This window comes from Candidatus Flexifilum breve, from assembly GCF_016713355.1.
In genome coordinates this window covers 922,743-979,915 of sequence record NZ_JADJPI010000037.1, presented here as the reverse complement: position 1 = coordinate 979,915, position 57,173 = coordinate 922,743, and the positions used below count along the sequence as shown (strand labels likewise).

Here is a 57,173-nt window from a genome sequence, read left to right as displayed (position 1 = left end):
GAGAGAATAATGACATTCGAAAATGAATCGCTCACAACGCTCTTCGATCACTGGAATGATCTACTGAAGACAACGCCCTCGGAACAAGAGCGCGAACAGCTGAAGCTAATTCCATTGTACACGCTCAACGATAAGGATTACCCACAGAAACGAAATGAGCCAGACTATTTCAATCACTGGATTGAGCGTTTACCTGCTTATTACCAGCGTAAAGCTCAATTGGTGATGGCAATTTACGATCGGTTAGGGGCGGAGATACCCTTGACACGGGTTGTCTCAGAGGTGCTTCACGATAGACCGCAACTCAGCTACTTTCTGTTCGTCCGACATCTGCAACGATTTGTACTCAAAGATCCAATGAGATTATCAAGCAGCGCAAGCGCTGGATCAAGTCAGTGGCAACCAGAATGGGTCAACAAACTGATACAGAATGGCGTATCGTTGGAGGAAATCCGTGCATTGACCCAAGAGGTTGCGCTGAAAGTAGTGGGCGACATTCTTGCCGTAACTGACGGCTATGGTGCATATGGGGATTTGCCAGATAATGCGCCACGCCCTCGCATTGTTGCGACTGCCATCGCGTCCGGTCAATCACCTCGTTACCTAGATGGGTTACACGAACATCTCGAGCTATGATCTGTTTTTTGAGAACATCGATGGGTGCTGGTCGTTTGAACACGAACGCATGCCGCATGGATCGACGATGCCCCGCATCAAGATCGTGACTGGCTCAATTGAGGATTCGATTCTGCGTCCACCAGGAACCGAGTAAACAGCAAAAGGCCTAGACAGGTAAGATAATCACGCGATTAGCCAACCCACCCGTAATCAGCCGGGGTCACGCCAGCTCATCGAGGGAGACGGTCAGCAGATCGATGCCCCCCGCTGACTGGTCTACCCCCGATAAACTGGGGATAGACCAGTGGGGTCACTCACCGGAGATCAGAGACGCTACAGGGACGGACACCACCAACCGCACGCCAAAGGCGTCGGCACTAGTGCTCGGAGAGTCGTAGCCACAATACGCCGGCCGAGCGTAGCGTTGATCATCGGTGAACGCACCGCCCCGCACCACCTTCACCGCGTATATATTATAATACTCTACTAAAAGAGCCCCAAGGTAATCGTTGAGACACCACTCCCAGATCGTCCCCGCCATATCCCTCACGCCAAATGGAGACTCTCCTTGCGGGTAATTCCCGACCGCAGTCGTTCGACACAGAAAATACGGTCCCACGCCCTGTTCCTGCTCATTGAGGTTGGCATGTCCCACCCGGTAGCCATCTCCCCACGGATATTCGCGCCCGTCACTGCCCCGCGCCGCGTATTCCCATTCCCATTCCAACGGGAGGCGAATCTCAACATCTTTCCCGATCAAGCCCGCCGCCCGATACTTGGCGTCCAACCAGCGACTGAACGCCACCGCTTGATACCACGACACGCTATCACGCGGGTGATTGCGATATGGGTTGTACTGTTCCGCCATCGGCTGCCGTTGATACGCATCCGGCATACCCGCCCACCAACGAGGATCGTCGTACTCACCAGAGTCGATGAAAGCTTGAAACTGCACGAACGTCACCGGATATTTGGCGATCTTGAAGTTGTACGTGATTTCGCGTTCCTGCGTGTCTTGTCCATACAGGAACTTACCTGCTGGCACATCACACCACGCCAGATCGGGCAGCCCATCAGGACGCAAACCAACGCCGGGGCGGCGATCATGCTCGTGGTTCAGCCGTCCCCATTCCGCTACAGCGTAAGGTGATCGTCGCGCTCCCGGTGCGGGTTCGTATAGCGGCTTCAACGCCGAATTCGCGCACGCTGCGCCGCTCTCGGTTGCCACACGATAGGCGAGATCCGGTTGCACCGGTGTGAGCCATTCCGCGACTTGCGTTGCTTCGCCGCGCACCCCCGCCAGCAGCAGAGCCGGTTCTTCCCACCCGGTTGCCGTCCACCACTCGTCGGACGGGAAATACTTGCTCGCCGGTACGCCGCGCCGCAGGTCTTCGTCCATTTCATACGCCACAAAATACTCTTGCAGCAGTTGGTGATTGAACCGTACCGTGTCAGTCTGTTCGAGGATCCTGGCGCTCACCGCAAAATACAACAGCAGCGTGGCGTCCGCTTCAGGTACTGCTTGCCGGAAGGCTGCTAGCACAAAATCAGCGTTCACGCTCGTGCCAGTCTGATCGCTCTGCATCCGGTAGGCCAGCGCCGCCAGCGCCCGATTCTGCGTTGCTTCGTTGATCCATGCCCGGTCTGGGCGCACCGCCGTCTTGCCGCGTTCTTCCAAGAGCAGCGCGACGAAGCGCCCGAATAGATCGCCCTTGCTGCGCGGCGGTTCACCGCTCAGCGCGAAGATTTCGATCACGATTTGCAGCAAGAATGGGTTGGTCACTACGCCGAGCATATCGGGTAATGTGTGTTGTTCACGCAGCGACTGGCGCAGTTTGTCCAACAGTATAAGCTCAGGTATCCAGTTGGGCCCCGGTTTATCTTCCCCAGTGAAGAACTCGCGGTAGGTGGCATCCTTTGCTACCTGCTGATACCACGTCCACGCCCGCCGCGCATCATAGCCCGCCAGCGCCCAGAACAGCGTATCCCGATCCTCATCTTCCAGATAGTTGCTCATGAACAACCGGATGCGTTCCAGATCCAGCGGTTGCAAATCGACGCGCTGTAAGGGCAGCTTGCGCTCGACGTAATCCAGTTTGCGGCAAGACACGATCACCGCCACATCGCGATGACTGCGCAGCCACGCCTCTAATTTGGTGTGGTGGGCAGGTGGCATTTCGTTCAAGCCGTCGAGCAGCAATACCACGCGCTTCGGCAGATACTCACGCAGATGCAGCCCGCCGAAGCCCACTTCGAGAAATTGCGTGAAGTCCTCACCGGTGTACGCACCTAAGCGCACGAACAGCGGCAGCGGCCGGTGATACGGCTCAGCGGTTTCTTCGGCGGCAGCACTCGCATATTCGTATGCCAACCGCTCCAGCGTAGTCGTTTTGCCCGCACCCGGATCACCGATCAACGCGACGCGGCGATGATTCCGCAGCCCTTCCAGCAGTTCGTCGAGGTTCTCCGTCTTGACCGTCACGCCTTTTTCAGCATCCAAGCTGTGGTTGATATGTTGGTGAAACGCGTGGCGCATTTCAATCGTCCGTGCGGTCGCCGGTTTCAGCTTAACCTTCTGCTCCTCAAGACGCGCCGTCGCCGCCATATCGGTATACAGATCGCGCCAGTGATCGTACTTCTGTCCGATGGTTTGGAGGTAAGCGATCTCATGGTCACGCTGGGATTGCGGGTCAATTTCTTCGGCGTTGGGATTGTTCAAACGGCGTACCAGCAGCGCCAAGCCCGCGTCCCAATCGGCAAAGTTGATATAGGTGTGGTTGATGATCACAATCGGGCGGTGTCCGCCGGGGAATACCAGCGGGATGATCGGTTTCTTTTGCATCAGCGCATAGCCGATTTCCAACCGCACAAAACTATCCGCGCGTTTGAGATCGGACGTCACCACGACGATCACATGTGTCGCCTCATTGATCGCATTTTCAATTTCGCCCGTAAAATCAGCAGTGGGATCAATGCGCTGATCGCGCCACGCCCTGATGCCGCGTGCGCGGATATCGGTATACAAGCGCAAACTTTCATCAGCGCTATCTTTGCGGGCATAGGAAATGAAGACGTTTACCATATTCCCTCTAAGTCGTCGCATGTCCTGTGGGTTAATCGTCGAGTGAATGCCGCTGCAAATACTCGGGCACATTAACGCCGTACTGCGCGAGGTTCGCCTTGGCCCAGCGCTGTCCGTCAAGATAAGCTTTCCAGCGAGACATCGTAGTACGCCGCCATCTGCTCCAGCGTGGCTTTGTTTACATCAATCCCGTAGCGAGTGAACGCCCAGTTGAGATCGCCGACGAGGCAGTAGCGCCCATCATAGAGTTTGCCATCGGTCATCAACGTACGCCGCAAATCGTTCATGACCACCAACTGCCCCACATCGATTTTCGCATTCGTCAGTTTACACCGATATACCTGTGGGGGTTACTTCGCGTATGTGAGGGAAAAGCTAAGGTTCATACCACCCGCCGATAGTCGTGATGCGAACCTCCAAATATGGGAAACGCGGTGACTTGTCCACTCATCGCTGGGTCAGAACTCAAACTCGTTGATGGAATAGGTATCTGCCCAGAAATGCCTTGATGAGGTCGAGCCGTATTGAAATAGGCAGCATACTCCTTTATCAACGTCAGTTAGGAATAAGCGGATCGTAGATCCGTCCACGTCGGAATTGACACTCCGCACCCTCTAGTCCCCTCTCCCCGCTTGCGTGGGAGAGAGATGAGGGTGTGGGGGAACCAGCATTAGCCTTTCTGAAGCATAAAAGACCTTCAATCAGTACCGGGCAAGCCTTAGAGGCATAGAGCCTGGCGGTTCGCGCTTCTTCTTCAACTAGCTTCAAAGCGAGCTGGAACTGAGCGCTACGGGGGCGCATTCGGGACAATCGAGTGTATGAGCTGGAATTCGCCATTTACGTTAATCATTCACGTGAAATCGATTAGCAATCGTTGACGTCCACATAAAGCGACCTGAATATGACGCGGTTTAGGATTTAATGAAAGAGAAGAATAATCGTCCGTGATCGATCTACACAGGAGACCCTAGATGCGCAAACACGTACTCGCTCTGTTCGTCGCTGCACTGTTCCTGGTCACGGCCGCCGTTTCTGCCCAGGATGGCCTGCCTCCGCTGGGCGCGGACCAGGACGTCACTATCACCTTCTACAGCTACAATCTGGCTTCGGCGGGCATTGGCGCTGCCGGTACTGAACAGCTCATTTCCGAATTTGAGGAACTTCACCCGAACATTCACGTCGAAGGCGTCGGCGTTCCTGCGACCGAAGTTGTCTCGCGCACGCAGGCGGACCTCGCGGCGGGTAATCCTCCGGATGTCGCGCAGTTGATCTTCAACGATCTCGATTTTGTCATCAATAACTTCGGCGCTACCCCGCTGGAACAGATTGTGCCCGTGGACGAATGGGCGGCGCACGTCGAAGGCTTCCACCCGCGGGGTTTGCCCCTCGGCCAACAAAACGGCCTGACCTACGGCATGGCGTTCACCTTCAGCACGCCCGTGCTGTACATCAACACGACCATCCTCGAAGAAGCCGGGATTGATCCCACCACCGTTCCGACCACGTGGGACGAAGTTGAAGAACTGGCACTGCAGGTTGTCGCCAACACCGACAAGCAGGGCGTGTCGATCTACCAGCAGAGCTGGATCGCGCAGGCGCTGGTGATGAGCAATGGTGGCCGTATGCTCAGCGAAGACCGCACGACGCTCATGTTCGGCGAAGAAGCGGGTCAGGGCGCGATGGCGCGTTTGCAGGCGATGGTCAACAGCGGCGCGCACGTGCCCGCCGGCGTCGAAGCCTTCCAGGCGTTTGCGGGTGGCCAAGTGGCGATGATGCTGAACACCACCGCCGCGCTGCGTTTCGTCCAGGATTCGTTTGCCCAGACCGGCCAGGTTCTGAATATGGGTATGATGCCCTCCTACGGTGATCTGCCGACCGTGCCGGTGAACAGCGGCAGCGCTCTGTTCATCCTGTCCCAAGATCCGCTCAAGCAGCGCGCGGCCTGGGACTTCATCAAGTTTGTGACCAGCGAACGTGGCTATACCATCATCACCAGCCAGATCGGCTACCTGCCGCTACGCCCGGCCATCGTCAACGACCCGGAATATCTGGGCACGTGGATTGCGGAAAATCCGCTGTATCTGCCGAACCTCGAACAGCTCGACTCACTCACGCCCTGGGTGTCGTTCCCCGGCCCCAACTACCGCCAGATCGAGCAGATCATCACCGAAGCCCAGACCAACGTCATCTTCAACAACGCCGACCCGGCCACGCTGATGGATGCGCAGGTGCGCGCTCAGGCGCTCATGCCGCAGTAAGCAGGATGTCGTCAACCTGACTGCCTATACAGCCCACCCCGCCTGCACGTAACGTAGACAGGGCGGGCTGTTCACCCAAAGAGACGCAAACCCGTTCGCGAGGCAGTGCGCCGACGGGCTTGCTAGCTGGGAGTGTTCCGATGGAACAAGGACTTTCGCTGGATACCGGCGCGCGGTCGAGCGCCGAGGCGACGGGCGCCCGTCGTGCCGTCGTGGGCAAGCCGCTTTTTGAGCGAGCGCAGCCGTATCTGTACCTCCTGCCGGCGCTGGTGCTGCTGTTTATCTGGGTATACCGCCCGCTGATTGAGATCGTCATGCTCAGCTTCAACCAGTGGAACCTGCTGCCGACGTCGCCGAAGACGCCGGTGGGCTGGGCGAACTATCAGCAGGTACTGTCTCTGCCAGAAATACGCCAGGCGCTAATTAACACGGTCGCGTACACGGTTGGGCTGCTGCCGTTTTCGCTAGTGGGGCCGATCGTCATCGCCATTTTCACGTATGGTATGCGCGGGCGGGCGAGCGGCCTGTACCGGGCGATTGTCTTCACGCCGGTGATCATCGCGCCGGTGGTAGTTACGGTGCTGTGGCGGTGGATTCTGCACCCGTATACCGGCATCGTGAATTACATCCTGAAAGACCTGTTCCACGCTGACCCGATCAATTTCATGGGCGACCCTGCACTGATGATCCCGTCGATCACGTTCATCACTGGCTGGGGGCTGATCGGCTTCTGCACCCTGATCTTCGCGGCGGCGCTGACCAACATCAACCGGGAGTACCTGGAGGCGGCGGCCATCGACGGCGCGGGTTACTGGCAGATGATCCGCTTCGTGATGCTGCCGCTGTTGTCGCCGTCGATCCTGTTCGTGGCGCTGCTGACGGTGCTCTTCTCGTCACAGTGGACGTTCGTGCACATCAATGTGGCTTCGATCAACACGTTCCGCAGCCTGACGAGCAATATCTACACCGTGTTATACGACTACGGCTTCCGGTCGTTCAACATCGGCGTGAGCTCGGCAGCGGCGGTGCTGATGTTCGTCGGCTTCAGCGTGATCGCGGTGATCTTTCTGTGGCTGCAAAACCGCTACTCGTTCTACGATCACTGAGGGAGAGATGATGGTTGGCGTCCACAACAAACCCACGGCCGTCCGCTGGATCGGCCATATTCTAATCGGCACACTGTGTCTGCTGGTGCTGTTTCCGCTTTACTGGATGGTGGTGACCTCGATTCGGCCGCAGGGTGATTTTTTCGCGTCGTCGCTGTTGCCAAGCTCGGTCACGCTGGAGCACTACGCCTACGTGCTCAATCATCTGCCGCTCGGCAGGTTGTTCGTCAACACGGCGGTGATGGCCGTGGTGCGCACGGTGGCGCAGGTGCTGATCGGCCTGCTGGCCGGGTACGCCTTCGCTCGCTGGGACTTTTTCGGCAAACGGGCGCTATTCACGTTGTTCACGTTTACCTGGCTGGTGCCGCAGCAGGTGACGATGATCCCCAATTATGTGCTGATGTCGCAGTTGGGCTGGCTGAACTCACTGGCCGGCATGATTGTGCCGTCGATGGTCTCGACCTTCGCCATGATTCTGTTGTTCCAGCAGATCAAGGGCTTCCCGCATGACCTGATCGATGCGGCGCGCGTGGATGGCGGCACAAGCTGGATGATTTTGTGGCGGGTGATCGTGCCGAACCTGCGGGCGATGCTGGCGTCGCTCGTCATCCTCCAGTTCATCGGCGCGTGGAACGACTATTTCTGGCCGCTGCTGGTCAGCAACCGCATGGAGACGGGCGTGCTTCAGCTTGGCCTACAAGGTTTTTTCACCCAGGAAGGCGACCTGTGGGGACCGATGATGGCGGCCGCCACGCTGACGGCGCTGCCGATCTTTATCATTTATGTGCTGCTTCAGCGCCAGGTTGTCGACTCTTTCGTCAAGTCAGGATTACGCTAAATGCTCCCTACCACTGAGTCTCGCTGGATCGCCCTGGACGGCGCCTTCAACGTGCGCGACCTGGGCGGCTACCCGCTTCCGGACGGCGTCACCCGTTGGGGGGAACTGCTACGCGGCGACAGTTTGCACCGGTTGACGACCGACGATCAGCGCCGACTGATCGATTACGGGGTGCGCACGGTCATCGACCTGCGACACCTCGGCGAACTGGAGACCGCGCCGGACGTGTTCAGCACGTCGGCGGAGGTCGCCTACCACCACGCCTCTGTGTATCGGGTGAACATGTCGGCGGGCACGGTCAGCCTGCCGCCGGACCTAGTCGTCATTTACCGCCATATCGTGGACGAGTGCCAGGCTGGGCTGCGCGAAACGCTGGACATTATCGCCGACGCGCCGGCGGGCGCGGTGCTATTTCACTGCACGGCCGGTAAAGACCGCACCGGCATCGTCGCGGCGCTGCTGCTGAGTCTAGCAGGCGTGGCGCAGGACGTGATCCTTGAAGATTTCGCGCTGACGAGCGTGGCCATGGAGCGCATGCGCGCGTTCCTGCCGCAGCACGACAGCCCAGAGCGTCAGGCCACCTTCGAGAAGCTGCTGGCCAGCGACCCGGCGGACTTGCGCAGCCTGATCGACCACCTGAACGCGCGTTATGGCGGGGTCGAGGCCTACGTGAAACAACTGGGTCTGTCGCCTAACCAGATTTACCGCATTCGTGAACGCCTCATTCAGCCCTATGCACCCCAAGGAGACGCAAGATGACCAAGGTTCTTCTGACTTTCGTTCAGATCAGCGACACGCACATCACGGTTGGCGACAAAACCGAGTTCCGCCCCCACCACTACTCGGAACGGCTGACCGCCTACATGGCCAACCTAGCCAAGAAGGGCATCAACGTCGGGCACATTCATGACATTCCGGCCTCGGTAGCCAACCGCGCCCTGGTTCAGGAAATCAACGCGCTGCCGTTCCCGATCGACTTCGTGCTGCACACCGGCGATACAATGACGGACCCGGACACCGTCGAGGAGTACGAGGCGGTGACGGAGATCTTCCGTGACCTGAATGTGCCAATCTACTATATGGCGGGCAACCACGACAACGTACCGGCGCTACGCAGCCTGATGCCGACCGTCACGACAACCGGCGACACGTTCGACTACGTGATCAGCCAGAACGGCGCGCGGGTGATTTGCATGGATAGCGCCAGCAACGGCGTGGACCACGCCGGCGGCCTGAGCGATGCGCAGATCGAATGGCTGCGCGATCTGCTGGCGGTCGACAAGGCGATGCCGACGGTGATCGCCATCCACCACCCGCCGATCAGCTTAGGCAACGACATGCTCGACTTCTTCGGGTTCGCCAAGGCCGAAACGCTGCGCGACACCATCCGCCAGTCTGGCGCCAACGTGAGTGTGGTGCTGTCTGGCCACATTCATCAGGCTGTCGATACCATTCAGGATGGGCTGCTGTACACGTGCGTGCAAAGTCCGTTCGGCCAAATGCCGATCTTCCCGGCGCTGTCGCCTTCAACGCACCCGTATCGCGGCAACCCCGGCTTCAACATCGTGATCGTAACGGAAGAGCAGACGTACATCCGCCGGTATGCGTACACCAACCCGGTGGTCGAGGCGTCCAAGAACTAAAATACGGCCAAAGTCCGTAAACCGTTCACACCGTTCACGAATCCTGAGGGAAGAAGTGAAGGGTGTGTAGGGTGTGAACGGTTTTTCGCTTCCTTATATAGCACTACACTGGCAACACATCGTAACGCCGCATCATGTCCAGTACTTCGTCCGGCTGGATGGCGTAAGTAATCCCATCGTTCGCGCGTTTGCGCCGCCCCTCGTCAGCCAAATGCAACCGCTTGATGATATGGCCGATCCATTGGCCATCCCCCATCCGATCGGAGGCCTGCCCAAGTAGCCGCGCCACCCGTTCCCGCAAATCATTCGCTTTGATCCAGGTCAGTTGACTGCGACCGCGTGTCAGCAATTCGAGCGCTTGCAGAACAGCTTCTTCCCGATCACTGAGTGCTTTGCCTTCGCTAATCTGTTCGTCCATCTCGGCGGTCGTCGCAATTGCTTGAAGCAGACCAGAGACGCCGCCCTGCTCCTCGAAGAAGGCGGCCAGTGCGACCAGCGGTGACCAGAGTTCGCCAGACCGATTATGGAGCGTGTGCAGTGCTGGACGTTCGGAGTAATTGGTGTAAACAGCTCTGAAATGGGTCAGCGCCAGCGTGTAGAGTTGGTGGCGCAGCCCTGCCCCATCAAAGTCTGGTGGGAACGATGGCATCTTCTTGTCCGTGCGGCGCATCGGAATGGCGATGCAGCGGGAGGCGAGGATATCTTCAAGTCCCGCAATGGCCGCCAGGATCTTCGGGGAATACACATCGAACGCCTGGGGCTTCATATCCTCGCCGATCAGGCGAATTGCCGGCATCACCTGCTTGTAGCCGCTATTAAGCAGCTGCCGGATCTGCTGCATACCGGGGTCTTTCGGGTTATGGTAACGCTGAAGTAGCAAAGAACCATATCCGCGCGTCATTATCCTTATGTTAACCAGCTCGATAGTAGTTGTGGTGCAGTTCGCTGAGCCGATCGCGCCATTCGATTCTTCCTGCAGCGGATCTGTTGTGACGAAATCCGTCCATTGACCAGCCCATTCCCCCAATTTAACGCTGCTGTAACGGGGCTGTAACGCTCGCCCGTTATGCTGCGCACATCATTTTGTTTCGCCCGCCACTGATCAGATTACTGCCAACAAGGAGTGTGATGAAACGCATCGATCTCATCTATTTTGATGTCACATCCGGCCACCGCTCGTCGGCGCTGGCGTTGAAAGCGGCGCTGGATCGGCAGGGCGAACCGGTGCAGGTGCGAACCGTCAATTTCACTGACATTGTGGCGTATCAGCCTGCGCTCTACCAACTCGCGCGAATCGGCATTGGTGTATTCAACTGGGGTGTACGCCATGAGCGCGCATACTTTGCCCGCCAACAGGTGGGGTTATTTCAAGTGATTCAAGCCCGCATCCCACCCTCGATGATCCAGCGGATTGCCCGCTTTTGGCAGGATGATCAGCCGGATGCGGTCGTGTCGGTGATGCCCATCTGCAATCTCTTGCTGGAACGCGCACTGCATCTCATCCATCCACACTGCCCGTATGTGGTCATGCCCGTCGACTACGAAGAGACGATGCGCAACTACTGGTTTGACCTGCGCATGGACGCCTACTACATCAATCCAACGCCCAAACTCGACCAGAAGGCCGCGGCGCTCGGCATTCCCTTGGAACGGCGGCTTGAGGCCAGTGGGATGCCCATTGACCCCTTGTTCTACGCTCCAGTCCCCCCCGACAAAGCCGCGGCGCTGCGCGAACTGGGGCTCGACCCGACAGTGCCAACCGTGCTGGTTGGCTTTGGGGGACAGGGGTCAGTTCTCGTGAAACGCTGCGCGGACGAACTCAGTAAGGTCACGACGCCGCTCAATGTGATCTTTCTCTGTGGGCGGCACAAGGCACTGTATGCGTACCTAGCCGCGCTGACGACGCCCTATCGCAAGCTGGTTCTGAGCTTTCTCCCGGAAGCGCCCGCTCATTACTACCACCTCGCCGACGTCATCGTCGGCAAACCGGGATCGATGACGATTACCGAAGCGCTGGTAACCCGGTCGGCTCTGCTGGCCGTTGAGTCGCAGTCTCTGGCGCTGGTGCAGCGCGGCAATGAAGCGTGGCTGCGACACTCAGGCGTCGGCGCGGTGATCCGCGTGCCCGAACTGGCCAGCGCGGTCGAAAAGATTCTCCACTCGCCGACGGTTAACGACAGACTGGAACGCGAGTGGCATCGCGCCGTGTTTGAAATCGCCGACACGATTGTTGATGTCGCCTACGGACGCGGTTTACATGCAGCGGAGGTCAGCTATGAGAACGCAGCGGACTAAACTGCCCAACGGCATGGAGATCACCGCCGCGCGCAGCGAAGAAGCCACCTTGATGTACGGCGAAGTCAGCGCGTATATTAAGCATGGGCTCACGCTCCAGCCCGGCGCGGTCGTCGTGGATGTGGGGGCGAATATCGGCATCTTTTCGCTGTGGGCGTATGACCAGTGTGACGGACAGATCGCGGTCTACGCCTTCGAGCCGATTCCGGCGATTTACCACCATCTGGCAGCGAACTTTCAGAACATCGACCCGAAGCGCCTGAAAGCGATCAACGTCGGTTTGTCCGGCGCTCCCGGGATGGCTCGGTTTGCTTACTACCCGAACGCGACGTTCGCCTCGACCGTGTATCCCGATTCGGGCCAAGCGGATCGCCAGCTCACGGAAACGCTGTTGGCGCGCAGCCTGCACCAACTGCCACCCTACCTCGCGTGGGTTCGGATGTTCCCGTCGCTGGTGCGCCAGCCGATCATCAAACTGCTGGCGCGCTACATCAACCAGCGCCAATTTGTGATGTGTGAACTGCAAACCCTAACGCAGGTGATTCACCGCCACCAGCTTGAGCGAATTGACTTTCTCAAGATTGACGCTGAGAAAAGCGAACTCGATGTGCTCCGGGGGCTTGAGGCGGGCGACTGGGGCAAGGTGCAGCAGATCTTTGCGGAAGTGCATGATCGCGATGGTCGCTTGCAGGCAGTCCGCGATCTGCTCCAGCAGCAGGGCTTTCAGACCATCGTGTGCGAGCAAGATCCGTACTTCGCCGACACCGAGATTTACGCAGTCTACGCGCGGCGTTAGCGCAGGAGAACCGGAATGGATAGCACTTTCTCGATGCGGCTCACCACCGCAGCCATTGACCAGCTGATCGCCGATCTGCGTCAGTTCGCACCGGTGCTGGCCGATCGTGCCGCGACGTGGATGAATGGCCTGAGCCGTGCCGGGCGCGCCGCCGACTATTTCCAGCATCCGCTGGCGTTCCCGATGCTGCTACTGCCGCTGTGGGTCGAAGAGGCGGTCAGCGGTCAGATCAATGCGGACTTTCAGGCCGCTCTCGTGTATTCGTCGGTGAGCGGCTACTACTTCATCCGCATGATTGACAACGTGATGGACGAGGCAAGTCCTGTAGAACGCTCCCTGCTGCCCATGACCGGAGTCTTTCATGCTCAGGCGACCACCACCTATCATCAGTATTTTGAGCACACGCATGCGTTCTGGACGCATTTTGCGCGCTGGAATACACAGTCAGCCGCGTTTGCCATTGAAGATAGCAGCAGCGATGACATCGATCTCGCCAGCTTTCAGCGGATTGCCGGGAAGAAGGTCGTCGCCGGCAAAATCCCGATTGCAGCCGTGCTGGCGCGTCATGATCAGCTCGACCGACTGCCAGCGTGGGAAGCGTTCTATGATGACCTCGGCTGCTGGCATCAACTCTTGAATGATGTCCTGAGCTGGAAGAAAGATCTCCAGCATCAGACGGCCTCGTCCTCTCTGTGCGAAGGCGAGCGGCGCAAGCGAGCTGACGAGTCGTTGTTTGGGTGGCTGCTGCGCGAAGGGTTCGCGTGGGGGCTGGCGACGCTCGAACACTGGCTCGACAACCTGCATGCTCAAGCCGCGCTGCTCGAAAGCCCACCGTTGTCCGAATACTTGCGTAGCCGCGGGGACCTGCTCGCTGCTCAGCGCACCGAAATGTTCGCCTCGCTGGCCGCATTGTCACCGCTGATCCGCGCACAGAACACCCCATTAGCTGAAGGAGACCCGACGTGAACAACATCGAAGATGTGATCATGAAAGTGATGACGGAACCTGACTTTGCCGAAGCCTTGCTTGCGTCGCCGGGGGCGGTCCTGCAGGCCGAAGGCATTGAAGCAACTCCGGAAATCCTGCAGGTACTGGCCGGTCTCAAGGTCGAAGAACTGCGGGTCATGGCCGAAAAGTTCAGCAATCAAGGCATTGCAATGTAGGTCCGGCAGGAAAAGCGAGGTTCGATGACCGTGAAACCGCACAGCGATCTCTTCAGTTTGGGTGAACACTACTTTCGCACGGCCTTGGCTCAGCTGCAGCAGCACGGGATTGAGTTCAGCCACAAACTGCACCTCAGCGCCGCCGATGATCTGCTCTGCTATTACGACCTGGAGCAGCAGGCGATCTCACTCGCACTGCCAGACCGGGAGACAGCCCAGGGACGACTGCAGTTGGTACTGCTGCGCTCCCTGTTCGGCTGTGACCACAATGATGAGGTGATCGAACTGCTGCGGCTGACGTTGGACTGGCTGATTGCCCATGAGCTCGCCCATCACCTGCGCCAACATCACGGCGTCTTGACCGCCAATGTGTGGCAGGAAGAACAGATCGCCAACGAACTGGCGCTGGCCTTGAGTAAGCCGCGTGTTTCGGTGGCAGATCGTGCTCGGGCGCACCACCTATTACAGCGCGTGACGGCGAATCTCGCCCAGCGGTTGGAGGCTGATAACAGCGCCGTCAATTCGTATCATCGGCTGCCTCACAGTCTGAATACCGTCGGCTTGATCCCACCTGAGACGCTTCTGGAGATCGAACAACATGCGCAGCACAACCCCTGTACGACCGTGCTGCGCAGCGTGCTGACCGGTCTCGTGCCCGACATTGACGAACGACTGCGCAACCGTGAGCAGTTGATTCAACGGGTGAATCGCACTTCACGCCACGACATTATCCGCTCGCTCTATTACTATTTTGGCTGGTTGAATATCGGTTTGATGAGCAGCGAAACCTGCACGATCCGGGAGTTTGCCCACCGCTTTCTGACTTCTCCACTAGATCACCGCTACGAAGGAGCATGCGCATGATGTACGATGTGATTGTCGTCGGGGCTGGCCCGGCAGGCAGCACGGCCGCCGCTTTACTGGCGCAAGCGGGTCTCTCCACCCTGCTGCTCGACCGTGCCGCTTTCCCGCGCCCCAAACCTTGCGGTGATGCGGTGCCCATGGCGGCGTATCGCATCTTCGAAGCGCTGGGCATCGCCGACAGGATCCGTGCGGCCAACTTCAACCGCATTCAGCGCGTCGTCCATCGCAATATGACCGACGAAACCTCGGTCTTCGAACTCACCAACGCCGATTTCAGTACCTCGGAAGCGTTTATTGCGCCGCGCTACCGTTTCGATGACCTGTTGTTTCAACATGTGCTCGCCTCTGGCGCGGTCTTCGAGCAGGTCAGCGTGACCGCGCCGCTCATGGCGGATGGACGCGTGGTCGGCGTGGAGGGCAAGCGCGGCTCGGCGGACGTTCGCTATTCCGCGCAGACCGTGATCGCCGCCGATGGCGCGACTTCGGCGCTGGCGCGCGCTGCATGGGGAACGTCGGGAGACCAAGTACGTCGCGGTCGCGGTGCGCGCGTATGTGGAAACCACGGCGGATCTCGACCCGGCCATCGAGATTGACTTTATGCCAGAAACTCTTCCCGGATATGCCTGGTTCTTCCCAGTGGACCAGCGCCGCGCCAATATCGGCATGGGCATTCGGTCCGACTTCTACAAGACGCAACCGTATTCGCTGACGGACATTCTCGAACACTTCTGCCAGAAACCGCGTATCGCCGCGCTGATCGGCGACAACCCCTGCAAGACGTGAAATCGTGGCAGATACCGCTGTTCTCATTTGATACCCGCCGGGTGTTTCCGGGCGCGCTGCTCGTCGGTGATGCGGGCTGCTTTGTCAACCAGATCACAGGTGATGGCATCTACGAAGCGTTGTTCACGGGGCAGTGCGCTGCTGAGACTATCATCGAGGCGCAGCGGAACGGCGATTATTCGGACCGAACGCTCAGTCGCTTCGACGAACGGTGGCGCGCGCAGCTAGGCGGTCGCTTCAAGGAAGCCGAAATTCTGAATAACCTGGCGACGATCGCCCCGAATATCATCTCGCGAGCCATCTTTCACACCAGTTAAGCGCTGCGACGATGCCGGTTAGAAATTTCGACCCAAGAAATTCAAACATGAAGAAGTTTTCATCTATAATGAAAGGCATTCCCACGTGACAAAAGCATAGTTACGCTTCATCGGAGCAACATCGGCATGGCTGAACTCAAACTCGAGTTGTTTGGTGCCCCTCGTCTGGTATATCAGGAGCAGCCTGTTGTTGGCGTGCGGCGTAAGGCGCTCGCGCTGGCAGCTTATCTCTCGCTGACTGAACGCCCGCTCATGCGCGAAGCGCTGGCTGCCCTGTTCTGGCCGGATCAAGATGATGAACACAGTCGAATCTCACTGCGGGGCGTTCTCCATAATCTATCCAGCGCATCTCCCATCGAATGGGTGGATGCAGATCGCTCCGCCGTGAGTCTCAAGTTCGAGGCACTAGAGGTTGACGTGCGTGGATTTACCGGAGCTTTGGCGCGCACGCGGGGGCATCTGCACACTGACGGTGTGTTGTGCGCAGCGTGTTTTGCCGCGCTCAACGAAGCTGTCAATCTGTACCATGATGATTTCATGGCAGGCTTTAGTCTGTCCGACAGCAGTGAGTTTGATCACTGGCAGACCAGTCAGCGTGAGTGGCTGAGTCGGGAATGCACGACAGCACTGCGACGGTTAGCGGAGCATTCCGGCATTGTGTCGGCTACCTCACTCCACGAGGCGCTGAGCTACGGTCGACGCTGGCTGAAGATTAATCCGCTGGACGAAAGTGCCCACCGTCTGTTGATGCGCTTGTTCGCGGCGAGCGGTCAGCGCAGCGAAGCACTCAAGCAGTATCATGACTGCGTCCGTCTGCTCGATGAAGAATTGGCGACGCTGCCCGAGCCGGAAACAGTCGCGCTCTTTGAAGCGATCCGGGAGGGTGAAAGCGCGCCGCTCAAATCCCGCCCACGCACTTTTGACAAAAACACAGCGGTCAGCGTCCTACCACCACTGCCACCGCTGCTTGTTGGTCGTGATGAGGCCATCACGGAACTCAAAGCACGGGTAGGACTGCCGAAATCAACTTCCCAGCGTTCGGTCACGGTCATTGAAGGCTGGCCCGGCGTCGGCAAGAGCACTACGATGGGAGCATTCGCCCATGATCCCACAGTCAAAGCACGGTTCTCCGAAGGCATCCTCTGGACCTCGCTCGGCGAAAACCCGAATCTCCTGCGTAAACTGATGGTGTGGGGAGAAGCGCTCCATCTGATTCCGCCGGGAAAGACGCCCACAGTGGACGAATTGACCAGCCAGCTCCTTTCTGCGTTGAGCGACCGCCATGTTCTGCTAATCGTCGATGACGTGTGGCAGGTGGAACATGCCGCGCCCTTCCGCGTGGGTGGGCCGGGTAGTGTCCTGCTATTGACTACGCGGCTAAACAGTGTAGCGCGGGCACTCGCGCCCACATCGAGCGACGTTTACCGCCTGCCGGTGCTGACGGATGAGTTCGCGCTGTCGCTGCTGCGGCGGCTTGCCCCGCAGGTTGTGGACGAACATCCGGCTGAAGCCTTGCAGTTGGTGCGCGATCTCGAAGGACTGCCGCTCGCTGTGCAAGTGGCCGGGCGGCTGCTCCATGAGGAAATGCATCTTGGTTGGGGGATCGCCGAATTGCTGGCTGAACTGCATGCCGGAGCAGGGCTGCTGGTCGCGCCTGCACCCAATGATACCTTGCCGGCCCACGATGGCTATACTGCGCCGACCGTCATGGCGCTGCTGAAACGCAGCACCGTTGTGCTCGATGAGGAGACACTGTTTCGGTTCGCGCTGTTAGGTCTGTTTTCGGCCAAGCCCGCGACCTTCGATCTAGCCGCGTTGGCGGCTGCCTGGTCCGTGACTGATCCCAAACCGACCGTGCGCACACTGGTCAATCGCGGCCTGCTCGAACCGATCAGCGGTGGCCGGTTTCAGATGCACGCACTGCTCGTCCTCCATGCCCGCGTCTTGCTCGAAAGCTTTGATACCTGATGGAACGTCAACAATCGCGGGTTTACGAAGCCCAACTTCGCTTGGCCGCGCACTATGTGATGGTCGTGTGCAAGGCCTGTCAAGACTACCTGCGCGGGTTTGAAGGCAGCGTCGCCGCGGTCCTGGCCTTCAATGCGGAACGGGTACAAATCGAAAAGTCAGCGGCGTGGCTGCTCGACCATATTGACCACCCGGTGGCTGCGCGGTTATTTGTGCAGATGGTGCGCGACGGCTATCAACTGCTGTATACCTCGGTTCCTGATGAAGATCTCCAGCGGTGGTTGCAGCAGTCGCTGCAAGCCGCTGAGCAGTTAGGTGACGTCAGCGCCCAAGCGAAACATCTATACGCCCTCGGTTGGTCACTGAACCGAAAAGGTGATGTGCAGAGGAGCTATCGCCTTATTGAAGATGCTTACGCGCGTGCGGAAGCAGTTGGTGATGCTCCACTGATGTCGGCAATCTTGGTTGTCCGCGCCGATCTGGCGCGGCGGCGTGGGGAGCTGGCAGCGGCCGCGGAGTATCGGGAACGCGCCCACGCTATCCGCCGTGACTTGGGCGATGCACTGGGCATCCACCATTATTTGTACGAAAAAGGCGACCGCGCCGCTGCCGACGGTCGCTTGGATGAAGCCCTCCAGTATTATGAGCAAGCGTATAATCGGGCCGTCAAAGCAGGCGGTTACCGCGAAATCGCCCGCGTCCTCACCAGTATCGGCCTCATTTACAATCGACAGGGTCGGCATACCGACGCTCTCGGGGTCTACGAGCAAGCGCTGGAGTTTTCGCAGCGCATCCAGTTCCCGCCCGTGATTGTGTATACGCTGCATGCGCTCGCCAATACCAGCATTGCTATGAACAATCTTGACGCGGGGCAATCTTATTTGGAGCAGGCACTCGACTTGGCGGAACAGGCAAAACTAGAGGTCGTTCCCGACATTCTTGCCGAACTAGGTCACCTGGCTTACCGTTACGGCGCGCTCGAGGAAGCCCAGCAGTACCTCGACAGGGCGTTGGAAACGCATCGTGCACGAGAGAATAACTATAACATCAGCGGGGATTTAGCCTATCTTGCACTCGTGTACGCCGCGCAACAGAATTTTGCTGGTGCCCAAGAAGCGACACTGGAATGCTTGCGATTGACGATGGCACAAACTTCCGAGGTTGAGTTACTTACGCCGATCTTCACGGCCGTGCATCTGCGTATCTTGCGCGCCTTTAGCCCCTCCGTCAGCACAAATGAACAGACTGCGCTCTTACACACAGCGCTGCATTGGGCGGGGACTGTGTTGGCGCATCCGGGTGTCGATCAGGTTAAGCGCGACACCTTTGCCAGTTTCCGTCCGGCGTTGGAAACCGCCCTCGGCGCGCAGCGTATCGCCAGACTGCTTGCTGAAGGAGCACAACTCGACTTGATGACCGTGGTGACCGACGTTGAAGCTGCTTTGCAGCCATGAACCAAAGTGAGATTGAACACTTTTGGTGAGTAAGGCGGTAAACCACTGCTGAGTTAATGATTTCCAGTGTAAGGTGGAAAACCGTATCTGATGAAAAGCTTGAAGCGACGCCGCGGTATTAAGTCGTGCAAAATGCCTGTGGGGGTTACTTCGCACATCTGAGGGAGAATCTAGGTTTCACGCTACCCTGTAGTAGCAAGAAATCCTTTCCAGACGGTGTTTTCCGTGAGTCAAGCAGATCGGTAATCGTCATGGAAAATGGCTTCGAGCAGACCGCGCCGTTTGCCTCATCCCCAAGAGAAACTTCCAAGGGCAACAGGCAAGTGATCTGCCCCCTATGACTAGTCCACAGGGAGTGAGAGTCGAGCCTGTTCCGCAAAGACAGCCGGTGGCAGGTAGCCAAGACTGCGCCGGTCACGGTGGCAGCTTGAGCCACTGTTACTCCATTAAACTGGGGGTAGTCCACAGCGCAGTTATTCCCACCAGAGATCAGGCTAGGCTGACCAATACTTCCTCGACCGTCATACCTGCACCCATTTTGTAGGCTGCAGCATAAGTTGACGCATCCAATGCGGCGCGTGCTAGCGCCAGTTCCGGCATAAAGTGCAACTCATCTACGGGGAGCACCCGCAGACCACTGCGTTCCCACGCGCTGAAGGCGGCTCCTGCTAAACGTGCGGCCGTTTCCGGACTCCCCTGTACGGCGTAGGTCGCCGCGAGACAGGCCAAGGCCGATGCGGTTGCAGGTAGATCATCCAGATCCTGATACAAACTTAGCGCCTCGCGCAGATAGGCGCGCGCGCTCCGGACATCCTGCAGCTTCAAGGCCACTGCCCCCAGATGCCTGACAATCAAACCAATTTTCGAAGTGTCGTTGAACTGCCGCATAAGCGTTAGCGCTTCTTGCAAGCGAGCGAGCGCTGTGCCGTAATCGTACTGATAAAAGGCGATGCGCCCGAGATCGCCGATGGCGCTGGCCACACCCCACTGGTAGTCCACATCGCGCTGAAGCGATAGGGTTCGTTCAAAGTACGCTTTAGCCTGCGCGAAGTCACCCTGGTTCAGGGCGACTTCTCCCATGTTGGCCAGAACCGCCCCTGCGTTGCGCTTGTTGTCCAGCTCCTCCTGCAAAGCGAGGCTTTCCACATAATAGAGCATCGCCTGCGCGAAATTTTGGTGGCGCAGGGCAATCCCACCGAGGTTCGAGAGCGTATTGGCAATGCTCTGTTGGTTACCGAAGCTGCGCCAGATGTCAAGCGCTCGCACAAGATACGCTTCTGCGAGTGCGAACTCATTCAGCGACTGGAGCAGCGTGCCCAGATTATTCAGAACACTCGCCACCAACTTCGTGTTCTGGATTGATTCGGCGATGCGCACCGCTTCTTCAAAGTACTGCCGCGCACTGAGCAAATCACTCCGATTCCACGCCAAATTGCCGAGGTTGTTGTAAGTCGAAGCGATGCCTTCGGAGTCTTCAAGTTGCAGCCGCAGCCGCAGCGCTCGCTGCAAGTAGGTTTCAGCGCGGGCATAATTGCCAGTCGCGAAGGCCAGTGCTCCACCGCTGTTGTAGGCTTTGGCGTAGCTCGCCTGCGCGGTTTCGTCCACGAGCGTGATTTCAGCGTCGCCGAGGAGCAATTCTGCCCAGCGCAGCCCTTCCAGCGCCAGTCCGCGCATATTCCAGAACTGGGATAAACATGCGACCAGACCAACCCCAAGCTGTGGGTGAGCATGCGCTGACCAAGACAGGACAGCGCGCAAATTGTCATGTTCGTGCTCGATCGATGTGGCAGCCTGAAGCTGCGCTGCGCCGGACAACAACGGAGTGGTTGTGTCCAACCAGCGCTGAAAATAGTCTGCCTGCTGTTCGCGCACGGCATCCCATTCTCGTGAATCGAGCAGCAGTTCACGTCCGAATTCGCGCAGCGTTTCCAACATAGTGATGCGGAGAGCGCCATCTGGCAGCTCGCACTGGTCGACCAGACTCTTGTCGAGCAAGGACGTGAGCAGATCGACGACGGAGCGACTGCTTCCCGTAGGCTGGACAAAGATGCCTTCCAGTGCTTCAATGCTGCACCCGCCGGGAAATGCGCTGATAACACGAAACAGGCGTTGTTCCGCCGGGTCAAGCAGTTCATAACTCCAGGCGATGGTGGCACGCAGCGTCCGCTGGCGCGCGGTGGCGTTCACCGCACCCCCATCCAGCAAACTCAGCGGTTGATCAAGGCGCTGTAGCAGAGCGCTGGGAGAGAATAGGCGACCACGAGCGGCAGCGAGTTCCAGTGCCAACGGCAGCCCGTCCAAGCGGATACAGATTTCTGCCACAGCGCGAGCATTCGCGTCTGTCAGAGCGAAATCGCGGCGAACGGTCTGTGAGCGGGCGACAAACAAAGCGACCGCCGCGTGACGTACCAAGTCCTCAGGGGTCTCAAACTGCTGCAGATTGGGAAGTTCGAGCGGCGGCACGCGCACCCGATGTTCGCCATAGAGATTGAGCACGGCGCGGCTTGTGACGATCACCTTCAGTCGTTCCGCTCCTTGCAGCAGCGCGGCGATCACCGGAGCGGCCTCCAGCACCTGCTCGAAGTTATCGAGGATGAGCAAGGTAGCACGCGCCGCCAGCACGGCGATGAGGCGATCAACCAGTGCGGTGCCGGAGGTATTCGCCTTGACCTGAAGCTGCTGCGCGATCTCCGTGTCGACCAGCGCCGCATCGGCGATCCCGGCCAGCGACACCCACACGACACTATCTAAGAACTGATTGCGACTGAGACGTGCCAACTCCTGCGCGAGCCGCGTCTTGCCCACCCCACCGGGTCCGGTCAGCGTGATCAGGCGCACATGAGGATCCTGGATTTGTGCAAGCAGCGCGGCGAGCAGCGCCTCCCGCCCGATCAACGGGGTCAGCGTCGTGGGCAGTGCAGCGCGCGGCGCGACCGGAGGTGGTACCGGGAGAACTGGCGCAGCAACTGTCTCGACTTCGAGTTGGCGCAGCGGCGACGCTGCCCACTCGGCGTCTGTAAACACCCCCGCTTTCAGCCCCATCAGGTCGAGCAGTTCGACGGCGTCAGCGCGCGTGGAGATCGCCTGCCAGCGCGCCAGCAGTTTGATGATAGCTTTCACTTCTATCTGTGTGAGGCGCAGGCCGTCAGTTGCGTGGAGTTTATGGCTGAGGACGGAGGGGCTCATGCCCAGTTCATGTGCCAACTGCTTCTGTGTGAAGCCCAAAGCCCGGCGATAGCTCTGTACTTGCGCACGGAACTCATCCAGCCCCATAGACCACCTTCAACTCAACTGTGTCGTTCTCATTTTCCGCCCGTTCTGGGTTTACCGCAACAATACCGCAACATTTTCATTGCGGTACTGGTTCCAAACGACGTACTGTGAACACATCTGCATTCCACAGATCAGCAACCGTATAGACAGACGATTTCACCTCAAGGAGGAGATCATGTCCGAGATTCTCGCCATTCGCGTGATGGAAACATTGGCTCAACGCGACCCGAATGTCTTTCCGCTCGCCCAACCGACTGCGACGGCCAGTGGGGGAGTACTTCCCGGTGTGATTCCACTAAGCGAAGCCATGCGGGTGATGGATGCCCTCTGGTCTGCTCTCTCCGACTTCAATATCGAGATCAATCGTGTGCACGATTCCGATGGGGAGATCCGGGTCGAGTTCACCTGGTGCGGCACGCAGACTGCCACCCTTGATCTGCCGGTGCCCGGTGTAAACCCCATCGCGCCGACAAACAAAGTGGTGAAAGTTCCCGATGTCTTCGTGTTCCGCTTTGTGGACGACAAAATCGCTTCTGTGCGGGTTGAGTCACCAGCCAAAGGCGGTGTCTTGGGCATGCTGCAGCAGTTGGGTGTGCTGCCTGCCTGAATCAACATCAGCGCACGTGACAAATGTGAGGGGAAGGAAAGAAATCATGTCATCGAACGAAAATCACTTCATCACCCATTGGCAGGTCCAGGCGGCGCTTGGCGAAGTCGTTGACATCATTGGTGATGCGGAAAGCCTACCGCGCTGGTGGCCATCCGTTTATCTGCAAGTGCGCGTACTGGAACCCGGCGACAGCAACGGGATCGGTCGGCGGGTAGGGCTGTACACCAAGGGCTGGCTGCCCTACACGCTCCGCTGGAGCTTTCGTGTGACCGAATCCAACTCACCTCACGGCTTTACGTTGGTCGCGGAAGGCGATTTCGTTGGACGTGGCATCTGGGCGTTCAAGCAGAAAGGCGAATGCGTGGATATCACTTACGATTGGAAAATCGAGGCGGAGAAACCGCTGCTCAAGCGGCTGTCCTTCGTGATGAAACCGCTGTTTGCGCTGAATCACCGCTGGGCGATGGCGCGGGGCGAAGAGAGCCTGCGTCTGGAGCTGGAACGTCGGCACACGCCCGCCGCCGCGCGCCGATCGATTTCTGCCCCGCCGCCAGCCACGCCCAGTCATCCATTCCGTTGGTTTGTGTATGTGCTCGGTTTTCACGGGAAAGGCGGCTGATATGGACTTGGAAGCATTTCTCGACAGTTATGGGCTGATCGCCATCTCTGGGATCATGCTGCTCAAATCGATTGGCGTGCCGATTCCCATCCCGGCAGATGTGGTCATGCTGGCGGCAGCCGCGCGCGCGGCGAGCGGCAAGCTAAACGTACTCGGAGCGTTCGTCGCGCTGCTCGTGGCGCTGTCCGTCGGCGGTGTGATCCAGTTCGCACTCATCCGGGGCGTTGGTCGTGGTCTGCTGCTGCGCTACGGTCGGTTTCTCGGCGTCAGCGAAGCGCGGTTGGACACAGTGGCCCGGCGCATGGAAAAGAGCTGCGTCCTCGGCATTGGTCTAGCGATTCTCACGCCGGGCATCCGTTCCGTCACAATTCCGGCCTGTGGCATCGCCGGCATCGCCCTCACCCGCTTCGTGGTCGGTCTCGTGCTGGGGAGCAGCGCATTTCTCGCCTTGCACTTCACCCTCGGACTGCTCGGCGGTTCGCTGCTCGGGCAGGCAGCGCTGGCCTTGTCTCCCGCCGTAGTGATTGGAGTGCTGATCGGGCTGCTCGCTGTCGGTTTCGCCGTATGGTATATCATTCGCCGCCGTCAGCACCCGGACGACTCGGCGCGTGCAGTTTTGGCCGCCGCAGCCGGTGCCTGGCACGAAGCAACCTGCCCGGTGTGTTTGGCGCTAGGCGCGGTTAACCGTCTGCAGATCGATGTGGCACATGCTCACGACAAAAACCTTCATCATGGAGGGACGCATGTCCACTCGACCCTTTGACCCAGTCGCAGTCGCCTACTATGAAGTCGAGGGTTGGAAAGCCTATTACGACCGGAACTGGCTGCGTCTGCTCTGGTTGGTCGTGGCGCTCGTGCAGGCGCAGTTCCGTATCCCGTTCCCCCAGTCGATCCGGGCAGCCTACCATGTCACTCGCGCTTCGGTCGCCTGGGTTCCCAAAGAGCATAAACCGGCAGAGATTCAGGACCACCTGCGCGAATTCTACCGTCTGGCGCGGCGGTACTCCGGACTGGACTTTGACGTTGAGCGCGCGGCGGAGCTGGAGCTCGACTACTGGGACGTGCACCGCCAGTTAGTCCGACAGGCGGACAAAACCCGGTTCATCAACACCATGACCAAGCTGCATGCGGTCGTGTTCAGCCTGCCGGAAAGCGTCGCCCAGGAATCGGCGATGCTGCGGGTCGAAGCCAACAATGTGCTCGACACCATCACGGGCAAGACATCGCCTAACCCCGAACACGATTGGAAACGCTGCGAGTTGCTGCTGGTGGCTTGTTACCAATCGATCAGGCAGCACGCCGACGCCGTCCAACATCAAGCAAATCTTGGGCTTTGACCAACTTCATGTGAGGAAAGCGAATCCACGATGTCACGTTATGCGATTTTGCAGCAGATTCAACAGCTTGACCCGGAGCAGGATCACGAGCAGATTGTGTTCCTGACAGGCACTTACGAGGAACCGTACCTTATTCAGCGGGCGCTGGAATTCGCCCTGTTTCGCACGTTTGCGCTGCCGCGCACCGCCAAACTGCTCGTGGACACGGGCGAATTCGAACGGCGCGGGCAAAAGCGCTACGACGATACCACGCTGCTGATCTCCGAATTTGTCGAGCATGGGTATGACAGCGAACGGGGACGCGCGGCAATCAAGCGGATGAACCGGATGCATCATCGGTTCGCCATCGACAACGAAGACTACCTATATACGCTGTCGACCTTCATCTTCGAGCCGATCCGCTGGAATCAGCGGTTTGGCTGGCGGCCTTTCGATCCGAAGGAATGCCAGTCGGAATTCATCTTTTGGCGCGAGGTCGGCAAGCGCATGGGCATCAAGGATATCCCCGAAACGTACGACGCGTTTGAGCGCTTCAACCGGGACTATGAGCAGCGCTATTTCCAATCCAACCAGTACAGCCAACGGATCGGCAAAGCCACGATCAACGTGTTTCTGAACTGGTACCCGGCGTTCACGCGACCGTTTGTTCGTCAATGCCTGTATGCGCTGATGGACGAGCCCATGCAGCGCGCCTTCGGTTTTCCGCAAGCGCCACGCTGGGCACGGGCGTTAACATTCGGTGCGCTGAAGCTGCGGGCGCGCGTCCTCCGCCGGCTGCCGCCGCGGCGCAAACCCCGACTCTATACGCAGGAGCGCAACCGCACGTACCCGAATGGTTACGAGATCGAGCGCTTGGGGCCGAATGGCGTTTAGTTATCACTTGTTCGTTGTCGAGACACGCTAGATGAGGGATGAAAAATCACATGTACACTTCAATTCGAGCCAATCTGTTGCGCCGGCTGTTGGTGATTGCCGTGCTGACATTGTTCGCCGTACCTGCGCTCGTTCTGGCGCAGGGCATCACCTTCGAACCCGTGTCCACAGCTACGCTGCCGTGGGATGCCGTGCCGAGTCCCGATGGCAGTACCCTGTATTTCACGGCAATCGCTGACGATGGCTGCCCGGCAATCTTCCGAGCGGATCCCGAGAATGGCGCGGTGACCACGCTGGCAGCGTGCGATCCGTTCGTTATGCCGATCGGCATCGCCGTCAGCCTCGACGGACAGACGCTGTATGTCTCCGACTCGTTCACAGCCGGTGCGGCGGGGAATGCTATCTTCGCCGTTTCCACCGACTCACCTGACATGGTGAGCACCATCGCTGGGACACAGGGCACTGCGCCGCAAGGCGTCGAAGTCGGTCTGCGGAATGGCGTTGAAACTCTCTACTTCACAGGCATCCACACCCTCACTGGACAACCGACGGTCTATGCGCTGCCCACCGCGGGTGGAGCACCAGAGGTACTCGCGCACGGTGCACCACTAGTCGCACCATCGGGGGTCGCGGTCTCGCCGGATGGCGAAACCGTGTTCGTGCTCGATCGTTTCGCTTCAGGTAACGGGTTGGGCGGGGTGATTCGCATTCGGGACGGTCAAGCCACCATGATTCAGTTAAATGTACAGACCGGAGGGCAGCTGGCCGGGCTGACTTTGACGCTGGACGGTTCGCTTCTGCTCGTGTCTTCGCTTGACGAGACCGCCGGGACGGCGCAGGTGCTGGTGCTCGACCTTGCAACCCAACAGAGCAGCGTTATCAATGACGTAATTAGTGCCAACACAGGAGCCGGGGGATTGCATCGCGCGCATGAACTTGATGTATTTGCGTGGGCGGATCTGACATCGGGGAGTCTCGGCGGCACGGTCTATCGTGTGCTGATCAATCGTTAGCCATCAATTAGTACACAAAGCTGAATGAGATGCGGACGCCCATGCTTTCAAGGTGTAATAGCAAGAAACCCTATCCACGCGGTGTTTCCCGTGAGTCAAGCAGCCCGATAGTAGTCGTGGAGTACACCGCCGAGCAAATCGCGCCGTTTGACCATTCCGCTGCTTGAACTTTCTGAGGCTGGATCGGGGATCATCTGCCCAATGCCCTGATGCGGTCGTGCGGTGTTGAAGAAGCTTTCATACTCGTGCAGCACATATTTCAAATGTGCCGTATTCAAAATAATCAGCCGGTCGAGACATTCCTCGCGCACTGAGCGCACCCACCGCTCGGCGACAGCATTCGCCCTCGGCGCTCGAAACGGCGTCCGCGCCTGTGCGGTAAACTGGCGGCGTTTTTGTGCCAGCGTTTCTGGGATCCTTGACCCGATGATATGCTCTCAGTGGGTCTTCCCGTTTTTCCACCGCACTACACTATAATGAAGATATGCTGACACCGATTCTCTCCACCAAGCTGTATATACCGCCGCCACGCCCCAACGCCATCCCGCGCCCACGCCTGATTGGACGGCTGAACGCGGGGCTGCACCGCAAGCTGACGCTCGTTTCCGCGCCGGCGGGTTTCGGCAAAACGACGCTCGTCAGTGCGTGGATCGGCGTGTGCGGGCGACAAGCGGCGTGGCTGTCGCTGGATGACGCGGATAACGACACTATGCGTCTGCTCGTGCATGTGATTGCCGCACTGCGTACCATCGACGCTTCCATTGGAGAACGGGTGTTGAACATGCTGCCATCCATTCAGTCAACTGCCGACTCCACCCTGACTGTACTCATTAACGATCTAGCGGCGACACCGCACAAGTTTGTCCTCGTGCTCGATGACTACCACACGCTCAATTCGCGCTCAATCGATGCGGCGATTGCGTTTCTGATCGAGCATATGCCGCCGAATATGCACCTCGTAATCGCCACGCGCACAGACCCGCACTTACCGCTGGCACGTCTGCGCGCCCGTGATCAACTGACTGAACTCCGTGCCGCCGATCTACGCTTCAACGCGGCTGAATCCGCCGAATTCCTCCAGCAGGTGGCCGGGCTGCACCTAGCGGCGGAGGCTGTGAACACGTTGGAAAAACGCACCGAAGGCTGGATCGCCGGGCTGCAATTGGCGGCGCTCGCGATGCAGGGACAGCCGGACGCCCACCGTTTTATCGACGCCTTCGCAGGGGATCATCCGTTTGTGCTCGATTATCTCGTCGAAGAAGTGCTGCAAAATCAGCCCGCACAGGTGCAGGCATTTCTGGTGAGAACGAGCATTCTGGAACGACTGTGTGCTCCCCTGTGTGACGCTCTCATTAATGATCTCGCGTTATCTGGACAAGAGGCGCTTGACTATCTCGAACATGCGAACCTGTTCGTTATCCCGCTGGATGATCGGCATGAATGGGTTCGCTATCACCATCTGTTCGCGGAAGCCTTGCACGCCCGTTTGCTCAAGCAGCAACCTGATCTCGTGCGGAGTCTGCATCTCTCCGCGTCGTTATGGTACGGGCAGCACAACGCGCTGGAAGACGCGATCCAGCACGCGCTTGCGGGTCATGACTACCCCCGCGCCGCAGATCTGCTTGAACAGCATTGGTCATACCTCAACCTGACCTATTTCCAGAGTCCGCGCTGGCTCGGGTGGGTCAAAGCACTGCCCGATGAACTGGTGCGGGGACGCTTCGCGCTCAACGTAGGCTATGCATGGGAATTGCTCAACATCGGGGATTTGGATGCCGCCGAAACGCGCCTACAAGACGCGGAACGCTGGTTGCAAACGCATCCGATCCACGACAGCCCTGAATTTCTGTCGCTGCGGGCGCAATTGTCCTCAGCCCGTGCCTACCACGCTCAAGCACGCGGTGATTTCCCCACAGCAGTTCATCACGCACGGCATGTGCTGGAGATCGTCGCCGACACCGATGATTTCACGCGGGCGGGTGCGGCGTCGGTGTTGGGTCTGTCATACTGGGCAACCGGCGATCTTGAGGGTGCGTATCAGTTCATCGCGGAAGGCATGGCGAATTTTCACCGGGCAGGCAACCCCTCCTTTGGCATTAGCCCTACGTTCGCGCTGGCGGATATTCGCCACACGCAAGGGCGGCTGCACGACGCTCTGGGCGCATATGAGCGGTCGCTGCAAATCGTACGGGATCACGGCGAACCCGTGCTGCAAGGGGCAACCGATCTGTATCTCGGCATGAGCCTGCTTTACGACGAGATGGGCGATGGAGAGAACGCACGCTTATACAGACAGCGCGGCGAAACGCTCGGCGAACAAGCCGCGTTCCCGGGCTGGAAGATTCGGCATGCGCTGGCACAAGCCCAACTTCAAGCGGGCGCAGGTCATTTCGACGCCGCGTTGAGCCTGCTCGATACGGCAGAACGGTTGCATTACAGCTCACCTCTTCCTGACATGCGCCCGATTCGAGCGCAAAGAGCGCGGTTGTGGATCAAGCAGGGCAAGCTGCAGCATGCGCTGACATGGGCGGACGAACGCGGACTCACCAGCGACGGCGAATTGAGTTATCTCAGCGAGTACGAGTACATTACACTCGTGCGGCTCTTGATCGCGCTGGAGCAGCACGACGATGCGCTCCGCCTGAGTGATCGCTTGCTGGCGGCGGCGCATGACCGAATCGCCAGCATAATCGAACTGCTCAATTTGCAAGCGTTGGTTCATCATGCGCGGGGCGATACAGCGGCAGCGCTCGTGCTACTCGAACGCGCTCTGTCGCTGGCCGCGGACGGCGGTTTCTACCGCATCTTCCTCGACGAAGGCGCGACCATGCGCAATTTGCTGGTGATGGCACGTGGGATCATGCCGGAATACGTGGATCGACTGCTGGCGACTCCGTCCGTTCAGCCGTTGATCGACCCGTTAAGTCCGCGCGAACTCGACGTGCTGCGCCTGATCGCGGACGGACTCTCCAATCAGGCAATCGGGGACCGGCTGTTTCTCGCGCTCAGTACTGTCAAAGGCTATGTCGCCAACATCTTCGGCAAGCTGCACGTGGAGCGACGCACGGAAGCGGTCGCCCGCGCCCGCGAACTCGGTCTGCTGTAACGCAAAACCCTACTTCCTAACCCTACTTTAGTAGCTGCACAACCCTACTCGCCAGAGGCTATGCTGCTGTGCATTGACTCAAATGAAAGGGTTCACATAATGTCGCGTAAACTGTTGGTTCTGTTTCTGATAATGATGATGCTGGCGAGCAGCATCATGGCGCAAGACGCGGTGACGCGGAGCGGTGCGCGTCCCGATACACCGACTTACGGGGTGCGCGGCGCGTATGCCGTAGGAGCACGCGATCTGGTGATTGAAGGGGAGACATCGCTGGACATCACGGTGTGGTATCCGGCGCTGAATCCCAATCATCTAGCCGAAGCGATCACGTATCCCTTTGTCATCAAGTGGGAAGGCTTTCCTGAAGGCGCGACGTCCACTGTGAGCGGACACGCGCTTGCCGACGCAGCTTTCGATCTCAGCGCCGCTCCTTACCCGCTCGTGATCCTCTCGCCCGGTTTCTCGTCGGGAGGAACGGCATATGCGTGGTTAGCCGAACATCTCGCGTCTTACGGCTTCGTGGTGATCGCACCGGAACATCACGAGATGTACACACAAGCGCTGGATTGGTTTTGGCGGGCGATGATTGCTCGTCCGCAAGATATTCTGACGGTCTTCGAGTACGTGGACGAGCAAACCACGGCGGGCGGCGTGTTGGAAGGCGTGATCGATCCGCAAACCGTTGCAGTGATCGGGCATTCATACGGCGGATATACGACGTTAGCGGCAGCAGGTGCGCCCATCAATATGGAGAGCATGGCAGCACTGTGCGAGTCGGCGCGAGCGGCGGCTGATCCGGCGGCGTGGTTGTGCGATCCGGTACTGCCTCACGTCGCGGAAATGGCGGCACTGGCGGGTCTGGATGCCGCGCCAGAGGGCGATTGGCCCGTGTGGGCTGACCCGCGTGTCGATGCGATTGTGCCGATGGCGGGTGACGCCTATCAGTTCGATCCGGCAGGGTTGGCAGAAATCGACATCCCGGTACTGGCAATGGGGGGTACGCTGGACACGGGAACACCCTATCACTGGGGGACTCAGCGTACTTACGAGCATGTGTCGAGTGATAGGAAAGCACAAGTCGGTTTTGAGAACGCCGAACACATGATCTTCGGGAGTACATGCGATGTGCTGCCCTTCTACACGGAAGTCGGTTTCGGCAGCGGATGTATCGATCAGGTGTGGGATATGGCACGCGCCCATGACTTGATCAACCATTTCACAACCGCCTTCTTGCTGGCTGAACTGAAAGGCGATACGGACGCCGCAGCCGCACTCTCTCCCGACTCGGCAGCGTTTCCCGGCGTGAGCTACACGGCGCAAGGGTACTAGGGGCGAAGAGTAAGTCTCTCACGCCGCTGATTTGAACTAGCGTCAAATCGTGGGTTTTGGGTAGAGCCGTTCCTCGTTTTGAGGGCGGCTCTTTCTCACCACACCTTGTCACAGAAAGTGAAAACCCGCTTTTCCAGTGAGGAGCAAGCAGATCTATAAGCCTCAACCATTACCACAACCAAAGACATAACAGGGGCGCTCTCGATGTTATGGGTCATCGTAATGCTGAACCTGATCTTCGCGGATATTCTCTCGTTCATGAACAGCGGTTTTCTTCAGGAGCTTGTGACGACGGGAACTGCAGGAGGCATGGAGATCACTCCCGCCTTTCTATTGATCGCCGCAATAGTGACGGAGATCCCGATCATGATGATACTCCTGGCGCATGTGTTGAAGCATCAAATCAACCGTTGGGTAAACATCATCGGATATGCGTGGGGTGGCGTAACCCTACAATCAGCTCCACCGACCCCATCACGAACACGGGAGAAATCAAAAGAATACGGAACACCGGATGTGTTTCAACTCAGAGACATTCCAGAGCCAGTTCCCAAAGCAGGTGAAGTGCTGAGAGCGCGCCTAAATCTGGCCTAGATCAGCAACTCTTCCACAAAAACTGCGTAGTGATGGCTTACAAACCAATTTACACGAGAGGATCAATATGAGCGACAATCTCCAAACGACACTGAACAATCTGATTCATTCAGGGGTATGGTCTAACCCTGCCATGAGCACACTGATCAATGATTATACCCAATACCACCTTGTGTTGGTTGCGGCTGGTGGGCTTTTGGTGATTATGTTTCTACTGCTGAGCATCTTTTGGGGGTTCGATTGAAGCGAGCACCCAAAGCTGACACACGGAAATGGACATTTGAAAAAAAGGTCTATTTCTCTTTTTGGGCATTAAGCCTTATGGTTGGGGCGTTGTTTGCCTTAACTGTTTTGGCAAATGCAACCAATGTCGTAGATCCCCACCACGGGTTTACGCTACTGGTCGATTCGCTGGGGACGCCGAATGCCGGTACGCAAAAGTATCAACTCTATCAGGCGTTTAACACATGGATCCAGTCTGGCATCCCTAACATTCCAGCGGTTGCTCAAAACAGGTTCCTTGAACGCATTTCATTTAATTCGACCAAAGCACTTGTTAGTGGTGTTTTAATGGTTGTATTCATAGTGGTCAGCATACGCATTTGGAACCTGTTAATCAAGCAATCGAAGGCAAACGAGGCTAAGTGGCGGCTTAAAGAAAATGCGCTCCTTATCTCCGGTGTTGCTACTGTAAGCTTTTCCTTACTGCTACTAGTGATCGTGGTGGCAAACATGCAAGCAGCGGTCGCGCCGATAGCTTTGACTCTCCTTTACGGTTGAGACGCGGCAAAGCGGGAACTGATGACCATGCGCATGAGATCAACAACGAAGATACACCCTTGTAGTAGCAATAAACCCTATCCACGCGGTGTTTCCCGTAAGTCAAACAGCTCGATAGTAGTCGTGGAGTACACCGCCGAGCAAATCGCGCCATTGGATCGTTCCGCTGATTGAACCTTCTGGGGATGGATCGGGGATCTTCTGCCCAATACCCTGATGCGGTCGTGCCCTGTTGAAGTAGCCTTCATACGTGTGCAGCACATACGTCAGCGTTTGCAAGTTCCAGACGATCTGGCGCGCCTGCTGCGACACCCAAGCCTGGGTCGGATGCGCCGTAAGGCCGACCAGATGAACCCGGCGTGTCCCGACCTCGATAAAAAAGAAGACACAGAGAGTTTGGAGGCGAACCGTTTCAACCGTGAAGAAATCGCACGCGAACAAAGTATCCTTGTAGTGGTTGAGGTAGGTTCGCCATGTTCTTGCAGACTGCTTCTGGGGAATGGGCGGTATGCCGTGGCGGCGCAAGATCTGATGGACGGTTTCATGGCTGATCCGATAACCGAGCTTCTTCAGTTCTCCGGTGATGCGGTCGTCACCCCAACGATTCTCACGGACGAGTTGGAGCACCAACTGGACAACCTGCGGTTCGATGGGTGGTCGCCCGACACGCTTCGCTTGATGTTTGAAGGTCCACTTACGTTTGACCAGCTCGCGGTGCCACCGGAGTAGCGTATCGGGTTTAAACACCAGAATCAATCGCTCCAGTTGCGCCCCGGCAGCTCGACGATCGGTCGGAGCTGCTCCACCAAGGTCAACAGCAGCAACTTCTCCGTGCGGGTGATAGTCGGTCCGCGTTTCTGATGACGCCGCACTATCAGCAGCTGCTGGCGCAGCAGCAGGAGTTCAATGGTTTTATCATCCGGTGCCAGCCGACTGAAGCGCAGACTGTCCCCAAGTTGATGCGCAACAAGATAGATAAAACGCCAGATCATCGATGATTGGTTTGCTCGAAACGGTCAGATTGTCGGATTATACCGGTTCCAAGTTGGATTTATTGCTACTACAGGTCAAGAAGCTAATTAGAAGTGTGCGGCTAAAAACTTGACGCACTACCAAATCTGCATTATAGTTAAATCGGTTTACTAAACCGATTTTATGCATGAAAGATGAGGGGTTTTTTCAATGTCACGTATGCTTCGTCTCACTCTTTTGCTCGTCAGTCTCATGCTACTCAGCGCCGTATCGGTTTCTGCTCAGGAGCCGGTTCACCTAAAGTTCTGGAACTACTGGGATGGTAACAACGGCGAAGCCATTCAGGGCTTAGTTGATCAGTTCAACGCCGATCACCCTGATATTCAAGTTGAAAATGTCTTTTATGGTTGGGGTGAACTCCTGCCCCGGTTGCAAACCGCGATCGCGGGTGGCGAAGCACCGAGTCTGGCCGCCGTCGACATGGCGTGGATGCCGCTGCTCGCTAATTCGGGCAAGGTCGCCGCGCTGGACACCTACATTGAAGCGGCGGGCATCGACCTGACCGACTTCTACCCGGCGCTGCTCAACGTCAACCGCTACAACGATCAGTTGTTCGGTCTCCCGGTCAGCACCAACAACCTCGAACTGCTCATCAACAATGATCTGTTCACCGCCGCGGGCCTCGACCCGGCTGCACCGCCGACGACGTGGGATGAACTCACCGCCGCTGCCCAAGCGTGCGCGAACCCAGATCAGGGTGTCGTTGGGATGGAACTCTATACGCAGCCCGGCGAAGGCCTGACCTGGCAGTTCCAAGTCTATCTGTGGCAGTCGGGCGGCGAATTCCTCACCGCCGACAACACCGCCGCCGCGTTCAATACGCCCGCGGGTCTGCAGGCGTTGAACTACTGGAAGTCGCTGATCGACAGCGGCGCGAGCAGCCTGGCGCCGTGGGGTTTGTTCGATCAGGGTAAGGCTTGCATGCGCATGGACGGTTCGTGGATGGTGAGCGGTCTTGCCTCGCAATCCGCCTTCACGTTCAGCGTCGCGCAGATGCCGATCCCCGCGGACGGCCAGCCCGCGACCAATATGGGTGGCGAACACATCGTCATTTTCAACAGCGATGAGGCGACCCAGCAGGCGGCCTTCACGTTCGTTGAATGGCTGACCAGCACCGAAACGCAGATCGCGTGGGATCAGCAGACCGCTTTCATGCCCATTCGCGCGTCGGTTGCGGCTGATGCCGGTTTCCAAGCATGGCTGAACGACACAGAACCGCGGTTGATCCCGTATGTCGAAAGCCAGCAGTACGCCATTAACCGCCCGTCCGTGCAGGTCTATCCGGAACTGTCGGATGTGTTCAGCGGCTTTATGGAACAGGCGCTCTACGGGCAGATTTCACCCGAAGATGCGTTAGCTAGCGCAGAAACCGCCGTCAACGCGCTGCTGCGTTAAACTTAACGGAAAGCAGCTTGAGCTCGCCGATCTGTGCGCGCAGATCGGCGGGCTCAAGCGCTCGTCGTGTGGATTAAGCAACCGGATCTGGAGTACGCCCCATGGCTATAAAAGCGGGATCGGCGCTCCGCCGACAAGCGCGCAGTCACTGGTTGACCGCGTTGATCGCTTTGCTGCCCGCCCTGTTGGTGCTGGGAATCTTCAGCATCTACCCCATTCTCTACTCCGGCTACCTCAGCCTACATGATTGGGACGGTTTCTCGCCCGAGCGCAATTTTGTCGGGCTGCAAAATTACTTTGATTTGTTTAACTCGGCACAGTTCTGGCATTCCCTGCAAATCACGCTGATCTACGTGGTCAGCATCACCGTGTTGAGTTCGGTCGGCGGGTTGTTCATTGCCTTGCTGCTCAATTCCGGCATTCGCGGCGTGACCTTCTATCGCATTATTTACTTCATCCCCGTGGTGACAGCGACCGTCGCGGCGGCAACCGTGTGGCGCTACCTGCTCGATCCTGGTTCCGGCTTGGTCAATACGCTGCTGCGGCAGATCGGCGTTCAAGGGCCAGCATGGTTGACTGATCCGCGCTTTGCCCTGCTGGCCGTGATTCTCGTCGGCGTGTGGAAACGCGTCGGCTTCAATATGGTGATCTTTCTCGCGGGGCTGCAAACCGTGCCCCGCGCTTATTATGAAGCGGCGATGGTCGATGGCGCGAATACGCGCGCGCAGTTCCGCTACATCACGCTGCCCATGCTGGCGCCGACAACACTGCTCGTCGCGATCATGTCGCTGATTGACGCTTTTCTGGTATTCGACACCGTGTTTGTGATGTCCAACGGCACGGGCGGCCCGGTCGGCTCCACCGAAGTGCTCGGTTTCATCCTATGGCGCGAAGCTTTCCGCTATTTTAATCTCGGCGATGCGTCAGCAGTGGGTTGGATTCTGTTCTTGATCGTGCTCATCGTCACCGCGTTGCAGTGGCGCGTGTCCGGCACCGGGGCACGGAGCGGCGTATGACCAGCGAACGCCTCCCTGCCCTCTCAAGACAGACAAAGCGATCCTTGAACTGGAAACGTTGGATTCCCCGCCGCTGGTACATTCACCTGCTCTTGATCGTCGGCGCCATTGTGATGATCGCGCCGCTTCTGTGGATGATTACGCTCTCGTTGAAACCTGCCCGCCTGACGTATTCGCCGCCGTACTTGTTTCCCAATACGTTCGAATGGCAGAACTACGTCGATGCGTGGAATGCCGCGCCCTTCGCGCGCTACTACTTGAATACAGCGATCATGGCGGCAGGGATCACACTCGGCCAACTGTTGTTTTCATCACTGGCGGCCTATGCCTTCGCGCGGATCAAATTTCCCGGTCGCGAAGTGCTGTTCCTGCTCATCCTCGGCACAATGATGCTGCCGATTCAAGTGCTCATCATCCCGTCGTATTTGACCGTGCTCAGTCTGGGTTGGAAGAACTCGTTTTTCGCGCTGATTGTGCCGCGCATGGTGAGCGCGTTTGGCATCTTCTTACTGCGGCAGTTCTATCTGAGCATCCCGCGCGACCTTGACGAGGCGGCTTTCATCGACGGTGCATCGCATTTCGGCGTGTGGTGGCGTATCATTCTGCCGCTTTCGCGTCCCGCGCTGGCGACGCTGGCGATTTTCGCCTTTCTCTTCGCGTGGAACGACTTTTTGTGGCCGCTGATCGTGACCGATGACCCCAACATGCGCACGATTCAGTTGGGACTGGTGATGTTTCAGGGGCGGTATTCGACGAATTGGACGCTGCTGATGGCGGGTACGGTGACGGCTACGATCCCCACCGTAATCGCATTCTTGCTCGGCCAGCGCCAGTTCATTGAAAGCATTGCCCTGTCTGGAGTCAAAGAATGACTGAACCTTTGTGGGTACGCGATGCGGTGTTTTATCAGATTTTTCCAGAGCGGTTCGCGAATGGCGACCCGTCGAATGACCCGCCGGGGGTGGCGGATTGGGAGCGCGATCTACCCACGCGCGAAAACTTCTTTGGCGGCGATCTGGCGGGTATCAGCGCGCGCGCCGATCATCTGACGCGGGTCGGCGCGACGGCGCTCTACACCACACCGATCTTCGCCGCGCTGAGCAATCACAAATACGATACAACCGACTATCTACGCATTGACCCCGCCTTCGGAACGCTCGATACGTTTCATGAACTGGTGCAGACGCTGCATGGGCGGGGAATTCGCCTCGTGCTGGATGCGGTCTTCAACCACTGCGGTGACAGCTTCTGGGCGTTTCAGAATGTCATCGCCAACGGGCGGCAGTCGCCGTATTGGGACTGGTTCTATATTGGCGGACATCCTATTCAAAGCGATCCACCGAACTATCAGACCTGTGGTGGGGCGCCGTTCCTGCCCAAGCTGAATACGTCGAATCCAGAGGTGCAAAAGTATCTGCTAGACGTCGCGGCCTACTGGATCGAACAAGGCGCGGACGGCTGGCGGCTGGATGTGCCGTGGAAAGCCGATATGGCACTGTGGCCGAAAGTCCGCGAACGCGTGCTCGGAATCAAACCAGATGCATATTTGGTGAGTGAAGTCTGGCGCGGTGTCTCTGATTGGCTAGACGGCCAGCGTGTCCACGGTGTAATGAACTATCGCCTGCGGGCAAATATCCTCGATTATGCTATATTCGATCACATGGATGCTGAAGATTTTGCCTACGAAGTAGATTATCTGCTGCGCGAGTATGGCGACCGTGCCTATTATCACCTCAACCTGCTCGGCAGTCATGACACGCCACGATTGCTCACGCTGAGTCGGCGGAATGTGCAACGTGCGGTGATCGCTATCACCTTGCAGGTGACGCTGCCCGGGACGCCCATGATCTACTATGGTGATGAGATCGGCATGGAGGGCGACAATGACCCGGACTGCCGTCGTCCTATGGTCTGGGATGAGCGCCGCTGGAATCCAGCAATTTGGCAGACGACCACCCGACTCACGGCTGCGCGGCATGAGCACCCGGCGCTGCGCTCCCTGCATGTAGAGCCGCTCAAGTTGTGGAACGGCGTGTTCGCCTATACTCGCCGTGCCGCCGACGATGTGGTCTTGGTGGTCACAAATCCACGCGGCGTCCAACCGTGCTTGGACATCTCGGTGCCCGAAGGCGTCGCTGCGCCGCGTTGGCGTGATATACTTTCGGATACTGTGTTCCCGGTGACCAACGGCCACCTGCGCTTTGAACCGCTCCCCGCGCAGTCGGCTTTTGTGCTCGTCCCGGAATTCGGCAACGCCGATGGCTAGAGTAACTATCAGCGACATTGCGAAAGGGGCGGGCGTCAGCAAGACGACCGTCTCGTTCGCCTTCAACACCCCGGAACGCCTACCTGCCGACACCGTGCAGCGTATTCTGAAGGTGGCGGAAGAACTCGGCTATGTGCCGAATCCCATAGCGCGCAGCATGACGAGCAATCGCACCGGGAACATTGGTCTGTTGTTCCCGCAGCCCGTTCAGACGATTCTCAACAACCCCTACACGTTGGAACTCCTGCAAGGCATCGGTCAGGTGTGCGATGCCCACGGCCTAAACATTGTCCTAGTATCGCCCCGTCTCGGGAACATGCGTCAAGCCGTTTCTGCTGCTGTTGTCGACGGCTTTCTCACCATTGGGCTGGAGCACTACAAATCGACAATCCGCCTGCTGGAACAGCGCGAAATCCCCTATGTGATGGTCGACAGCGATCCGCATCCCGGTGCGATCTGCGTCAACATTGACGATGAAACCGGGGCGTATGCGGCAATGCGGCATGTACTTGAACAGGGCCACCGCGACATCGTGATTCTCGGGATTGAATCGGGCAAACACGGGCGCTTTGACGAATATGTCGGCACCATCCGTTACCGTATGCGCGGCTATCAACGTGCGCTGGCGGAGTTTGGCCTCACGTTGAATGGTGAACGGGTACGCTTGGTCGAGTGCCCGTGTACAGCGGCCGGCGGAGCAAACGCTTTCGACCACCTGCTGCGGGAGCAGCGTCTGCCCACGGCATTTGTCGCCATGGCCGATATCCTCGCCGTGGGTTTGTTAGAAACGTCCATCCGGCATGGGTTGTCCGTTCCCAAGCACTTCTCGATTGTGGGCTTCGACGATTTGCCGATTGCGCGCTGGCTCCACCCGCCCCTCACAACCGTCACCCAGCCTGTCCACGAAAAAGGCGTCCTAGCCGCCGAACTACTGCGTCGGCATATGGCTGGAGAAGCGCCAATTCAAGATCATGTGCTGCCAACACGCCTGATTGAGCGGCGGAGTGTTGCTTCTCTGTCGTAAGATCCCTTATGTGCGAGGATGTAACAGGGGTCTCTCGAAGCGCAAGAGAGGCGGTGGACATTTCGACGGCGAACGACGAGGATTGGAATTCATCCAACCTCTAGAAACCCACTATATTGGAGAAACCTCATCTGAGGGAAGATTCATGCAGCATCGCGATAGTAGTCATGTAGGATTCCTCCAAGAACATGGCGGCATCGGATGACTCCTTGTCGAGAACGTAGTCTGGGAATAGGCACTTGCTGATCGAGTCCCTGATGAGGACGAGACGCATTGTAATAATCGATGTACTCCTTGAGAACACGGCTGAATTCCACTGATTCAAAATCAACAGGTGGTCAAGACATTCTTGACGAACTGAACGTACCCACCGTTCAGCGATAGCATTCGCTCTTGGCGCTCGAAATGGCGTCCGCACATGTCGATGCCGTCTGAGACAAAGACTGATCAAACCTGGTTGTGAATTTGCTATCCCGGTCATGAATGAGGAAACGCATCGGTATACTCGACTCGCCCAACTGCCAGACAAACTGCCGCACAATGCGTACGGTATCGAGGAGGAAGACAAGGAGTTGGAACGGATAGGGTTTTCGCACCCTACACCTACGGCAATTCCAGATAGTCCGTATAAGTTCGTTTCGCAATCCGCTGCACCCCGGTCCACGAGGCAAATTCGACAAGTTCGCCCGTGACATTGCCAATGCCTACCGCATAGTGATGCGGATGGCCGCCGCTCGTCAGCGTATGCACCAAATCGTGTAGACTGGTTGGCTCATGATTCAACGTGAAGTTGGTGAACCAACCGCGGGTACCCGCATATCCCGGGTTTTCTCGTTCGACAATGTCTGCGCCGACGACGAGAAGCTGATCACCGCTGCGGCTGATATAGCTGATCGTCGCGGGGTTCGCGGCAAAGACCTGATCACCAGCGACGCCGTAGACATTCGGTGACTTGCGCCCCAACGTCACATGGTCGACCCATTGAATCCCATCTTTATTCGCGAAATGACGCGGAGATACTCCACAGTGCCACATCAACGCCGCCGGGTTGATCGTATCAATCACGGCCATGTCGAGGAGCGTGGACGATCCATGAGCCCCAGTGAGCAGGTTGAGCAAGTACATGCTGATCGCGCCGTAGACGTCGCCTTCGCACGAGACGGCGATGCCATCTTCACTACCCATCCAACTGTAAGCCATACAGGGGGCGATGCGGTACGCTTCCTGAAATTCTGACCAGCACGACACGGCCAGCGCGTCATACCCTTGTTCTCGGGCAGTGTCACGCAGCGCCAGATACAGACGGGTTACCCGATCAAATGCGGCGGACTCGGAGACGCGCACGGTGCGCGCGGCGCTGGAGATCTCCCGAGCGGTTTGGGCGACCGGAGCTGAATCGTAACCTTTGGCACGCTCGATCAACTCACTGAGTTCGTGGGCAACAACCTCCACGCCGAGTTTTGCGCGCAGCCGTTCGGTATCGAAGCGCATATTGATGAAACCCGGTGCTAAACCTCCGAACCAGCCGATCCGCGCCTGCGCCATGTTCTTAGCCGCCGCCAGAGCCCGGACGGTGACGCCGAACGGACGCTGAAACTCCTCTGTTTCCACATGCCCGTAAAACCACTTGAACGGGATGTGCTCGGAGGCGAGCGTTTGCACCAGAATGCTCGCGAAGTGGCTCATCGAGACGAACGAGTGCAGCTTGATGTCGCCATCGCGGTGTGGCTCAGGCGTGGCCCACAAGCCGATGCGTGGTACGACTCGCGCCAAGGGCAGAATTTGCTCACCGATGCTGCAACCAGCGGTCTGCACGAGCAGAAAGTCGATGTGCGCAGCCCGGAGCCGCTCGGCGGCTTGCTCGGCAGCCTCAACCGACATGATTTCGTCCGCGATGGCGACGAGCTCAAAGCCCCAAGCCTCGGCGAGGGCTTCTAAGCCTGTAATTGCTCGTTCACGCTGGTGGTATTCGGTCGCGAAATAACTGGCAATCGACGTGCCGACGTAGCCAACCCGCAGTTTAGCCTTCGCCATGCTGTCCCTCCCAAAACTCGTCGAGGACACGAAAGAGGATGGCGATAGATCGGGCCCCAGCGTCCACATGTCCGATAGCCCGCTCACCAGCGAACTTCGCCCGCCCGAACTTCGCCACCATCCCAGTAGTCGCTTCCGCGCCCGCCTGCGCCGCCGAAGCCGCTGCTGCGAGGCCTTCGGTCAGCGTTTGCGCCGAACCAAGTGCGGCGACGGCGGGTGCGAGCGCATCGACCATGGTTTTATCACCGGGCGCTGCGCCACCTCGCGCTTGTACGCCGGCAAGTCCAGCGGTCAGCGCTTCGTGCCAATCCGCCAGCGCAATCTCATCACGCGTCTTGAGCGCGGCACTCATCCGCAGAAAGAACGTGCCATACAGTGCGCCGGACGCCCCACCCATCCGATTGAACAGCGATTGGGCACTCGCCTGCAGCACCGTGGTCGGCGTCGGATCGGCAAGAGCGGCCGCTTTTTGCGCTGCATCCACAAAAGCGGCGGACAAGGCCTCGCCGTGGTCACCATCACCCAATGCCGAATCCAGCGCGTTAAGTTCAGCTTTTGCCGCCTCCATCGCTGCGCCGACCTGCTCAATCCAATGAACGAAATCGCGTCCGTTCCATGCGTCTGTCATATGCTAAACGCCTTTCAGGAAAGCACCGTTAGCTGGAGCGTCCCACAACTGCTTCAACTGATCATCGACCCGGCACAGAGAGAGCGCAAAACCCGCCATTTCCTGAGTCGTCGCATACGGGCCAATCCACGACTTGTAGTGCCGAATGCCCGCCTCTTTCAAGAGTGCCGCGACCCGACCATGCAGGATGTAAAGTTCCATCAAGGTCATGCTGCCGCTGTTATTGAGCAGCACCAGCACTTCATCGCCCGCGCGAAAAGGCAAATCGTCGAGGATGCGTGGGAGCATCAAATCAATGGTCGTATCCGCGCTAGCGATCTTATGTCGGCCCGTGCCGACTTCACCATGCACCCCCATGCCAATCTCCATTTCGCCTTCTGGCAGATCGAACATCACTTCACCCGTGATCGGGCTCGCGCAGGAGCTGAGCGCGACTGCCAGCGTACGCGTGTTATCGCGAATCCGTTCGGACAGCGCCTTGCATTCCGCCAGTGATGCGCCTGTTTCGGCAAATGCGCCGAGCATCTTCCACGTGAAGAATAAGCCCGCGGTGCCCCGGCGCTCCGGTTCGCTGCCCTTTGGCGCGCTGGAGATGTCATCGTACAGCACAACCATCTCGACCTTGTCGATGCCCTCCATCTGGCACAGTTCCAGCGCGATTTCAGCATTCATCAGGTCACCCGCGTGATGCGAAACGCACAGCAACACCCCTGCCCCACGATCCGCCGCTTTGATGCCCGCGACGATCCGTTCTGGACCAGGGGCGGCGAACAGCGCGCCCGGAATGTTGACATCGAACAAGCCGTCGCCGACAAACCCGATCATCGCTGGCTCGTGACCGCTACCATTGCCGATCACCAGGCCCACTTTGCCTGCGGCTTTGGGCTGCGCGCGCACAATGAGACCATCGTCTGTCAAGCGCACGATCTCAGAATATGCGGACACGAAACCGGCCAGCATATCCTGCAGAATGGTGTCGCGTTGATTGATCAATTTGGCTTTTCGAACCGACATCATGTTACTCCATGGGGACAAAGCACATCAGGTGAATAGGATGTTCAACGGGCTGATCGGTGAACTCAACCCGCACGCGCATCCCCAGTTCGACGTGTTCCGGCGCGCAGCGCAAAAGATGAGGAAACAAGGTCGATGCGCCATCCAGGAGAATGTAGGCGAATACATAAGGCGGCTTAAGGGCGGCCACATCCGCATTGCTGCCCGGAGAGAAATGCAGGACAGAGAACGTCTTGACGACGCCGGTTCCCGCGAGTTCGATCCATACGGTCGGCTGTAGACAGTGCGGGCACAGTGGACGCGGCGGCGCATATACGCGGTCACAGCTTGCACAGCTCGTACCCAACAGACGTCGATTTTCCAGTTCAATGAAAAATCGGGAATACTTGCCAAGCGTATGCGTATACGTTTGCGTCAGCGACAGGTTAAGCCGCTCGATCTCCCGGAATTCCGCCCAGATATCTCCGGTGGCGGCGGGCAGCGTTTGCACATCCTTCTTGCTGGTCACGATTGGCATAGTTAATCCCGTCGCTCGAAGATGTTCACTACGGAGATCGTCGCGATGCCCGCGTGCGTATCCGTCAAGCCGCGCCGGGCATTCGCCACCTGTCGGCGGGGATCAACTTCTCCCCACAACTGCTGGGCGATCTCGATCGCTTGAGCAATGCCTGTTGCGCCGACGGGCGCGCCGCGTCCAAGGAGTCCGCCGCTGGTGTTCACTGGCAGTTGGCCGCTCAGGTCGAACAGGCCACTCGCGATACTCCGACCGCCAGCGCCCGGCGGCACAAAGCCGAGGTCTTCGACCGCTTGAATCTCGACCCCGCTGTAGCTGTCGTAGAGTTCCGCCACATCAATGTCGTCAAGCGGATTGGTGATACTCGCCATAGTATACGCTTGCTGCGCCGCCGCCTGTTTCGCGCGAAAATTCGTAATGTCCGGGTAACGGTCGCCGAGCCGCATGGTATCTGTGCCGCAGCCAGTCGCCGCAAAATGCACCGCCGGACGCTGCGCAAACCGTGGGCAGTGTTCACGCGCCCAGGCTTCCGTAGACAGCAACATGACCGCCGCGCCATCACTGAGAAGGCTGCAATCGAGCAGGCGATAGGGTTCAGCCACCGGGCGTGAATTCAGCACATCGGCAATCGAAATATCCATCGGTTTCTGTGCGAGCGGGTTGTACTGCGCATTGTGCCGATTGCGTACCGCGACGTGTGCGAACTGCTCGGGCGTCGTGCCGTATTTGTCCATGTGCGCGCGCATCATCGCCGCGTAAAAGCCGGTGTACGTCCCGCCGATCATCATTTCCCAGTCGAAATCCGCCGACAGCGCGAACAGTTGATTCGCCGTCTGGGACGAGACGCCGCGCCCATTCGTTTCACACCCGTAGACGAGAATCGAGTCGCACAGGCCGCTCTGGATGTAGGCCCACGCGGTGCGCAGCGCGAGCGCGCCGGTCGCGCCGCCGCCTTCGACCCGGACGGTCGGCGTCGGCAGCAGTCCAATCTGATCGTGGAGGATCGCCGCCAGCGTCATTTGTTTGTTGAAATGGTCGCTTTCGTAGCTGCACAACCCATGCTGTACTGCACGTAAATGCAACATGCCTGTATCGACGAGCAGCGCCAGAACTGCCTCAGCGAGTAAATCTCGCGGATTACAGTCTGGCCGATCCGACGCAAAGCGCGTCATACCGACACCAGCGACGACAGGTACCGTTTTGATCATGGGCACAGCTCCCCGTACTGCTGATACCACGCGGTGGAAACGGGAGCAGGCTTGAGCCGCTCGATCCACGGTGCGCCCGTTTGCACCAACGCCGCGAGGCGGCGCATGCGGTCACGCCCGGTAGTCTGCAACCATGTTTCCCGTGCGGACACATCCCGGATCTGCGCCGCCTCACCCCAGATCGCGCGCCCACCGATTACCCCGGATGCGCCACTCGCACACGCCAGCGCCAGTTGATCGCAGAAGACCTCAAATTCGACGCCGGCGCTCAAGAGCACCCAGGGGACGGTTGTCGCGTCCGTGAGCGCGGCACAAGCAGCGCGTGCGGCAATTGCATCACCCCATTGGGTGGTATGAAGCGGAAATTCCATTTTGAGGATGTCCGCGCCAAATCCCTCTACGCGCTGCGCTGCGGTGATAACTCGCTCGGTGAAGCGGGCTTGCTGTAACTCGCTTGCTTCGTCTTCGAGTGGGTAGAGAATCGGTTCAGCATAGAGCGGCAAATCAAGCGCCGCACAATCGACGGCCACCCGGTGCAGCAGTGCGTCCTGCTGCGGCGCACGCAGCGCATCGTCGCTGTTGTAGTAGTAGAACAGCTTGACGCCATCCGCTCCCATCCGCTTAATCTTGGATACACTCCAAGTCGGCAGAATTTCGCTCAGGAGCGGCAAAGGCTGGAGCGCATAATCCGCCTTTTCCAGTTCCAGCAGCAAGCCCGCGCCTCCCAGACAATCCCCGGCTATCGCCTGCGCCGCACCGTAGATCGGGTCGAGCAGCACGCCGCTGGCCTCCGGCGCGAGCGCACGTACGACCTGCGTCTTGAAGGCGACCATCTCAGCGTTCGTCACCGCTTGAGGCGCGTTCGGATTCAGCGCGCGCCGCAGCGCATCATGATGATCGAGCGCCAGAATGACGAAATGCCCGTGCGTCGTGCTGACCCGCTGCAAACCCCGAATTTTGCCGATACTCAGTTCACGCATCGTTAGTCCGCCCGCAGCCACACGCTCTTGACCTCACTGTAGAGATCAATGGCTTCTTTGCCCATCTCCCGACCGTGACCGCTCTGCTTGTAGCCCCCAAACGGCGAGGCCGCATCGGTATCCCCCCATGTATTGATCCAGATCGTGCCCGCGCGGAGTTTTGCAGCGAAGCGATGCGCGGTTGCGAGGTCGCGCGTCCACAAGCCCGCCGCCAAACCAAAGGGCGTTTCGTTGGCGCGCCACAGGACTTCATCCGCATCATCAAAGGGCATCGCACACACGACCGGGCCGAAGATTTCCTCACGGGCGATCTTCAGGCTGTCCTGCACGTTGACGAAGACTGTCGGTTCGATGAAATAACCGTCTGCCAGCGCGCCGCCAAGGCGCTTCCCGCCAATCACACTCTGCGCGCCGCTGGCATAACCGTCCTGAATGTAACCCATGACCGTGTTCAACTGATCGCCACTCACCACTGGACCGAGATCGGGCTGTTCGGCCTGCATTCCCATCCCGACGCGGATTTTCGCCACTTCGTCAGCGATACCTTCCACGACCCGATCAAACACGCGCCGTTCGATGTACAGGCGTGACCCGGCGGTGCAAGACTGGCCATTGTTGCCGAAGCTCGCCCAGGTCGCGCCGACGACTGCCTGCTCCAGATCAGCGTCCGCAAAGATGATGTTCGGGCTTTTGCCGCCCAGTTCAAGCGACACGCGCTTGAGAGTGCTCGCAGAATTGCGAATGATCGTCCGCGCGACGCTGGCGCTGCCCGTAAAGCCGATCTTGTCGACCCCCGGATGTTCGACGAGCGCTGCGCCCGCCGTTTCGCCATATCCGGTCAGCACATTGAACACACCCGGTGGGAAACCCGCCTCTTCAAACAAGCGGGCCAGATAGAGCGCGCTCAACGGGGTTTGCTCGGCCGGTTTGAGAATGATACAGTTGCCCGCCGCCAGCGCCGGGGCGATCTTCCACGCCGCCATCAGCAGCGGATAATTCCACGGCACGATCAACCCGCATACGCCAATCGGTTCGCGTACCGTGTAATTGAACATGCCCGGTGTGCTGACCGGGATGGTCGCGCCTTCAATCTTGGTCGTCCAACCCGCGTAATAACGAAAGTGGTCGGCGGACAGCGGCACATCGACGGTTTGCGCTTTCTTGACCGGTTTGCCGTTGTCGAGTGCATCAAGTTGAGCGAGGATCGGGGCGCGGGCTTCTATGAGATCAGCGAGCCGCCAGATCAAGCGCCCACGCTCGGACGCCGTCAGCTTGAGATGCCACGCACCGCTGTCGAACGTCTGGCGCGCGGCGCGGACGGCCGCATCGACATCCTCAGCCTGCGCGGACGGCACGCGTGCCAACACACGTCCGGTTGAAGGATCGACCGTCTCAAAGGTTGCCCCGCTTAAAGCAGGAACCCACCGTCCGCCGATATACAGTTTCAGTTCCTCACCGAGAAAGGCACGCACTTCGGGCAGGAGGTCGATATAGGTTTCTGGGAACACAGGGAGTGTCATGGTAAATATCCTCAAACGCTACAGGTGTTCCGCGAGGGCTAACGCGACTTCAAAAATCGACTCGTTGCCCCGGTTGAGAGCTTCTAGGCCGCCCGGAGGCAGCGGATCGAGAAATCGGCGACCCCGCGTCAAGTCATCCCACACGACGACCATCGAGACCGCCGCCATGTTGAAGAAACGTGCCACCGCGAACGTGGTCGCCGTCTCCATTTCGACCGAGAGAATGCCCGCGTGATGCCACGCTTCCATCATTTGCGGCGTTTCGGTAAACAGGGATGACCACGTGACATGCGTCCCGCGATAGGTACTGTGCCCACGCTCACGGAGCTTCTTCTCCGCTCGTTCGATCCATTCACCCGAACCGCGAACGGCATCATGCGCGCCGTACATCGGCGCAATCCCATCACGGCACAGCACGACATCGGGCAATATGATGTCGCCGGGCGCGAGATAAGGTTGCAGCCCACCACACGTTCCGATCTGCACGGCTAGCTTCGTCCCCAACACGCCAAACAGGTGAATGATTTCGACGGTGCGCGCCGCGCCATAAGCACAGCAAAAAGCGACCTTCTTGTCCTGCCAGCGTCCCCAGAAGATGTCGGGGAATTCCAGTTCGCGGACTTCGGACAGGCGGCTCAACCGCCAGTCAGTGCGCTGCTGACGCCACCAGCTTCCCTCGACGATGACCACATCGGGCACGTCTTCGGGCGCGAGCTTCATAGCCGCGAGCCATTCCGGCGCGTCGATGTCGAAAATCGACCGAAACATGGGCGTGAACGAGGTCACGGCGCTTGTTCCAGTTTGCGGAAGAAGTCGCGGAAAATCGCATCGCGGTCAAGGCCATACGCTTCCCGCATCAGATGCGGGTGGCGTTCAGCCGCCCAGTAGAGATCATCGGTCAGGCGCGGCGCGCGGACCAACTGCGATGGCACCCAATCCGGCTCCAGCAGCCATGCAATGTTAATCACATCCCAGATCACCCAGGTACGGGCATAATGATCGCCGATGCCGAACAGCGTGTGGACGGGGTTGTGCGTATATAAGTGATAGAGATAATCGCCTATTTTGCCTTTGCCACGAACATAGGTGTCCATGTCCGCCAGCGAGAGTTTGAGCTGTTCGCCCACATAGTAGCCGGGGAGGAAGACCAGCGGCACGCCGCTGTCGTAGATCAACTGCGAGGCGACAATGTCCTGAACGAGATTGAGCGAAGGCTCATGGCTGAGATTGACGAATGACGGGTAGGTCGACGTCCACAATACGACGATGCGTGACGCGATCTCCGGGGCCATGATGAGCGCCGAAGCGATGTTCGTCAGGCAGGCAATCGCGGCGATGTACAGGGGGCGATCATCCTGGGCCAACGCGCGTTCGATGATGAATTCCGCCGAGTCACTGCGGATCGGGGCATCGAGCGAAGTCAGATAACCGGGCGAACCGCGAAAGACTTTGCCAGTCGGATCGACATTGAGCTTCTCGTAAACGGTCAGAATTTCCTGATAGCTGAGTTCTGCCCCTTCTTCGGGGGTGTCGTAGTGTAGCTGATGTGGATCGCTGCCGAGCGCCAGATGGTTCAGCGCCACGCGGCGAAAAGCGGCGAGTTCTGGAGGCAGAACCGCACTCCGATTCACCTTGAGGAGATTGTAGGCGGCGTTGGTACGGTCGCGCAAATGTTGGAACGAATAGGGTTCAGCGCATACCCCTTCCACATCAAAGCGATCCTGCGACAGCAGTGCCCAGGCAATCGCGAACTGGTCATCGATTTCGTTGTGCGTGTCCGTATCGATCAATAAGCGGATGCGTCCCGTCGGCGGTTCCAGCTTCCGGCGCATCGCTTCATCGGTTAACTGTGGGAATTTCAGCATGGTCATCAATAATCCTTTTTGTAGGCAGCGCGACCGCTTGACTCCGGTCGTGTTTAGGCACTCGGCAGCAGCCAGATCCGCGCCTGCGGCAGTTGGATCGGGATCGTCTCCCCGACCTGCACTTGTAAGTCGGCCGGGCCGTGCACCAACCATGTATGGCCCGCAACATCAAGCTGAATCTGGGTGTGGGTTCCCATATACACCTGAAGCAGCACCTTAGCTTCGATACAGTTGCTGTCGGCTAAATTTGGTTTCAACTGGACATCCTCCGGGCGGACGGTCACCAACACGTCACCCTCAACTTGAGCGACATGCAGCGGGTCAACCGACAACCTGCCCAGCGGAGTCTCGATGTAGTTACCGCGGCGTGTTCCCTTCAGCAAGTTGTCGTTGCGGAAGAAATGAGCGACCCGCGTACTTTTCGGGCGTTGATAGAACGAATGAGGGACATCGTACTGCTGCAGCACGCCGTCAAACATCAACGCGATGCGGTCGGCCAGCATGACGGCTTCTTCCTGATCATGCGTCACAAATACGGTAGTGATGCCCATTTCGCGCTGAATGCTGCGAATGAGCTCGCGCATCTCCAGCCGCAGATTCGCATCAAGGTTGGCGAGCGGTTCGTCAAGCAGCAGGACTTTCGGACGCACGACCAGCGCGCGCGCCAGCGCCACCCGCTGCTGCTGCCCGCCAGAGAGCTCGTGGGCGCGGCGTTTGGCAAAACCGGGCAGTTTGACCAGTTCGAGCATTTCGTCAACCCGCCGCTCGATCTCTTGCTTCGCAACGCCCTGCATCTTCAACCCAAAGCCTACATTTTGGCCCACCGACATCGTCGGAAAGAGCAGATGCTTCTGGAACACCATCACCGCGCCACGCTTTTCCGTTGGGATCGTGATGATGGATTTATTGTCAAAGAGAATATCTCCAGAGGTGGGCAGCAGCAGCCCGGTGATCATCCGGAGGGTGGTCGTTTTCCCGCAGCCTGATGGGCCAAGAAAGGCGACCAATTCGCCAGACTCAATTTCCAGATTGAGCCGATCAACGGCCGTCACATTCCCAAATCGTCGCGTCAAATCCCGCAGAACTACGGTGCTCATAACCTGCCAAAGCCTCCCATGACGGACGATTCACGCCCAAGCTGGCGCGAGGTGAGGATCAGAACCAGAATTGCGGGCGCAACGAAGATGAGGCTGACAGCCGCAGCCGTGGAGTAGTTCGTACCGCTGATGAAGGGGAACAACACCATCGGCAGAGTAATGATGACGCCGCCGCCGATCAACACGGTCGTGATGTACTGCCCCCATGAAATCAAAAAGGTGAACATGGTCGCCACAACCAGACCCGGCAAAATGCCCGGCAGTGTCACATAGCGCACCACATTGAAGTTTCCCGCGCCGAGCGTGCGAGCAGTGTCTTCTAATTCCGTGCCATAGTTGGCAAAAACACTCGACATCACCAGCACCATGTAGGGGATACAGGGAATGAGGTGGACGAGACACACGCCGATGAAGGTGTCGGTGAGGTTGAGGCGGATGAACACCTGATGGATGCCCATCGTCGCCACGATCCCCGGCACAATGATCGGTACCATCAGCAGCCATTCCACAGCCGACTTACCCCGAAAATCGTGCAGCGCCAAAGCGCGCGCGGCCGGCAGCCCTACCAGAATCGAGAAGATCGAGACCACCACGGCAATGGCGAGACTGTTCGCAAACCCCTCGCCCACGCGCGAGGTGGGCGTCATCACATACTCCCACGGTTCGGTGCTCCACGTCGTGGGGAGCAAGGCGGGAAACAGCCAGCGATGGGAGAATGACCACACGAACTGCGGCAGAATCGGCGCGAGGCTGACCACCACAATGCCGATGAGAACAAACCAACGCAGAGCTTTCTTCATAATGAAAGGCAGCGCTCCTTTAGCGATTGACCGTATATTTCGCCAGTCGCTTGTAAGCGATTAGCAGCACGATAGCGATCACGGTCAAAATGATACTCATCGCCATTGCCTGAGGCCGCAGCGCGAGATCCGGGTCTTGATAATTCTGAAACGCTAACACCGGGAGCGTTGTCGGGAACCGCGCGCCAAGGAGCAGCGGAATTTCGTAGCTTGAGAAAACATAGGCAAAAACAATAATCGAGGTTGACAACACGCCCGGCATAATCAGCGGCAGCAGCACATACCGAAAGCGCTGCCACGCATTTGCGCCGAGGGTGCGCGCAATCTCCTCATACTGCGGGCCGATACCCTGCAGGACCGCGAGGACGACGACACCGATGAAGGGGACTTCTTTCCATAAGTAGGTCAGTTGGATGGCGATGCCCGCCCGGTCGAAAACCATGACAGGAAAGTCCCGTGGCGCAGCGATTAATCCTAAGGCATAGGCACCACGAGCCAGTAAACCGCTCTGCGTGACGAGTAAAACAATCCCGGCTGCGGCAACCAGATGTGGTATCGGGATCGAGAGCTGAAACATAAAGGTAAAGAAGCGGCTGCCCTTAAACGTATCGCGCAGCACGAGCGCCAGCGCAATGGCCAGCACTGAGGACATGACTGTGCTGAGCAGCGCTAGTCGGAAGGTCTGCCACAGTGATTCAAAGGAAATCGGGTCGGAGAGGACATCCTGATAGTAGCCAAGTGTCACATCATACGAGCCAATCGCCGGAAAGTAACCGAGGCTCTGCTGCAAACCCACAATCAAGCCGCCAAAAAACAGGATGAGAATCGTGCCCACCGCGGGCAAAACCATCAGCGGCGAGCGTAGTTTCTCCATCAAAGTAAGCCAGCGCATACACGCTCCTGAATCGATTTGCGGTCACGCGTCCGGGCAAGAGCCACGCTCTTACCCGGACAATAGCACGTTGTGGAAACTACTTTTGCAGAACGTTCTCGATCCAGCCCTGTTCCATGGCAGTCACCCAAGTGGCCGGGGGTTCGGGCAGCGTGTGCGCAGCCAGTTCTTCGGCGGGCAGTGTCGCCGGGTGCCGTTCGTAACCCGCCACCGTATCCTGGAATTCCTGTGAGTACACGGCGGGCGAAATCGGCGACAACCAGCCCCACTGTGCCGGGTCAGTCAGCTTGAGCTGGTATTCTTCGCTCAACATGAAGTTGGCCACGACCATCGCGCCCGCCGGGTTCGGCGCGTTGAACGGAATGGTCACAAAGTTGTTATTGGAGATCGTGCCCGTATCAAAGACGAAGGTGCGAATGGTTTCGGGATAGATACCCTCGTTGATATTGCTCGCAGCGCGACCGGGATTGTAGTCCATGTTGAAGGCGACTTCCTGATTCGCCAGGAGATCCGTGAGCACCGAGGCTTCGGGGTACGTCTCACCCGCGCGCCACAGATTCGGTTCCAGTGCGTTCAGATATTCCCAGACGATTGGCGCATACTGATCGAACACCGCCTGATCGAAGTCGCCGAGGAACGGTTCAGGCCCACCAGCTGCCCAGTAGAACAGATGGCGAACGAAGACGCTGCCGACGAAGTCCGGAATCGCCGGATAGGTGAACAGCCCGGGATTGGCGGCCGCCCATTCGGCAAGCGCTTCAAATGTCCGCGGGGGTTCTTCGCCCACCAGCGCCGTGTTGTATTCAATCACGAACTGTGCGTGACCCCACGGCGATTCAAAGCCGTTGACCGGATAGCCAAAGTCGAAGGCGAGCGCCGGATCTTCCCAGTTCACATAGCGGGCATTGGGGATCGCTTCCGACCACGGGCCGTAGAGCAGTTCCGCCTGAGACAGCGTGCGGAAGTTCTCACCGTTGATCCAGATGAGGTCAACCGTACCCGTCGTATCGCCAGCTGCCGATTCATCCAGAATCTTGTTGACCACGTCGGCGGTATCCACGAGCGGAACACGATTCAGGGTGATGCCATACAGTTCAAGGACGCGGGCACCGATGTCATTATCAACATCCGTATTGATCTTGTCCGAACCGCCCCACATATGCCAGTTCACCGTTGTTCCCTGCGCGGCGGCGAGGACATCCGCCCACGTTTCGTAACCCGGTACCGGGCCAAGCAGTTCGTCTTCACTGCTGTCTTGCGCGGTCACCGCCCCGAGCGCGGTCAGCAGGACCAGCAGCAAAATGAAAAAGGTTCGTTTCACACTAAACACAATAGTTCTCCTTGAGCATCTATACAGGACATGTATCGAAGGAAAATGGCAGAGTCTGGATCGCTGTTAACTCATCGACACCTCCATCTACAGACAACCCACAACTGCGCCCGTACAACGCCGTCTTCGGCGACTGCACCTCGTTATGTCACGCCACTTCCCGCCGCAGGAGTGCCAGAGCACGCGCGAGATCGGCATCAGGATCTTTGACAAGTGGACGCCATGTGTTGACCGTCCGCCCGGTTTCAGCATTCGGATTTGGGAAACACTCAATCACAAGCGGGCCGCGGTAAGCGGTCGCATCCAGCGCCTGTTTGACCACCTGCCAGCGCACTTGACCGCCGCCGGGAAGTTTACGATTGCTCTCCGCACAGTGGAAATGCCCGAGCTTGGGACCAGCGGCGAGAATGGCCGCGGCGAGATCATCTTCTTCCATACTCATGTGATAGGTATCAAGTTGGAGTTTCACCGCTGGATGATCGACGAGGGCGAGGTATTCCACCCCTTGCTCGACGGTATTGCAGATGTACGTCTCGAAGCGGTTGATCAGTTCGATGCAGAGGGTAATGCCCTGATCACTGGCCACCTGTGCCACTTCGCGCATGGCGACAGCACTGCGCTCCCGAAAGGGACGCAAGTCACGCTCAGCTGGGAAATGTAACCACGGAACGTGCGGTAAACCGCCTAAAATCGGGCTGCCGAGCCGGGAAGCCGCTTCGACGCAGCGTTTCAGATATTCAATCCCACTTTGGCGCACACTCGCATCCGGACTAGTAATATCCTTTTCGAGAGGAAGGCCAAGACTGGCATACACGCTCAAACCAAGATGATCGAGTTCGGAGCGCATTTGGGCGATTGGAGTATCGGGGCCGGAAGTTAGAGAAATTTCGACAGCATCAAAACCAAGATCTTTTGCTTTCGCGAAGCACGAGGTTTGATCGTCGGACCAGTTTTGCAGCCAATAAAAAATCTCAATGCCTGTTTGCCGCATATCAAAACAATCCAATTTGCATTATCTGAAATCTAAAATCTTTGTTGCTGGCAAGAATAGCACCGTTTGACGTTTTGTCAACACGTCTATTGCGGACCGATCTACCCCTAGAAATACAAGTTTGAAGTGACTCCTTGACAGGATGACTGATTATGCCTACCATAACACGGTATTGGCGGTAGAGAACTGAAATTTCACATTTCAGACTACCTCTTAGATCTAGGTGAAATCCTGTTGACTACCCCAGATGGTTTATCACCGGTCGCGGTTCCTAACCTGAACGATGTTGTTTATCACTTGCTGCGAGAGCGGATTTTGACGCGCGGGTTCGTACCGGGTGAACGGCTCGATCTCGATGATTTAGCGACGCGTCTCCAAATTAGCCGCACTCCGCTAAAGGACGCGCTCAATCGTCTCACGGTTGAAGGGTTGATTGAGATCCAGCCGCGTCGCGGCACCTTCGTCACCAAGCCAGACGCCCAGAAGCTGGATGAAGCCTATAAGATTCGCAGTGCTTATGAGCTGTATGTCGCGCTGTGCATTTTCAAATACCTCACGGCCGAAGATTACCGCTTCTTCGAAGACATCCACCAACAAATGGATGAACTGGCGCGCAGCGGTGACTGGCAGAAGGTCGCGCCAGAGTACTTGAGTCTCGACCAGCAGCTCCACGAACGTTTTGTCTTGCGCGGTGGTCCGCCCCGGATGCTGCATCTTTTTCAGCAGACGAATGTGCACACCTACGTCCGGCTGATCGTACCCTGCCTCAGCGAACGTGACTTCGAGATGACGCACTTTGAACATGAGCAGATTTTCGCAGCGCTTGCAAGCCAAGCGCCCGATCGACTGAACGCTGCTCTGCTCAATCATCTGGAAGGCGCACGCTTGCGTGTTGGGAAAGCGTTTAACTGCTCGACGTAGCATCGTTTATCGGCGCGCCTACAGAAGGACTCATTCCACCCCCAATGGACGCTTTTTCGAGCCTGCAAAAACGGGTTGTGTTGGTCGGATGGGTCACCTATGCGGCGTACTATCTAGGTCGGGTTAACCTAGCGTCAGCGCTGCCAGCGATGGAACGCACATTTCGTTGGTCACCCGAGCAAACGAGTGTACTCGCCGGGGCCATGCTGTGGACGTACGCCGCCGGGCAGTTATTCAACGGCTGGTTAGGCGACCGCGTGGCGGCCAGACGCGTTGTATTTCTCGGCATGCTCGGCTCAACCGTCGTCAATCTGCTGATGTCTGTCAGTACCGCGCATGAAGTGCTCGTCATCCTCGCGCTGATCAATGGTTTCCTGCAAGCGATGGGTTGGGGACCGATTTTGCGGACGCTCAGCGATACCCTCGAAGGGTCGCAGCGGCGGCGCATTGCGGGCTGGTTTGGTGCCTCCTACATCGTCGGCAATACCCTCACTTGGATGCTGTGTGGACTTCTGCTCGCACAGGGACAGTGGCAAAGTTTATTCGTCATCCCCCCACTGATCATGCTGCTGATCGGCTTCGTTTGGTACCGCCTCAGTGGGGATAGCCGTTTCCACCAGAACCAGCAACCGGCTCGACCTGAACAACTCAGAGGCATTCGCCTGCGAGATTTCGGCGTCTTCCTGTTCACGGCCATTATCGCGGGCGCTCTGCTCAACGGGATGCTGCTCTACGCCCCCGCGTACATTGCCCAAACCTCACCGCTCGATCAAGCCGCAATTGGCGCGGTTGTCTTTCCGATTTTTGGCTTGCTGGGCACGATTTGGCTCAGCAGCTTTGTGCTGCGCCGCAATCAGGGACACGAAACGCGCGGCATGATGATCTTGCTTGGCTTAGCGGCTGCCGCCCGGGGACTCGCACTGCTTTTGCCGCCGTCAACTGTCACATCCGTGTTGCTGCTCAGCGTCATGGGCATCACCTCCTACGCGCTCACCAATCTGCTGCTGACCGCGGTGCCACTGCTCTATGCTCATTTGGGAACCTCACAGGTTGCGGGAGTGATGGACGCCGTCCACAGCATTGGTGGGGCTATTGGCAGCACACTGGTTGGTGTACTCCTTGGTCAAGGGGGCTGGTCATTGGTTTTTGGTGCGTGGGTGCTCCTGCCGTTGATCGCGATTGGGCTCATCGCGGTAGGTTCGCGCCGCGTTAAATTGCCGCAGACTTAGTGTTTTTGAGAAAGTGAAGGTTTTATGACTGCACCACTTGAAGGCATTCGGGTGATTGATCAGACTCAGGCGCTGGCCGGACCGTACTGCGCGATGATTCTCGGCGATATGGGTGCCGAGGTCATCAAAATTGAGCGTCCCGGTAGTGGCGACCAATCGCGCACATGGGGACCGCCGTTCATTGACAGCGAAAGTACCTATTATCTGGCCGTCAACCGCAACAAACGGAGTATGACGCTCAATGTAACGCATCCGCAAGGGAAAGAACTGCTCTACAAACTCATCGACGGTGCCGATGTCTTCATGACCAATATCGCGACCAATGCCTCGCTAAAAAAGTATGGGCTGGATTATCCGACACTGGAGTCGCTCAACCCGCGTTTGATTTATGCGTCCATCAGCGGTTATGGGCGGGTGGGCAGTCGAGCGGATCAGTTCGGGTATGATCTGGTGGCGCAGGCGGAGTCGGGCGTCATGTCGATCACCGGACACCCGGGCGCGGGTCCCATGCGCTTCCCCACCCCCATCGCCGATATGACGTGTGGTATGTTCACGGCGATTGGGATTCTCGGGGCGCTACAAGCGCGGCACACCAGCGGACGCGGGCAGATGCTCGATATGTCCCTGCAGGAAGGTCACATGACGTGGCTGGAGAACTATGCGGGTGCCTATTTTGCGACCGGTGAGAATCCAATGCA

Annotated in this window: 56 protein-coding genes (1 of these 56 only partly in view); 35 read left to right on the top strand and 21 right to left on the bottom strand. The window is 58.1% G+C overall.

All coding sequences use genetic code 11. The annotated features are described in order from the left end of the window. The first annotated feature begins 9 nt into the window (after window positions 1-9). The gene (locus IPK17_RS35215) at window positions 10-636 is read left to right on the top strand and encodes a hypothetical protein (RefSeq protein WP_343422396.1); all 627 of its coding nucleotides are present in this window, start codon (window positions 10-12) and stop codon (window positions 634-636) included. Between the two features lie 292 nt (window positions 637-928). On the opposite strand, the gene IPK17_RS35210 is transcribed toward IPK17_RS35215, so the two are convergent. Beyond that, window positions 929-3,700, bottom strand: coding sequence for an SUMF1/EgtB/PvdO family nonheme iron enzyme (locus IPK17_RS35210; RefSeq protein ID WP_343422395.1), 2,772 nt, complete (start codon window positions 3,698-3,700; stop codon window positions 929-931). Between the two features lie 116 nt (window positions 3,701-3,816). Continuing rightward, a complete protein-coding gene (locus IPK17_RS35205) occupies window positions 3,817-3,987 on the bottom strand; it encodes a hypothetical protein (protein ID WP_343422394.1) in 171 nt (56 codons plus the stop codon). A gap of 684 nt (window positions 3,988-4,671) precedes the next feature. Here IPK17_RS35205 and IPK17_RS35200 point away from each other — a divergent pair. The 5 genes from IPK17_RS35200 (at window position 4,672) to IPK17_RS35180 (ending at window position 9,545) form a co-directional block, all read left to right on the top strand. Then, window positions 4,672-5,958, top strand: coding sequence for an ABC transporter substrate-binding protein (locus tag IPK17_RS35200; protein WP_343422393.1), 1,287 nt, complete (start codon window positions 4,672-4,674; stop codon window positions 5,956-5,958). A 140-nt stretch (window positions 5,959-6,098) separates the two neighbouring features. Continuing rightward, entirely contained in the window at window positions 6,099-7,064 is a 966-nt protein-coding gene (locus tag IPK17_RS35195) for a carbohydrate ABC transporter permease (protein ID WP_343422392.1), read from the top strand. Between the two features lie 7 nt (window positions 7,065-7,071). Further along, complete coding sequence (locus tag IPK17_RS35190) at window positions 7,072-7,902, top strand: carbohydrate ABC transporter permease (RefSeq protein ID WP_343422391.1); 831 nt, start codon at window positions 7,072-7,074, stop codon at window positions 7,900-7,902. Then, complete coding sequence (locus IPK17_RS35185) at window positions 7,903-8,661, top strand: tyrosine-protein phosphatase (protein WP_343422390.1); 759 nt, start codon at window positions 7,903-7,905, stop codon at window positions 8,659-8,661. Next, window positions 8,658-9,545 (top strand): metallophosphoesterase family protein, encoded by an 888-nt coding sequence (locus IPK17_RS35180; protein ID WP_343422389.1) that lies wholly within the window; start codon window positions 8,658-8,660, stop codon window positions 9,543-9,545. The genes IPK17_RS35185 and IPK17_RS35180 overlap by 4 nt, the downstream gene beginning before the upstream one ends. Window positions 9,546-9,648: 103 nt before the next feature. On the opposite strand, the gene IPK17_RS35175 is transcribed toward IPK17_RS35180, so the two are convergent. After that, a complete protein-coding gene (locus tag IPK17_RS35175; RefSeq protein WP_343422388.1) occupies window positions 9,649-10,425 on the bottom strand; it encodes a hypothetical protein in 777 nt (258 codons plus the stop codon). Between the two features lie 248 nt (window positions 10,426-10,673). On the opposite strand from IPK17_RS35175, the gene IPK17_RS35170 reads away from it, so the two are divergent. From IPK17_RS35170 to IPK17_RS35125, 10 genes are all read left to right on the top strand, one after another. Beyond that, complete coding sequence (locus IPK17_RS35170; protein ID WP_343422387.1) at window positions 10,674-11,840, top strand: glycosyltransferase family protein; 1,167 nt, start codon at window positions 10,674-10,676, stop codon at window positions 11,838-11,840. Beyond that, window positions 11,821-12,636: an FkbM family methyltransferase gene (locus IPK17_RS35165; protein WP_343422386.1), complete on the top strand. Its 816-nt coding sequence runs from the start codon at window positions 11,821-11,823 to the stop codon at window positions 12,634-12,636. Before IPK17_RS35170 ends, IPK17_RS35165 begins: the two co-directional genes overlap by 20 nt. A 15-nt stretch (window positions 12,637-12,651) precedes the next feature. Beyond that, the gene (locus tag IPK17_RS35160; protein WP_343422385.1) at window positions 12,652-13,602 is read left to right on the top strand and encodes a hypothetical protein; all 951 of its coding nucleotides are present in this window, start codon (window positions 12,652-12,654) and stop codon (window positions 13,600-13,602) included. Beyond that, window positions 13,599-13,799: an Os1348 family NHLP clan protein gene (locus IPK17_RS35155; protein ID WP_343422384.1), complete on the top strand. Its 201-nt coding sequence runs from the start codon at window positions 13,599-13,601 to the stop codon at window positions 13,797-13,799. Before IPK17_RS35160 ends, IPK17_RS35155 begins: the two co-directional genes overlap by 4 nt. Window positions 13,800-13,823: 24 nt before the next feature. Then, on the top strand, window positions 13,824-14,663 hold the full coding sequence (locus IPK17_RS35150; protein ID WP_343422383.1) for a hypothetical protein: 840 nt from the start codon (window positions 13,824-13,826) through the stop codon (window positions 14,661-14,663). Next, window positions 14,660-15,256, top strand: coding sequence for an FAD-dependent monooxygenase (locus tag IPK17_RS35145; protein WP_343422382.1), 597 nt, complete (start codon window positions 14,660-14,662; stop codon window positions 15,254-15,256). The genes IPK17_RS35150 and IPK17_RS35145 overlap by 4 nt, the downstream gene beginning before the upstream one ends. Before the next feature lie 4 nt (window positions 15,257-15,260). Next, window positions 15,261-15,446 (top strand): hypothetical protein, encoded by a 186-nt coding sequence (locus tag IPK17_RS35140; RefSeq protein ID WP_343422381.1) that lies wholly within the window; start codon window positions 15,261-15,263, stop codon window positions 15,444-15,446. Beyond that, the gene (locus tag IPK17_RS35135) at window positions 15,443-15,763 is read left to right on the top strand and encodes an NAD(P)/FAD-dependent oxidoreductase (protein ID WP_343422380.1); all 321 of its coding nucleotides are present in this window, start codon (window positions 15,443-15,445) and stop codon (window positions 15,761-15,763) included. Before IPK17_RS35140 ends, IPK17_RS35135 begins: the two co-directional genes overlap by 4 nt. A 126-nt stretch (window positions 15,764-15,889) precedes the next feature. Continuing rightward, the gene (locus tag IPK17_RS35130; protein ID WP_343422379.1) at window positions 15,890-17,731 is read left to right on the top strand and encodes an AfsR/SARP family transcriptional regulator; all 1,842 of its coding nucleotides are present in this window, start codon (window positions 15,890-15,892) and stop codon (window positions 17,729-17,731) included. Then, window positions 17,731-19,185 (top strand): tetratricopeptide repeat protein, encoded by a 1,455-nt coding sequence (locus IPK17_RS35125; protein ID WP_343422378.1) that lies wholly within the window; start codon window positions 17,731-17,733, stop codon window positions 19,183-19,185. The genes IPK17_RS35130 and IPK17_RS35125 overlap by 1 nt, the downstream gene beginning before the upstream one ends. A 489-nt stretch (window positions 19,186-19,674) precedes the next feature. Here the strand turns inward: IPK17_RS35125 and IPK17_RS35120 are convergent, their stop codons facing one another. After that, window positions 19,675-22,458 carry a helix-turn-helix domain-containing protein gene (locus tag IPK17_RS35120; protein WP_343422377.1) on the bottom strand — a complete coding sequence of 928 codons (2,784 nt, stop codon included), beginning with the start codon at window positions 22,456-22,458 and terminating at the stop codon, window positions 19,675-19,677. Window positions 22,459-22,633: 175 nt separating this feature from the next. On the opposite strand from IPK17_RS35120, the gene IPK17_RS35115 reads away from it, so the two are divergent. From IPK17_RS35115 to IPK17_RS35090, 6 genes are read left to right on the top strand one after another with little or no spacing between them, the layout of a single operon-like run. After that, window positions 22,634-23,065, top strand: a complete 432-nt coding sequence (locus IPK17_RS35115; RefSeq protein ID WP_343422376.1) for an ester cyclase — start codon at window positions 22,634-22,636, stop codon at window positions 23,063-23,065. Between the two features lie 46 nt (window positions 23,066-23,111). Beyond that, the gene (locus IPK17_RS35110) at window positions 23,112-23,687 is read left to right on the top strand and encodes an SRPBCC family protein (protein WP_343422375.1); all 576 of its coding nucleotides are present in this window, start codon (window positions 23,112-23,114) and stop codon (window positions 23,685-23,687) included. A 1-nt stretch (window position 23,688) separates the two neighbouring features. Continuing rightward, window positions 23,689-24,450: a DedA family protein gene (locus IPK17_RS35105; protein WP_343422374.1), complete on the top strand. Its 762-nt coding sequence runs from the start codon at window positions 23,689-23,691 to the stop codon at window positions 24,448-24,450. Further along, window positions 24,431-25,024 carry a hypothetical protein gene (locus tag IPK17_RS35100; RefSeq protein ID WP_343422373.1) on the top strand — a complete coding sequence of 198 codons (594 nt, stop codon included), beginning with the start codon at window positions 24,431-24,433 and terminating at the stop codon, window positions 25,022-25,024. The genes IPK17_RS35105 and IPK17_RS35100 overlap by 20 nt, the downstream gene beginning before the upstream one ends. A gap of 30 nt (window positions 25,025-25,054) precedes the next feature. Next, window positions 25,055-25,897 (top strand): oxygenase MpaB family protein, encoded by an 843-nt coding sequence (locus IPK17_RS35095; protein WP_343422372.1) that lies wholly within the window; start codon window positions 25,055-25,057, stop codon window positions 25,895-25,897. A 50-nt stretch (window positions 25,898-25,947) separates the two neighbouring features. After that, on the top strand, window positions 25,948-26,910 hold the full coding sequence (locus IPK17_RS35090) for a YncE family protein (RefSeq protein WP_343422371.1): 963 nt from the start codon (window positions 25,948-25,950) through the stop codon (window positions 26,908-26,910). 95 nt (window positions 26,911-27,005) lie between these two features. Here IPK17_RS35090 and IPK17_RS35085 read toward each other — a convergent pair whose 3' ends face one another. Continuing rightward, window positions 27,006-27,314: an integrase core domain-containing protein gene (locus IPK17_RS35085; RefSeq protein ID WP_343422601.1), complete on the bottom strand. Its 309-nt coding sequence runs from the start codon at window positions 27,312-27,314 to the stop codon at window positions 27,006-27,008. Between the two features lie 80 nt (window positions 27,315-27,394). Between IPK17_RS35085 and IPK17_RS35080 the strand changes: the two genes are divergently transcribed. The 5 genes from IPK17_RS35080 to IPK17_RS35060 all read left to right on the top strand — a co-directional run bounded on the left by IPK17_RS35080 (window position 27,395) and on the right by IPK17_RS35060 (window position 32,719). Further along, the gene (locus IPK17_RS35080) at window positions 27,395-30,016 is read left to right on the top strand and encodes a winged helix-turn-helix domain-containing protein (RefSeq protein WP_343422370.1); all 2,622 of its coding nucleotides are present in this window, start codon (window positions 27,395-27,397) and stop codon (window positions 30,014-30,016) included. Window positions 30,017-30,115: 99 nt separating this feature from the next. Then, a complete protein-coding gene (locus tag IPK17_RS35075) occupies window positions 30,116-31,345 on the top strand; it encodes an alpha/beta hydrolase family protein (RefSeq protein WP_343422369.1) in 1,230 nt (409 codons plus the stop codon). Between the two features lie 204 nt (window positions 31,346-31,549). Then, window positions 31,550-31,939 (top strand): DUF6326 family protein, encoded by a 390-nt coding sequence (locus IPK17_RS35070; protein WP_343422368.1) that lies wholly within the window; start codon window positions 31,550-31,552, stop codon window positions 31,937-31,939. Between the two features lie 67 nt (window positions 31,940-32,006). Next, window positions 32,007-32,183 (top strand): hypothetical protein, encoded by a 177-nt coding sequence (locus IPK17_RS35065; RefSeq protein ID WP_343422367.1) that lies wholly within the window; start codon window positions 32,007-32,009, stop codon window positions 32,181-32,183. Continuing rightward, window positions 32,180-32,719, top strand: a complete 540-nt coding sequence (locus tag IPK17_RS35060; RefSeq protein WP_343422366.1) for a hypothetical protein — start codon at window positions 32,180-32,182, stop codon at window positions 32,717-32,719. Before IPK17_RS35065 ends, IPK17_RS35060 begins: the two co-directional genes overlap by 4 nt. A 102-nt stretch (window positions 32,720-32,821) precedes the next feature. Here the strand turns inward: IPK17_RS35060 and IPK17_RS35055 are convergent, their stop codons facing one another. Together IPK17_RS35055 and IPK17_RS35050 are read right to left on the bottom strand one after the other, a co-directional pair. After that, entirely contained in the window at window positions 32,822-33,466 is a 645-nt protein-coding gene (locus tag IPK17_RS35055; protein WP_343422600.1) for a helix-turn-helix domain-containing protein, read from the bottom strand. Window positions 33,467-33,471: 5 nt separating this feature from the next. Continuing rightward, window positions 33,472-33,711 (bottom strand): hypothetical protein, encoded by a 240-nt coding sequence (locus tag IPK17_RS35050; RefSeq protein ID WP_343422365.1) that lies wholly within the window; start codon window positions 33,709-33,711, stop codon window positions 33,472-33,474. 190 nt (window positions 33,712-33,901) lie between these two features. Here IPK17_RS35050 and IPK17_RS35045 point away from each other — a divergent pair, with 190 nt between their 5' ends. The 5 genes from IPK17_RS35045 (at window position 33,902) to IPK17_RS35025 (ending at window position 39,452) form a co-directional block, all read left to right on the top strand. Further along, the gene (locus IPK17_RS35045) at window positions 33,902-35,146 is read left to right on the top strand and encodes an ABC transporter substrate-binding protein (protein WP_343422364.1); all 1,245 of its coding nucleotides are present in this window, start codon (window positions 33,902-33,904) and stop codon (window positions 35,144-35,146) included. 101 nt (window positions 35,147-35,247) lie between these two features. After that, the gene (locus IPK17_RS35040) at window positions 35,248-36,162 is read left to right on the top strand and encodes a carbohydrate ABC transporter permease (protein ID WP_343422363.1); all 915 of its coding nucleotides are present in this window, start codon (window positions 35,248-35,250) and stop codon (window positions 36,160-36,162) included. Between the two features lie 113 nt (window positions 36,163-36,275). Beyond that, the gene (locus tag IPK17_RS35035; RefSeq protein ID WP_343422599.1) at window positions 36,276-37,034 is read left to right on the top strand and encodes a carbohydrate ABC transporter permease; all 759 of its coding nucleotides are present in this window, start codon (window positions 36,276-36,278) and stop codon (window positions 37,032-37,034) included. Beyond that, on the top strand, window positions 37,031-38,428 hold the full coding sequence (locus IPK17_RS35030) for a glycoside hydrolase family 13 protein (RefSeq protein WP_343422362.1): 1,398 nt from the start codon (window positions 37,031-37,033) through the stop codon (window positions 38,426-38,428). The genes IPK17_RS35035 and IPK17_RS35030 overlap by 4 nt, the downstream gene beginning before the upstream one ends. Further along, window positions 38,421-39,452, top strand: coding sequence for a LacI family DNA-binding transcriptional regulator (locus tag IPK17_RS35025; RefSeq protein ID WP_343422361.1), 1,032 nt, complete (start codon window positions 38,421-38,423; stop codon window positions 39,450-39,452). The genes IPK17_RS35030 and IPK17_RS35025 overlap by 8 nt, the downstream gene beginning before the upstream one ends. 603 nt (window positions 39,453-40,055) lie before the next feature. Here IPK17_RS35025 and IPK17_RS35020 read toward each other — a convergent pair. From IPK17_RS35020 to IPK17_RS34955, 14 genes are all read right to left on the bottom strand, one after another. Further along, the gene (locus IPK17_RS35020; RefSeq protein ID WP_343422360.1) at window positions 40,056-41,486 is read right to left on the bottom strand and encodes an L-fucose/L-arabinose isomerase family protein; all 1,431 of its coding nucleotides are present in this window, start codon (window positions 41,484-41,486) and stop codon (window positions 40,056-40,058) included. Then, a complete protein-coding gene (gene dhaL, locus IPK17_RS35015) occupies window positions 41,473-42,114 on the bottom strand; it encodes a dihydroxyacetone kinase subunit DhaL (RefSeq protein ID WP_343422359.1) in 642 nt (213 codons plus the stop codon). Before dhaL ends, IPK17_RS35020 begins: the two co-directional genes overlap by 14 nt. A 3-nt stretch (window positions 42,115-42,117) precedes the next feature. Next, a complete protein-coding gene (locus tag IPK17_RS35010; protein ID WP_343422358.1) occupies window positions 42,118-43,131 on the bottom strand; it encodes a dihydroxyacetone kinase subunit DhaK in 1,014 nt (337 codons plus the stop codon). 1 nt (window position 43,132) lies between these two features. Continuing rightward, a complete protein-coding gene (locus IPK17_RS35005; protein ID WP_343422357.1) occupies window positions 43,133-43,645 on the bottom strand; it encodes a Zn-ribbon domain-containing OB-fold protein in 513 nt (170 codons plus the stop codon). A 2-nt stretch (window positions 43,646-43,647) separates the two neighbouring features. Further along, window positions 43,648-44,850: a thiolase C-terminal domain-containing protein gene (locus IPK17_RS35000; protein WP_343422356.1), complete on the bottom strand. Its 1,203-nt coding sequence runs from the start codon at window positions 44,848-44,850 to the stop codon at window positions 43,648-43,650. Then, a complete protein-coding gene (locus IPK17_RS34995) occupies window positions 44,847-45,830 on the bottom strand; it encodes a tagatose 1,6-diphosphate aldolase (RefSeq protein ID WP_343422355.1) in 984 nt (327 codons plus the stop codon). Before IPK17_RS34995 ends, IPK17_RS35000 begins: the two co-directional genes overlap by 4 nt. 2 nt (window positions 45,831-45,832) lie before the next feature. Further along, window positions 45,833-47,350 carry an aldehyde dehydrogenase family protein gene (locus tag IPK17_RS34990; RefSeq protein WP_343422354.1) on the bottom strand — a complete coding sequence of 506 codons (1,518 nt, stop codon included), beginning with the start codon at window positions 47,348-47,350 and terminating at the stop codon, window positions 45,833-45,835. An 18-nt stretch (window positions 47,351-47,368) separates the two neighbouring features. Beyond that, window positions 47,369-48,136, bottom strand: coding sequence for a phosphorylase family protein (locus IPK17_RS34985; protein WP_343422353.1), 768 nt, complete (start codon window positions 48,134-48,136; stop codon window positions 47,369-47,371). Continuing rightward, window positions 48,133-49,221 (bottom strand): nucleoside hydrolase, encoded by a 1,089-nt coding sequence (locus IPK17_RS34980; RefSeq protein WP_343422352.1) that lies wholly within the window; start codon window positions 49,219-49,221, stop codon window positions 48,133-48,135. The genes IPK17_RS34985 and IPK17_RS34980 overlap by 4 nt, the downstream gene beginning before the upstream one ends. A gap of 47 nt (window positions 49,222-49,268) precedes the next feature. Continuing rightward, the gene (locus tag IPK17_RS34975; RefSeq protein ID WP_343422351.1) at window positions 49,269-50,312 is read right to left on the bottom strand and encodes an ABC transporter ATP-binding protein; all 1,044 of its coding nucleotides are present in this window, start codon (window positions 50,310-50,312) and stop codon (window positions 49,269-49,271) included. Continuing rightward, window positions 50,309-51,112 carry an ABC transporter permease gene (locus tag IPK17_RS34970; protein WP_343422350.1) on the bottom strand — a complete coding sequence of 268 codons (804 nt, stop codon included), beginning with the start codon at window positions 51,110-51,112 and terminating at the stop codon, window positions 50,309-50,311. The genes IPK17_RS34975 and IPK17_RS34970 overlap by 4 nt, the downstream gene beginning before the upstream one ends. A gap of 19 nt (window positions 51,113-51,131) precedes the next feature. After that, window positions 51,132-52,004, bottom strand: coding sequence for an ABC transporter permease (locus IPK17_RS34965; protein WP_343422349.1), 873 nt, complete (start codon window positions 52,002-52,004; stop codon window positions 51,132-51,134). Between the two features lie 79 nt (window positions 52,005-52,083). After that, window positions 52,084-53,334 carry an ABC transporter substrate-binding protein gene (locus IPK17_RS34960; protein ID WP_343422348.1) on the bottom strand — a complete coding sequence of 417 codons (1,251 nt, stop codon included), beginning with the start codon at window positions 53,332-53,334 and terminating at the stop codon, window positions 52,084-52,086. A 148-nt stretch (window positions 53,335-53,482) separates the two neighbouring features. After that, complete coding sequence (locus IPK17_RS34955; protein ID WP_343422347.1) at window positions 53,483-54,325, bottom strand: sugar phosphate isomerase/epimerase family protein; 843 nt, start codon at window positions 54,323-54,325, stop codon at window positions 53,483-53,485. Window positions 54,326-54,559: 234 nt separating this feature from the next. Between IPK17_RS34955 and IPK17_RS34950 the strand changes: the two genes are divergently transcribed. The 3 genes in view from IPK17_RS34950 to IPK17_RS34940 are tightly spaced (at most 44 nt apart) and all read left to right on the top strand, a layout consistent with a single transcriptional unit that may run on beyond the window. Then, complete coding sequence (locus tag IPK17_RS34950) at window positions 54,560-55,246, top strand: GntR family transcriptional regulator (RefSeq protein WP_343422346.1); 687 nt, start codon at window positions 54,560-54,562, stop codon at window positions 55,244-55,246. Window positions 55,247-55,290: 44 nt separating this feature from the next. After that, window positions 55,291-56,475 carry an MFS transporter gene (locus IPK17_RS34945; protein ID WP_343422345.1) on the top strand — a complete coding sequence of 395 codons (1,185 nt, stop codon included), beginning with the start codon at window positions 55,291-55,293 and terminating at the stop codon, window positions 56,473-56,475. A 24-nt stretch (window positions 56,476-56,499) separates the two neighbouring features. Further along, window positions 56,500-57,173: the 5' portion of a CaiB/BaiF CoA transferase family protein gene (locus tag IPK17_RS34940; RefSeq protein ID WP_343422344.1), read on the top strand. It continues 520 nt past the right edge of the window; 674 of the gene's 1,194 nt are visible here — the first part of the coding sequence; it begins with the start codon at window positions 56,500-56,502; its stop codon lies beyond the right edge, outside the window.

Excerpts from the sequence above, each read along its gene's own strand:
- IPK17_RS35215 (WP_343422396.1), top strand. The coding sequence starts at position 10 with ATGACATTCGAAAATGAATCGCTCACAACGCTCTTCGATCACTGGAAT.
- IPK17_RS35210 (WP_343422395.1), bottom strand. The coding sequence starts at position 3,700 with ATGGTAAACGTCTTCATTTCCTATGCCCGCAAAGATAGCGCTGATGAA.
- IPK17_RS35205 (WP_343422394.1), bottom strand. The coding sequence starts at position 3,987 with ATGAACGATTTGCGGCGTACGTTGATGACCGATGGCAAACTCTATGAT.
- IPK17_RS35200 (WP_343422393.1), top strand. The coding sequence starts at position 4,672 with ATGCGCAAACACGTACTCGCTCTGTTCGTCGCTGCACTGTTCCTGGTC.
- IPK17_RS35195 (WP_343422392.1), top strand. The coding sequence starts at position 6,099 with ATGGAACAAGGACTTTCGCTGGATACCGGCGCGCGGTCGAGCGCCGAG.
- IPK17_RS35190 (WP_343422391.1), top strand. The coding sequence starts at position 7,072 with ATGATGGTTGGCGTCCACAACAAACCCACGGCCGTCCGCTGGATCGGC.
- IPK17_RS35185 (WP_343422390.1), top strand. The coding sequence starts at position 7,903 with ATGCTCCCTACCACTGAGTCTCGCTGGATCGCCCTGGACGGCGCCTTC.
- IPK17_RS35180 (WP_343422389.1), top strand. The coding sequence starts at position 8,658 with ATGACCAAGGTTCTTCTGACTTTCGTTCAGATCAGCGACACGCACATC.
- IPK17_RS35170 (WP_343422387.1), top strand. The coding sequence starts at position 10,674 with ATGAAACGCATCGATCTCATCTATTTTGATGTCACATCCGGCCACCGC.
- IPK17_RS35165 (WP_343422386.1), top strand. The coding sequence starts at position 11,821 with ATGAGAACGCAGCGGACTAAACTGCCCAACGGCATGGAGATCACCGCC.
- IPK17_RS35160 (WP_343422385.1), top strand. The coding sequence starts at position 12,652 with ATGGATAGCACTTTCTCGATGCGGCTCACCACCGCAGCCATTGACCAG.
- IPK17_RS35150 (WP_343422383.1), top strand. The coding sequence starts at position 13,824 with ATGACCGTGAAACCGCACAGCGATCTCTTCAGTTTGGGTGAACACTAC.
- IPK17_RS35145 (WP_343422382.1), top strand. The coding sequence starts at position 14,660 with ATGATGTACGATGTGATTGTCGTCGGGGCTGGCCCGGCAGGCAGCACG.
- IPK17_RS35140 (WP_343422381.1), top strand. The coding sequence starts at position 15,261 with ATGCCAGAAACTCTTCCCGGATATGCCTGGTTCTTCCCAGTGGACCAG.
- IPK17_RS35130 (WP_343422379.1), top strand. The coding sequence starts at position 15,890 with ATGGCTGAACTCAAACTCGAGTTGTTTGGTGCCCCTCGTCTGGTATAT.
- IPK17_RS35125 (WP_343422378.1), top strand. The coding sequence starts at position 17,731 with ATGGAACGTCAACAATCGCGGGTTTACGAAGCCCAACTTCGCTTGGCC.
- IPK17_RS35120 (WP_343422377.1), bottom strand. The coding sequence starts at position 22,458 with ATGGGGCTGGATGAGTTCCGTGCGCAAGTACAGAGCTATCGCCGGGCT.
- IPK17_RS35115 (WP_343422376.1), top strand. The coding sequence starts at position 22,634 with ATGTCCGAGATTCTCGCCATTCGCGTGATGGAAACATTGGCTCAACGC.
- IPK17_RS35110 (WP_343422375.1), top strand. The coding sequence starts at position 23,112 with ATGTCATCGAACGAAAATCACTTCATCACCCATTGGCAGGTCCAGGCG.
- IPK17_RS35105 (WP_343422374.1), top strand. The coding sequence starts at position 23,689 with ATGGACTTGGAAGCATTTCTCGACAGTTATGGGCTGATCGCCATCTCT.
- IPK17_RS35100 (WP_343422373.1), top strand. The coding sequence starts at position 24,431 with ATGTCCACTCGACCCTTTGACCCAGTCGCAGTCGCCTACTATGAAGTC.
- IPK17_RS35095 (WP_343422372.1), top strand. The coding sequence starts at position 25,055 with ATGTCACGTTATGCGATTTTGCAGCAGATTCAACAGCTTGACCCGGAG.
- IPK17_RS35090 (WP_343422371.1), top strand. The coding sequence starts at position 25,948 with ATGTACACTTCAATTCGAGCCAATCTGTTGCGCCGGCTGTTGGTGATT.
- IPK17_RS35080 (WP_343422370.1), top strand. The coding sequence starts at position 27,395 with ATGCTGACACCGATTCTCTCCACCAAGCTGTATATACCGCCGCCACGC.
- IPK17_RS35075 (WP_343422369.1), top strand. The coding sequence starts at position 30,116 with ATGTCGCGTAAACTGTTGGTTCTGTTTCTGATAATGATGATGCTGGCG.
- IPK17_RS35070 (WP_343422368.1), top strand. The coding sequence starts at position 31,550 with ATGTTATGGGTCATCGTAATGCTGAACCTGATCTTCGCGGATATTCTC.
- IPK17_RS35065 (WP_343422367.1), top strand. The coding sequence starts at position 32,007 with ATGAGCGACAATCTCCAAACGACACTGAACAATCTGATTCATTCAGGG.
- IPK17_RS35050 (WP_343422365.1), bottom strand. The coding sequence starts at position 33,711 with ATGATCTGGCGTTTTATCTATCTTGTTGCGCATCAACTTGGGGACAGT.
- IPK17_RS35045 (WP_343422364.1), top strand. The coding sequence starts at position 33,902 with ATGTCACGTATGCTTCGTCTCACTCTTTTGCTCGTCAGTCTCATGCTA.
- IPK17_RS35040 (WP_343422363.1), top strand. The coding sequence starts at position 35,248 with ATGGCTATAAAAGCGGGATCGGCGCTCCGCCGACAAGCGCGCAGTCAC.
- IPK17_RS35035 (WP_343422599.1), top strand. The coding sequence starts at position 36,276 with ATGATCGCGCCGCTTCTGTGGATGATTACGCTCTCGTTGAAACCTGCC.
- IPK17_RS35030 (WP_343422362.1), top strand. The coding sequence starts at position 37,031 with ATGACTGAACCTTTGTGGGTACGCGATGCGGTGTTTTATCAGATTTTT.
- IPK17_RS35025 (WP_343422361.1), top strand. The coding sequence starts at position 38,421 with ATGGCTAGAGTAACTATCAGCGACATTGCGAAAGGGGCGGGCGTCAGC.
- IPK17_RS35020 (WP_343422360.1), bottom strand. The coding sequence starts at position 41,486 with ATGGCGAAGGCTAAACTGCGGGTTGGCTACGTCGGCACGTCGATTGCC.
- dhaL (WP_343422359.1), bottom strand. The coding sequence starts at position 42,114 with ATGACAGACGCATGGAACGGACGCGATTTCGTTCATTGGATTGAGCAG.
- IPK17_RS35010 (WP_343422358.1), bottom strand. The coding sequence starts at position 43,131 with ATGATGTCGGTTCGAAAAGCCAAATTGATCAATCAACGCGACACCATT.
- IPK17_RS35005 (WP_343422357.1), bottom strand. The coding sequence starts at position 43,645 with ATGCCAATCGTGACCAGCAAGAAGGATGTGCAAACGCTGCCCGCCGCC.
- IPK17_RS35000 (WP_343422356.1), bottom strand. The coding sequence starts at position 44,850 with ATGATCAAAACGGTACCTGTCGTCGCTGGTGTCGGTATGACGCGCTTT.
- IPK17_RS34995 (WP_343422355.1), bottom strand. The coding sequence starts at position 45,830 with ATGCGTGAACTGAGTATCGGCAAAATTCGGGGTTTGCAGCGGGTCAGC.
- IPK17_RS34990 (WP_343422354.1), bottom strand. The coding sequence starts at position 47,350 with ATGACACTCCCTGTGTTCCCAGAAACCTATATCGACCTCCTGCCCGAA.
- IPK17_RS34980 (WP_343422352.1), bottom strand. The coding sequence starts at position 49,221 with ATGACCATGCTGAAATTCCCACAGTTAACCGATGAAGCGATGCGCCGG.
- IPK17_RS34975 (WP_343422351.1), bottom strand. The coding sequence starts at position 50,312 with ATGAGCACCGTAGTTCTGCGGGATTTGACGCGACGATTTGGGAATGTG.
- IPK17_RS34970 (WP_343422350.1), bottom strand. The coding sequence starts at position 51,112 with ATGAAGAAAGCTCTGCGTTGGTTTGTTCTCATCGGCATTGTGGTGGTC.
- IPK17_RS34965 (WP_343422349.1), bottom strand. The coding sequence starts at position 52,004 with ATGCGCTGGCTTACTTTGATGGAGAAACTACGCTCGCCGCTGATGGTT.
- IPK17_RS34955 (WP_343422347.1), bottom strand. The coding sequence starts at position 54,325 with ATGCGGCAAACAGGCATTGAGATTTTTTATTGGCTGCAAAACTGGTCC.
- IPK17_RS34945 (WP_343422345.1), top strand. The coding sequence starts at position 55,291 with ATGGACGCTTTTTCGAGCCTGCAAAAACGGGTTGTGTTGGTCGGATGG.